At 53.6% G+C, this 57,671-nt stretch carries 56 protein-coding genes and 1 pseudogene (1 of these 57 running past the window's edge); 21 read left to right on the top strand and 36 right to left on the bottom strand.

Annotated features, from left to right (window positions below; all coding sequences use genetic code 11):
• The 7 genes in view from OES20_09300 to OES20_09270 are tightly spaced (at most 52 nt apart) and all read left to right on the top strand, a layout consistent with a single transcriptional unit that may run on beyond the window.
• A protein-coding gene (locus OES20_09300) for a DNA internalization-related competence protein ComEC/Rec2 (protein ID MDH3634888.1) crosses the window boundary here: on the top strand, window positions 1-889 show its 3' portion. It extends 1,400 nt beyond the left edge of the window; only the last 889 of its 2,289 coding nucleotides appear in the window; its start codon lies off the left edge, out of view; it ends in the stop codon at window positions 887-889.
• A 52-nt stretch (window positions 890-941) separates the two neighbouring features.
• Window positions 942-1,559: a MotA/TolQ/ExbB proton channel family protein gene (locus OES20_09295; protein MDH3634887.1), complete on the top strand. Its 618-nt coding sequence runs from the start codon at window positions 942-944 to the stop codon at window positions 1,557-1,559.
• Between the two features lie 3 nt (window positions 1,560-1,562).
• A complete protein-coding gene (locus tag OES20_09290; protein MDH3634886.1) occupies window positions 1,563-1,979 on the top strand; it encodes a biopolymer transporter ExbD in 417 nt (138 codons plus the stop codon).
• A gap of 31 nt (window positions 1,980-2,010) precedes the next feature.
• Entirely contained in the window at window positions 2,011-4,827 is a 2,817-nt protein-coding gene (msbA, locus tag OES20_09285; GenBank protein ID MDH3634885.1) for a lipid A export permease/ATP-binding protein MsbA, read from the top strand.
• On the top strand, window positions 4,820-5,008 hold the full coding sequence (locus OES20_09280; GenBank protein ID MDH3634884.1) for a Trm112 family protein: 189 nt from the start codon (window positions 4,820-4,822) through the stop codon (window positions 5,006-5,008). Before msbA ends, OES20_09280 begins: the two co-directional genes overlap by 8 nt.
• 10 nt (window positions 5,009-5,018) lie before the next feature.
• A complete protein-coding gene (kdsB, locus tag OES20_09275) occupies window positions 5,019-5,753 on the top strand; it encodes a 3-deoxy-manno-octulosonate cytidylyltransferase (protein MDH3634883.1) in 735 nt (244 codons plus the stop codon).
• Window positions 5,750-6,349, top strand: coding sequence for an NUDIX domain-containing protein (locus OES20_09270; GenBank protein MDH3634882.1), 600 nt, complete (start codon window positions 5,750-5,752; stop codon window positions 6,347-6,349). Before kdsB ends, OES20_09270 begins: the two co-directional genes overlap by 4 nt.
• Here the strand turns inward: OES20_09270 and nhaB are convergent.
• From nhaB to OES20_09235, 7 genes and pseudogenes are all read right to left on the bottom strand, one after another.
• Window positions 6,346-7,831 (bottom strand): annotated as a pseudogene (gene nhaB / locus OES20_09265) (sodium/proton antiporter NhaB). The gene OES20_09270 and the pseudogene nhaB sit on opposite strands and share 4 nt — an antisense overlap.
• An 87-nt stretch (window positions 7,832-7,918) precedes the next feature.
• On the bottom strand, window positions 7,919-8,422 hold the full coding sequence (locus OES20_09260; protein ID MDH3634881.1) for a disulfide bond formation protein B: 504 nt from the start codon (window positions 8,420-8,422) through the stop codon (window positions 7,919-7,921).
• Window positions 8,423-8,435: 13 nt separating this feature from the next.
• Window positions 8,436-9,578 carry a Xaa-Pro peptidase family protein gene (locus OES20_09255; protein MDH3634880.1) on the bottom strand — a complete coding sequence of 381 codons (1,143 nt, stop codon included), beginning with the start codon at window positions 9,576-9,578 and terminating at the stop codon, window positions 8,436-8,438.
• A gap of 32 nt (window positions 9,579-9,610) precedes the next feature.
• Entirely contained in the window at window positions 9,611-10,798 is a 1,188-nt protein-coding gene (locus OES20_09250; protein ID MDH3634879.1) for a diaminopropionate ammonia-lyase, read from the bottom strand.
• 239 nt (window positions 10,799-11,037) lie between these two features.
• A complete protein-coding gene (locus OES20_09245) occupies window positions 11,038-11,625 on the bottom strand; it encodes an HD domain-containing protein (GenBank protein ID MDH3634878.1) in 588 nt (195 codons plus the stop codon).
• A gap of 52 nt (window positions 11,626-11,677) precedes the next feature.
• On the bottom strand, window positions 11,678-14,092 hold the full coding sequence (locus tag OES20_09240; GenBank protein MDH3634877.1) for an FAD-dependent oxidoreductase: 2,415 nt from the start codon (window positions 14,090-14,092) through the stop codon (window positions 11,678-11,680).
• Between the two features lie 32 nt (window positions 14,093-14,124).
• Entirely contained in the window at window positions 14,125-15,672 is a 1,548-nt protein-coding gene (locus OES20_09235; protein MDH3634876.1) for a trimethylamine methyltransferase family protein, read from the bottom strand.
• Window positions 15,673-15,805: 133 nt separating this feature from the next.
• Here OES20_09235 and gcvA point away from each other — a divergent pair, with 133 nt between their 5' ends.
• On the top strand, window positions 15,806-16,687 hold the full coding sequence (gcvA, locus tag OES20_09230) for a transcriptional regulator GcvA (protein ID MDH3634875.1): 882 nt from the start codon (window positions 15,806-15,808) through the stop codon (window positions 16,685-16,687).
• A gap of 38 nt (window positions 16,688-16,725) precedes the next feature.
• The gene (locus tag OES20_09225) at window positions 16,726-17,298 is read left to right on the top strand and encodes a 5-formyltetrahydrofolate cyclo-ligase (protein MDH3634874.1); all 573 of its coding nucleotides are present in this window, start codon (window positions 16,726-16,728) and stop codon (window positions 17,296-17,298) included.
• Window positions 17,299-17,399: 101 nt separating this feature from the next.
• Here the strand turns inward: OES20_09225 and OES20_09220 are convergent, their stop codons facing one another.
• The 12 genes from OES20_09220 to OES20_09165 form a co-directional block, all read right to left on the bottom strand.
• Window positions 17,400-18,257 (bottom strand): D-amino acid aminotransferase, encoded by an 858-nt coding sequence (locus OES20_09220; GenBank protein MDH3634873.1) that lies wholly within the window; start codon window positions 18,255-18,257, stop codon window positions 17,400-17,402.
• 105 nt (window positions 18,258-18,362) lie between these two features.
• On the bottom strand, window positions 18,363-19,208 hold the full coding sequence (locus OES20_09215; protein ID MDH3634872.1) for a DUF4392 domain-containing protein: 846 nt from the start codon (window positions 19,206-19,208) through the stop codon (window positions 18,363-18,365).
• A 10-nt stretch (window positions 19,209-19,218) separates the two neighbouring features.
• A complete protein-coding gene (locus OES20_09210; protein ID MDH3634871.1) occupies window positions 19,219-20,154 on the bottom strand; it encodes a biotin-dependent carboxyltransferase family protein in 936 nt (311 codons plus the stop codon).
• Entirely contained in the window at window positions 20,151-20,828 is a 678-nt protein-coding gene (gene pxpB, locus OES20_09205) for a 5-oxoprolinase subunit PxpB (protein ID MDH3634870.1), read from the bottom strand. The genes OES20_09210 and pxpB overlap by 4 nt, the downstream gene beginning before the upstream one ends.
• A gap of 8 nt (window positions 20,829-20,836) precedes the next feature.
• Window positions 20,837-21,568, bottom strand: coding sequence for a 5-oxoprolinase subunit PxpA (locus tag OES20_09200; GenBank protein ID MDH3634869.1), 732 nt, complete (start codon window positions 21,566-21,568; stop codon window positions 20,837-20,839).
• An 11-nt stretch (window positions 21,569-21,579) separates the two neighbouring features.
• The gene (locus tag OES20_09195; protein MDH3634868.1) at window positions 21,580-22,368 is read right to left on the bottom strand and encodes a putative hydro-lyase; all 789 of its coding nucleotides are present in this window, start codon (window positions 22,366-22,368) and stop codon (window positions 21,580-21,582) included.
• 30 nt (window positions 22,369-22,398) lie between these two features.
• A complete protein-coding gene (locus OES20_09190) occupies window positions 22,399-24,030 on the bottom strand; it encodes a long-chain-fatty-acid--CoA ligase (GenBank protein ID MDH3634867.1) in 1,632 nt (543 codons plus the stop codon).
• A 12-nt stretch (window positions 24,031-24,042) separates the two neighbouring features.
• Entirely contained in the window at window positions 24,043-26,346 is a 2,304-nt protein-coding gene (locus OES20_09185; protein ID MDH3634866.1) for a 3-hydroxyacyl-CoA dehydrogenase NAD-binding domain-containing protein, read from the bottom strand.
• Between the two features lie 9 nt (window positions 26,347-26,355).
• Window positions 26,356-27,153, bottom strand: coding sequence for an alpha/beta hydrolase (locus tag OES20_09180; protein MDH3634865.1), 798 nt, complete (start codon window positions 27,151-27,153; stop codon window positions 26,356-26,358).
• Window positions 27,153-28,460, bottom strand: a complete 1,308-nt coding sequence (locus tag OES20_09175; GenBank protein ID MDH3634864.1) for an O-acetylhomoserine aminocarboxypropyltransferase/cysteine synthase — start codon at window positions 28,458-28,460, stop codon at window positions 27,153-27,155. The genes OES20_09180 and OES20_09175 overlap by 1 nt, the downstream gene beginning before the upstream one ends.
• Before the next feature lie 14 nt (window positions 28,461-28,474).
• Window positions 28,475-29,575 (bottom strand): dimethylsulfoniopropionate demethylase, encoded by a 1,101-nt coding sequence (locus OES20_09170; GenBank protein MDH3634863.1) that lies wholly within the window; start codon window positions 29,573-29,575, stop codon window positions 28,475-28,477.
• Between the two features lie 112 nt (window positions 29,576-29,687).
• Window positions 29,688-30,539 (bottom strand): hypothetical protein, encoded by an 852-nt coding sequence (locus OES20_09165; protein ID MDH3634862.1) that lies wholly within the window; start codon window positions 30,537-30,539, stop codon window positions 29,688-29,690.
• Between the two features lie 131 nt (window positions 30,540-30,670).
• Here OES20_09165 and OES20_09160 point away from each other — a divergent pair, with 131 nt between their 5' ends.
• Both OES20_09160 and OES20_09155 read left to right on the top strand, forming a co-directional pair.
• On the top strand, window positions 30,671-30,874 hold the full coding sequence (locus OES20_09160) for a DUF1289 domain-containing protein (GenBank protein ID MDH3634861.1): 204 nt from the start codon (window positions 30,671-30,673) through the stop codon (window positions 30,872-30,874).
• Entirely contained in the window at window positions 30,867-31,475 is a 609-nt protein-coding gene (locus OES20_09155) for a CoA pyrophosphatase (GenBank protein MDH3634860.1), read from the top strand. The genes OES20_09160 and OES20_09155 overlap by 8 nt, the downstream gene beginning before the upstream one ends.
• Window position 31,476: 1 nt before the next feature.
• Here OES20_09155 and OES20_09150 read toward each other — a convergent pair whose 3' ends face one another.
• Both OES20_09150 and OES20_09145 read right to left on the bottom strand, forming a co-directional pair.
• Window positions 31,477-32,220 (bottom strand): ferredoxin--NADP reductase, encoded by a 744-nt coding sequence (locus OES20_09150; protein ID MDH3634859.1) that lies wholly within the window; start codon window positions 32,218-32,220, stop codon window positions 31,477-31,479.
• Window positions 32,221-32,373: 153 nt separating this feature from the next.
• Complete coding sequence (locus OES20_09145; GenBank protein ID MDH3634858.1) at window positions 32,374-33,033, bottom strand: glutathione S-transferase family protein; 660 nt, start codon at window positions 33,031-33,033, stop codon at window positions 32,374-32,376.
• Between the two features lie 129 nt (window positions 33,034-33,162).
• On the opposite strand from OES20_09145, the gene OES20_09140 reads away from it, so the two are divergent.
• Window positions 33,163-33,831, top strand: coding sequence for a class I SAM-dependent methyltransferase (locus tag OES20_09140; protein ID MDH3634857.1), 669 nt, complete (start codon window positions 33,163-33,165; stop codon window positions 33,829-33,831).
• Between the two features lie 7 nt (window positions 33,832-33,838).
• Here the strand turns inward: OES20_09140 and OES20_09135 are convergent, their stop codons facing one another.
• From OES20_09135 to OES20_09105, 7 genes are all read right to left on the bottom strand, one after another.
• The gene (locus OES20_09135) at window positions 33,839-34,063 is read right to left on the bottom strand and encodes a glutaredoxin (GenBank protein MDH3634856.1); all 225 of its coding nucleotides are present in this window, start codon (window positions 34,061-34,063) and stop codon (window positions 33,839-33,841) included.
• A 59-nt stretch (window positions 34,064-34,122) separates the two neighbouring features.
• Complete coding sequence (locus OES20_09130; GenBank protein ID MDH3634855.1) at window positions 34,123-34,692, bottom strand: carboxymuconolactone decarboxylase family protein; 570 nt, start codon at window positions 34,690-34,692, stop codon at window positions 34,123-34,125.
• A gap of 52 nt (window positions 34,693-34,744) precedes the next feature.
• Window positions 34,745-35,326 (bottom strand): TetR/AcrR family transcriptional regulator, encoded by a 582-nt coding sequence (locus OES20_09125; GenBank protein ID MDH3634854.1) that lies wholly within the window; start codon window positions 35,324-35,326, stop codon window positions 34,745-34,747.
• A gap of 100 nt (window positions 35,327-35,426) precedes the next feature.
• A complete protein-coding gene (mtnA, locus tag OES20_09120; GenBank protein ID MDH3634853.1) occupies window positions 35,427-36,527 on the bottom strand; it encodes an S-methyl-5-thioribose-1-phosphate isomerase in 1,101 nt (366 codons plus the stop codon).
• A gap of 4 nt (window positions 36,528-36,531) precedes the next feature.
• Window positions 36,532-37,197 (bottom strand): class II aldolase/adducin family protein, encoded by a 666-nt coding sequence (locus tag OES20_09115; protein ID MDH3634852.1) that lies wholly within the window; start codon window positions 37,195-37,197, stop codon window positions 36,532-36,534.
• A gap of 11 nt (window positions 37,198-37,208) precedes the next feature.
• A complete protein-coding gene (locus OES20_09110; protein MDH3634851.1) occupies window positions 37,209-38,171 on the bottom strand; it encodes a thioredoxin fold domain-containing protein in 963 nt (320 codons plus the stop codon).
• Between the two features lie 61 nt (window positions 38,172-38,232).
• Window positions 38,233-39,639 carry a mannose-1-phosphate guanylyltransferase/mannose-6-phosphate isomerase gene (locus OES20_09105; protein MDH3634850.1) on the bottom strand — a complete coding sequence of 469 codons (1,407 nt, stop codon included), beginning with the start codon at window positions 39,637-39,639 and terminating at the stop codon, window positions 38,233-38,235.
• A gap of 94 nt (window positions 39,640-39,733) precedes the next feature.
• Here OES20_09105 and OES20_09100 point away from each other — a divergent pair, with 94 nt between their 5' ends.
• Window positions 39,734-39,919: a hypothetical protein gene (locus OES20_09100; protein MDH3634849.1), complete on the top strand. Its 186-nt coding sequence runs from the start codon at window positions 39,734-39,736 to the stop codon at window positions 39,917-39,919.
• Between the two features lie 32 nt (window positions 39,920-39,951).
• Here OES20_09100 and OES20_09095 read toward each other — a convergent pair whose 3' ends face one another.
• Window positions 39,952-40,674: a FadR family transcriptional regulator gene (locus tag OES20_09095; GenBank protein MDH3634848.1), complete on the bottom strand. Its 723-nt coding sequence runs from the start codon at window positions 40,672-40,674 to the stop codon at window positions 39,952-39,954.
• Between the two features lie 87 nt (window positions 40,675-40,761).
• Between OES20_09095 and OES20_09090 the strand changes: the two genes are divergently transcribed.
• Window positions 40,762-41,751, top strand: a complete 990-nt coding sequence (locus tag OES20_09090) for an oxidoreductase (GenBank protein ID MDH3634847.1) — start codon at window positions 40,762-40,764, stop codon at window positions 41,749-41,751.
• On the top strand, window positions 41,751-42,641 hold the full coding sequence (locus tag OES20_09085) for a DMT family transporter (GenBank protein MDH3634846.1): 891 nt from the start codon (window positions 41,751-41,753) through the stop codon (window positions 42,639-42,641). The genes OES20_09090 and OES20_09085 overlap by 1 nt, the downstream gene beginning before the upstream one ends.
• On the opposite strand, the gene OES20_09080 is transcribed toward OES20_09085, so the two are convergent.
• Window positions 42,623-43,060, bottom strand: a complete 438-nt coding sequence (locus OES20_09080) for an MOSC domain-containing protein (protein MDH3634845.1) — start codon at window positions 43,058-43,060, stop codon at window positions 42,623-42,625. The genes OES20_09085 and OES20_09080 overlap by 19 nt on opposite strands.
• Before the next feature lie 39 nt (window positions 43,061-43,099).
• Window positions 43,100-44,476, bottom strand: coding sequence for a nucleotide 5'-monophosphate nucleosidase PpnN (ppnN, locus tag OES20_09075; GenBank protein ID MDH3634844.1), 1,377 nt, complete (start codon window positions 44,474-44,476; stop codon window positions 43,100-43,102).
• A gap of 57 nt (window positions 44,477-44,533) precedes the next feature.
• Between ppnN and OES20_09070 the strand changes: the two genes are divergently transcribed.
• Window positions 44,534-45,121 (top strand): hypothetical protein, encoded by a 588-nt coding sequence (locus tag OES20_09070; protein ID MDH3634843.1) that lies wholly within the window; start codon window positions 44,534-44,536, stop codon window positions 45,119-45,121.
• A gap of 110 nt (window positions 45,122-45,231) precedes the next feature.
• Here the strand turns inward: OES20_09070 and OES20_09065 are convergent, their stop codons facing one another.
• Window positions 45,232-46,650 (bottom strand): PhoH family protein, encoded by a 1,419-nt coding sequence (locus OES20_09065; GenBank protein ID MDH3634842.1) that lies wholly within the window; start codon window positions 46,648-46,650, stop codon window positions 45,232-45,234.
• A gap of 260 nt (window positions 46,651-46,910) precedes the next feature.
• Here OES20_09065 and OES20_09060 point away from each other — a divergent pair, with 260 nt between their 5' ends.
• The 3 genes from OES20_09060 (at window position 46,911) to nudC (ending at window position 49,731) form a co-directional block, all read left to right on the top strand.
• Window positions 46,911-48,107 (top strand): CoA transferase, encoded by a 1,197-nt coding sequence (locus OES20_09060; GenBank protein MDH3634841.1) that lies wholly within the window; start codon window positions 46,911-46,913, stop codon window positions 48,105-48,107.
• A gap of 59 nt (window positions 48,108-48,166) precedes the next feature.
• Entirely contained in the window at window positions 48,167-48,622 is a 456-nt protein-coding gene (locus tag OES20_09055) for a tetratricopeptide repeat protein (GenBank protein ID MDH3634840.1), read from the top strand.
• Window positions 48,623-48,777: 155 nt separating this feature from the next.
• Window positions 48,778-49,731 (top strand): NAD(+) diphosphatase, encoded by a 954-nt coding sequence (gene nudC / locus OES20_09050; GenBank protein ID MDH3634839.1) that lies wholly within the window; start codon window positions 48,778-48,780, stop codon window positions 49,729-49,731.
• 8 nt (window positions 49,732-49,739) lie between these two features.
• Here nudC and OES20_09045 read toward each other — a convergent pair whose 3' ends face one another.
• From OES20_09045 to OES20_09035, 3 genes are all read right to left on the bottom strand, one after another.
• Window positions 49,740-52,811, bottom strand: coding sequence for an efflux RND transporter permease subunit (locus OES20_09045; GenBank protein MDH3634838.1), 3,072 nt, complete (start codon window positions 52,809-52,811; stop codon window positions 49,740-49,742).
• A 7-nt stretch (window positions 52,812-52,818) separates the two neighbouring features.
• Window positions 52,819-53,967 (bottom strand): efflux RND transporter periplasmic adaptor subunit, encoded by a 1,149-nt coding sequence (locus OES20_09040; protein ID MDH3634837.1) that lies wholly within the window; start codon window positions 53,965-53,967, stop codon window positions 52,819-52,821.
• Between the two features lie 119 nt (window positions 53,968-54,086).
• Complete coding sequence (locus OES20_09035; GenBank protein ID MDH3634836.1) at window positions 54,087-54,728, bottom strand: class I SAM-dependent methyltransferase; 642 nt, start codon at window positions 54,726-54,728, stop codon at window positions 54,087-54,089.
• Window positions 54,729-54,903: 175 nt separating this feature from the next.
• On the opposite strand from OES20_09035, the gene OES20_09030 reads away from it, so the two are divergent.
• Both OES20_09030 and OES20_09025 read left to right on the top strand, forming a co-directional pair.
• Window positions 54,904-56,163, top strand: a complete 1,260-nt coding sequence (locus tag OES20_09030; GenBank protein MDH3634835.1) for an aconitase X catalytic domain-containing protein — start codon at window positions 54,904-54,906, stop codon at window positions 56,161-56,163.
• Window positions 56,160-56,588 (top strand): DUF126 domain-containing protein, encoded by a 429-nt coding sequence (locus tag OES20_09025; protein MDH3634834.1) that lies wholly within the window; start codon window positions 56,160-56,162, stop codon window positions 56,586-56,588. The genes OES20_09030 and OES20_09025 overlap by 4 nt, the downstream gene beginning before the upstream one ends.
• Here OES20_09025 and OES20_09020 read toward each other — a convergent pair.
• On the bottom strand, window positions 56,574-57,671 hold a 1,098-nt coding region (locus OES20_09020), incomplete at its 5' end, for an aromatic ring-hydroxylating dioxygenase subunit alpha (GenBank protein MDH3634833.1). The genes OES20_09025 and OES20_09020 overlap by 15 nt on opposite strands.

Genomic DNA, 57,671 nt, shown 5'->3' with positions numbered 1-57,671 from the left:
GATCGCGGTGCTCATCCTGCTAATGCCGCGAAGCACCGGGGTTCGTGGAGTCGCTTTGTTGAGCCTCGTTGCAGGGTTTGCCTGGCATCACCCGAGACTCCAGCATGGTGCTTACGAACTCGTTGTATTTGATGTTGGTATGGGAACCGCGTTATTGTTACGGACCCGTAATCACAGCTTGGTTTACGACCTGGGTCCCGGTAGAACCGGGAGTCGGAATCCGGTCGATTGGGCGCTGATGCCATTTATGTTGCGGCATGGAATTCGAAATCCCGATCTGCTGGTTATCAGCCATGTTGACCAGGATCACAGTGGCGGGATGCATTCCCTGCGTGATGCTTACCATCCCCCGAGTCTTTTATCCGGTACGCCTGAAGAACTTAAGGCCAGATTCAAGTTGCAGCAAAGCGTGCGTTCATGTCATGAATACCCTGACTGGCGCTGGGACGGTGTGGATTTCAGTTTCCTGGTCGCAGGTGACCCGAAGGTTGATTCAGGCAGTAACAATCGTTCCTGCGTCCTCCGGGTAAATGGCGACCATCGTGTCCTGATACCCGGAGATATAGAAACCGTGAAAGAATCCGAGTTGCTGCTAAAGTATGGTGCAGCCCTCGAAGCTGACGTGCTGGTGGCACCTCACCACGGTAGCAATACGTCATCTAGCCAGCCGTTTCTGGACCGGGTGAGGCCTGAACATGTGGTTTTTACGCAGTCAAGAAACAATCGATGGGGATTTCCGGCGAACGAGGTCGTGTCACGCTATGAAGCCATTGGTTCGAGACAGTATCGTAGTGATAAAGACGGGGCGATCAGGCTCCAAAGCAGCGACGGAGATCTCAAGGTTAAAACCATGCGTAACCCCGTGCGGCGCATCTGGCAGCGATGGTAAAAAGTCGCTTGTCACAGTATGATGTGCGGCATTAATTTCTGAGGAATAAAGCGTGTTCGAACTGGTTCAGGCAGGAGGCTGGCTGATGATTCCGATACTGTTGTGCTCGGTAGTTGCCGCGGCCATCATTATCGAGAGGCTATGGACCCTGCGCCAAACAAAAGTGATTCCAGAAAAGCTGCTGACCGGCATCTGGAACCTGCTGAGTAGCGATGCGTTAACCGAAAAGCATATAACTGAAATCGAAAACGGTTCCCCGCTTGGCAGGGTGCTGGCGGCTGGATTGATCAACAGGCACCTGTCGCGTGACCTGATTCGCGAAAGCATCGAAGAAAACGGCCGCCACGTGGTGCACGAAATGGAGAGATTCATGAATACCCTGGGAACGATTTCTACGATAACGCCCTTACTGGGCCTGTTGGGAACGGTCATCGGGATGATTCGTGTTTTCACCGCGATAACCGTTATAGGTGTCGGTGATCCAGGGCAGCTGGCCGGTGGGATATCCGAGGCGCTGATTACCACGGCTGCTGGATTGACCGTTGCAATTCCTAGTCTCATATTTCATCGTCACCTGAAACGTAAAATAGACGGATTGGTGGTGGCAATGGAGCAGGAAGCGATGAAGCTGGTCGATTTTCTGCATGGCGATCGCAAGAAACTGGCCTGATCGATGAACTTCCACAGCGGAAATGCCGAAGAGGACGTCGATATTAATTTGACACCCTTGATCGATGTCGTGTTTTTACTGTTGATATTTTTCATGGTGTCGACGACTTTCGATACCACGTCGCAGTTGAAAATCAATCTGCCCGAAGCAAACCAGGACCAGGTCTCCGCGCCACCACAAAAATTAAACCTGATGATTGATGCCAAAGGAAACTTCTTCCTCAATTCGCGCGAGCTCACCAACAACAAGAGTGCTACCTTGCAGGCTGCCCTGGAGCGCACCATGGCCGGCACCAGGCTGCCAATCGTGATCCAGTCCGATGCCGATTCCCCGGTCCAGTCGCTGGTAACCGCGATGGATGTTGTCAGTCGACTGGGACTTACACAGGTTTCGATCGCTACTACACGTCCGCTCGAGTAATTGATGGCGTGAAATTTCAGAGAGCAACTTAGTGCAACCGATCGAAGCTAATTTAACCGGCGCCAAAGCCTATCGGGCGCTATTATCGCTGGCATTCGAGCATAAGGGGTACTTTCTGCTGGCTGTGATCGGCATGATCATTTTCGCCGCCTCGGACGCTGCTTTCGCTTACCTGATGAAACCGTTAATGGATGACGGCTTTATTGACCGCGATCCGACGATTATAAAGCTGATACCGGTAGCGATAATACTGATATTTATCGTCAGGATGGTGGCAATATTCATGCGCAGCTATTGCATGGATTACATCGGGCGCAATGTCATTAATAGTCTTCGTAAAATGATGTTTGAGAAACTATTAACCCTGACCAGCGACGAGTACGATCAATCCTCGACGGCCGCCATTGTCACGCGCTTTTCTTATGACGTCGAGCAGGTTGCCAAATCGGTTTCAAGCTCGTTGACGGTATTCATCCAGGATAGCCTGCGAATTATTGTGTTGCTTGGTTACATGGTCTGGTTGAACTGGCAGCTGACCGCCATATTCCTGATAGCTGGTCCGATCGTGTTTCTGATCGTGGTTCGAATTTCGGGTCGCTTTCGCAGCATTAGCAAACGCATCCAGCAATCGATGGGTGGCGTTACCCAGGTGGCCCAGGAAGTAGTCGATTCGAACCGCATTGTTAAAATTTTTGGTGGTGACGAATTCGAGCGCAACAAATTCCATAAAGTTAACAAGAACAACCTGAATTTACATTTGAAAATGTCGATAGCGCAATCATTTAGTATGCCGCTCATCCAGTTGGTAGTTGCCGTTGCGTTCGCGGCTATTGTCGCCTTTGCGACTTCAGTTTCGATGCGCAACATTATCAGTCCCGGAGATTTCGTTTCTTTTATTTTTGCGATGACCATGCTGTTGGCACCGATGCGAGTCCTGTCTTCAATCAACGCCAGTATTCAAAAAGGCATCGCCGCGGGCGAGAGCGTGTTCGAATTTACATCGCTTGCGAGCGAACATAACCAGGGTGAACTGGAACTGGACCGTGCCGAGGGTCGTATCCGGTTTGATAATGTCGCGCTTTGCTATCGACGCAGCGATCAGCGCGTGCTTGATGAAATCAGTTTCGAGGTAAAACCCGAACAAACCGTCGCAATCGTGGGTCGTTCAGGCAGCGGAAAGTCCAGCCTGGTTAATCTTATCCCGCGTCTTTATGAATATGACAGTGGCGAGGTATCCCTGGACGGGGAGCGACTCGATCACTACCGCATCTCTGATTTAAGACGTCAGATTGCCTATGTCGGTCAGGACGTCAGGTTATTTAATGACACCATCCGTAACAATATCGCTTACGGTATTAGCAACCAGGTAGACGAAGCCCAGATTATTGAAGCAGCAAAACAGGCCCACGCCTGGGAGTTTATTTCGGAAATGCCGGACCAGCTGGATACCGAGGTTGGCGAGCGTGGGGTGCTGTTATCCGGGGGCCAGCGACAACGCATAGCGATTGCGCGTGCATTGCTGAAGAATGCACCCATTCTGATTCTGGATGAGGCGACCTCGGCACTCGATACTGAATCAGAACGTTATATACAGCACGCGATGGAGCACTTGATGCAAAACCGGACCACGCTGGTTATCGCCCATCGACTATCGACGATCGAGCACGCTGACCATATCGTGGTTATGGATCAGGGGAAAATAGTGGAGCAGGGTACGCATGCCGAATTGCTCGAAGCCGGTGGCGTTTACTCAAAATTGCATTCGATGCAATTTCGAGACACCAAGGATGGCGAGTTGCAACCCAGCACGCGACCGAAAATAATCCGTTCTTCGGTTCTCGACAAGTCCGTGATGCAGCACTGGATCAGTATGTCGACCCAGCGCAGACAGGGTTGGTGGCTTTGGTCGATTAATCCGCTATCCCTGCTATTGATGCCGCTTTCCCTGATCTTTTATCTCTCTGTCAACCTGCGCCGATTAGGGTATCGCCTGCGCCTGTTAAGGTCTACGAAACTGCCTGTTACCACGATTGTTGTCGGTAATATCACGCTCGGTGGAAACGGTAAAACGCCAATCGTGGTCGCGCTTTACCGGTTGTTAAAGGAAAAGGGGTATCAACCCGCGATCATTACCCGGGGTTACAAGAGTGGTAACGAAAAAAGCGTACAAATCTTACAGGACGGCATTACCCGCAGTGCTTACGGTGACGAAGCCAACATGATGTCGGAGGTTTGTCGCTGCCCAATCGGGGTTGGTGCCCGCAGGGTTGAGGCCGCGACGCAGATACTCGAGCGCTTTCCCGATACCGATATCCTACTTTCGGATGATGGTCTCCAGCACTACGCGATGAAGCGCGATATCGAGGTCGCGGTTTGCCGGGATCTGTCGCTGGGTAACGGATTACTGCTGCCGGCAGGGCCGTTGCGTGAACCACGTAGCCGCCTGAAGCGTGTTGACCTCACCATCAGCCGGGATAGTGGCCAGGTTATCGAGTCGCTGGGGGAGGTCTGGAACCTGGTGGAACCCGAGAGGACCCGGCATATCAGCGAATTCATGGGCCGGCAGGTACACGCGTTGGCCGGTATCGGTTTTCCTGAAATATTTTTCGCCAGCCTGGCGCAGATGGGTATCGATGTCATCGAGCACGAGTATCCGGATCATTACGAGTTCAATGTACAGGATTTGAATTTGAAACCTGAACTGCCGATACTGGTCACGCATAAAGATGCGGTAAAATTGAAAGCAATCGCGCGCGAGAATCTGTGGGTAGTTCCACTCCATATCGAGTTTAGCGAGGAATTGAGCAGTCAGATTATGCAATTACTGGAGAGTCGTCATCGTGGATAAACATTTACTGGATATACTGGTCGATCCGGTCACCAAGGGGCCACTGATTTATGATAAAAAACGACAGGAACTGATTTCGCGCGCCTCGCGACTTGCCTATCCAATCCGCGACGGGATTCCGGTGATGTTGCCTGAAGAAGCACGTGAACTCAGTAGTGAAGAGGTCGAGGCGTTACGATAGTGTAATGGCCATCGATTTTCGTATCGTGATACCGGCACGCTTTGCGTCGTCGCGTCTGCCAGGTAAATCCCTGCGAACCATTCACGGCAAACCAATGATTGAATGGGTTTATGCCACAGCGCAGCAGGCGAACGCGACCGAGGTCGTGGTCGCAACCGATGATCAACGCATAGTCGATGTCGTCGAAGGATTTGGTGGTTACGCCTGCATGACAGATACTGCCCACTGCAGCGGTACCGATCGCATTCTGGAAGTGACACAGAAGCTGGGTTGGGCCGCGGACAGCATCGTTGTCAACCTGCAGGGCGACGAGCCCCTAATGCCTGCCGTAAACATCAACCAGGTTGCCAGCAATCTGTCATCGAGCGACTGTGCGATGGCAACCTTGCATAAGATCGTGGACCTGAAGCATGCACAGGATCCAAATCTGGTCAAGCTGGTGCACGATCGTCACGGCCATGCGCTTTATTTCAGCCGTTCCGTTATCCCGTTTGATCGAAATGGGGAAGTTCGGCAATACCTGGGGCATATCGGAATTTATGCTTACCGGGTCGATTTCATCAAAATCTTCAGTGAACTCGATCCCAGCGATCTGGAAATTGCCGAATCGCTGGAACAACTGCGCGCGCTTTGCAACGGCTACGCGATCCATACCGAAATTGCGCGTGCCGAGCCTGGTCCGGGAATCGACACCGAAGAGGATCTGGTCCAGGTTGAAAAACTGATAGGATCGATGCCGGCGTGAAATACAAGTGGAAGCTAGAACAACACGTCACGCTATTTGAAAAGTACTTCAAGCTGGACGAGTACAGCATCTCTCATGAGCTATTTGGTGGCGGGTTCAGCCCGGTATTCACGCGTGAAATTTTTGAACGTGGCACCGTGGTTGCGGTGCTGCCCTACGACCCCGTTCGCGAAAAGGTGGTACTGATAGAACAGTTCAGGGCCGGTGCGATAGGCGATACCGATGGACCCTGGCTCATCGAATGCGTTGCCGGAGTTATCGAAACGGAAGAGTCTGCACTGGATGTTGCGATCCGTGAATGCGACGAGGAAGCGGGTTGCCACATCAGAGAACTGGAAGCAATCAGCCACTATTACGTCAGTCCCGGCGGTACCACCGAACATTGCAGTCTTTTCTGCGGGATCGTCGATAGCGAAGGCGTCGGTGGTATCCACGGGCTTCCACATGAACATGAAGACATTCGGGTCATGGTTATTGATTCTGCACAGGCTTTCAGCTGGGTGTGCGACGGTAAAATCCGGTCTTCCGCGACCATTATCGCGCTGCAATGGCTCGAGCTGAACGAGCCCGGAATAATAGAACGCTATGCCAGCTAAAACGCAGTCGCGATCGCGATCATGCCGACTATGCTAAGGACGATGGTGTAGGGCAGGGCCATCCACAGCATATTGACGTAGGAAAGGCGAATCAGGGGGGCCAGGGCCGAGGTTAACAGGAACAAAAACGCGGCCTGCCCATTGGGCGTGGCGACACTCGGCAGGTTGGTGCCGGTGTTAATCGCAATCGCAAGAACATCGAACTGCTCACGATCGATGGTGCCTGCCTTGAAGGCCGCGGAAACTTCGTTAATGTAAACAGTGGCCACGAAAACATTATCGGATATCATCGATAGTACGCCGTTGGCGATAAAGAACATGATCGGTTGCAGATCTCGATCCATTGCCAGTACCTGCTCGATGACCGGCGAGAACAAATGCTGCTCATGGATGACGGCGACGATCGCAAAAAATACCACCAGCAGTGCGGTGAAGGGTAAAGCATTCCTCGAATGCGTGGCCAATCTGATGCTCCTCGACGATACCGTTAAAGGAAGTTAACAGCACGATTACCATCAAGCCCACCAGTCCTACAGATGCCACGTGGAAGGCGAGGGAAAAGACCAGGATGATGCCGACGACGGCCTGGATGACCAGGGTTGCCTTCGCCCGGTGATTACGATTGGCATCCTGTTCGGCATCGTAAGCGGACAGGGTCGCGGCGACCGACTCGGGCAACGTTGCCCCGTACGAAAACCACCTGGTTTTTTCCAGTACCACGCTGGTAATCAGTCCGGCGACCAGAACCGGCATCGTAATCGGCGCCATGCGCCAGAAAAATTCCATGAAATTCCAGCCGGCGCGTTCGGCGATCAACAGGTTTTGCGGCTCACCGACGAGTGTGCATACACCGCCCAGTGCGGTGCCGACCGCGCCGTGCATGATCAGGCTACGCAGAAACGAACGGAATTGCCTGAGCTCGGCACGCCGATCGTGGATAACTTCGGCATCAGTACTGTGATCGTGCTCCGCCTGATGGAACTGTTTGCCCGATGCTACGCGGTGATATACCGAGTAAAAACCGATCGCGACCGAAATCAATACCGCGGTTACGGTTAACGCATCGAGGAAGGCACTCAGGACGGCTGCGGTAATACTGAACAGGAAAGACAACAATGCCTTGGATTTGATCGAAAGCAGGATCTTGGTAAAAGTGTACAGCAGCAGGTCGCGCATAAAATAAATACCGGCAACCATGAACATCAACAATAGAATGACCTCAAAATTAGCGATGGTTTCCTGGTAAACGGCTTCCGGGCTGGACATGCCCATTACGATGGCTTCGATTGCGAGCAGTCCACCCGGCTGTAACGGATAGCATTTAAGTGCCATCGCAAGTGTAAAAATGAATTCAAGGATGAGTAGCCATCCCGCAACGAAGGGGCTGATCGCAAATACGATTGGATTAATAATCAGGAAAGCGATGATGAACTGCTTATACCAGTCTGCAGAGTGGCCAAGAAAGTCTCTGAAAAAGCTTTGCTTATGGTTGTTATCATGGACAGTTTCACTTGCATTTTGTTGAGGTCATTATAGAGAAGGCTTTAGACACTGCTGGTTCGATCGCGGCTAATCGAACCAACTGGCAACGAAAACTGCTGCGCTCATTATCAGCATAAGCACCGAAATTACGACCAGCATTTCGGCCATGGTAATTCCAAATATTATCAGCGGGGTATAACCGCAGGCAGTTTGTACTTCAAATAGGGTCGGAATCCACTTATCCAGTGCGAACCACTCGGGCATACCGAGGTTTATGTCGCAGTCGCCAAAAATCCATCCGCGCTCGACCGCAAGAACCCGCCAGCTGCGCTCGAGAAATCCGGCCATGATCCCGGCATTTAGTCCATGCGCAATACGCATAATAGTAATAGAGCGCGTGAAGAAAATTGCGATCAGCGCAAGTAAAACAAATGCAGCCACCCAGATGCGGATATGAATGCACAGCACGCAGGGCCATTCGTCCAGCACATACTGGTAGTAGAGTGCGACACCTTCGAGGGCGATGCCGATCAGGATCAGCCCGACCCAGTAGCGGTTCTGCGTGCTCAAGTTGACCAGGAACTGTTTCATATCGGGTACCGTGTTAATCGATGATCGGCATTTCGGCGGCCGCGCGCTTGCTAAGGAGTTCGGCACCTGATTCAGTAATTAAAATATTTTCTTCGTGCACCATCAGTTTTCCCGGTTCAAATTCCATGCCTGGCTCGAGCGTTATCACCATGCCCGGCACCAGCGGAGTCTGGTCGGTTGCCGTGATTGACGGCCACTCGGTCAACTGAGCGCCCAGCCCATGGCCCATGCGGCCAATATCATCATTACCTTGCGCGCCACCGCGCTCCAGCACCGACCACATTGCCTGCCAGATGTCGGTGGTCGTGGCACCGGGCCTGGCGGTTGCGAGGCCGGCATCGGTACTGCGGTAAACGGTTTCATAGGCTCGCAGGCTTTGCTCCGACGCATGGCCGAAACCGAAGTTGCGGTCGAAGTCGCAGTAATAGCCGTCGTATATAGTGCCGGTATCGATGATTAACACGTCCCCATCTTCGAGTACGCGGTCACTGGGTCCCATAATGATATCGCCATAACCACCCTGGCCAGATGCAGAGACGATGTAGGGCGTATGATCGGCCCCACGGGAGAGCAAATCGATCCGCATCGCACGCAGTATGTCGCGTTCGCTCTGACCCATACGGGCGAATTCGGGCAGTGCATTGAAGCTGTCCGAGGCGAGTTCGCAGACGTACCTTATCTTGGCTATCTCGGCAGATGACTTGACGCTGCAAAGCCTGAGCATCAGGTCGGCACAATCGGCCAGTTCGAATTCTGTCAACTCGGTTTCGAGATGGCGATAATCGCGGGCGGGCATACGCAGGTAACTCTCGGTACCGAGGGTCATAGCCAAACGACCGAAGCGCCGGGGTATCTCACGAATCGCCGCCAGCAGCAACGAGATACCATCATCCTGCGGCTGTGGCGAAGACCAGCTGCGAATATCGTCGATCCAGCACTGCTGCATTCCAGCGACACCGATCGAAGGAATGACGGCAATTGGCTTGCCAGACAGGGGTAACAGTAAAAACCAGGGGCGGGTCGGACTCTGCCAGAACTGGGTCAGGAAGCCGCTGAAATAGCGCACATGGGGCTCGGTTGTCAGCAACATGACATCGATTTTTTCGTCACGCATCAATTGTTGCGCACGTTCGGTTCTGACCTCGAACTCACTCATGGCGAATCCGCGTTCGGGGGCATCGGTCATGATCAGGCTGCCACCAGTTTCTGGTAGAGTTCCGGGTCAGTCGCTCCCTCGGTACCGATAATAAAAATCCGGCTGGATGCATCGAGACCCAAAGTGTTTGACATTGCCTCGTCATCGCGTGCCGCGATAAGTGCCGCGATACCCGCAACTGCGGATTCACCGGCTTCGATTTCAGGATTGCCCCGCGCCAGCAGGCGCATGCAGGGAACAATGGCATCTTCACTCAGGGTCATGAAATCGTTGGCGCCAGGCCTGAGTATCTCCCAGGCTAGCAACGACACTTCGCCACAGGCAAGCCCGGCCATCAGGGTATCGAGGTCTCCTGCAACGGTTACCGGATGACCAGCTTGCGCTGACTGCTGCAGACAGTTGGCCTGTTCCGGTTCAACCACGATAAATCGTGGACGCCGCTCGCCCCATAGTTCCCAGAAATAGGCACACTCGGCTGCCGCCAGGCCACCGACGCCGCCCTGGATAAAAACATGAGTCGGAATGATGTCCTGCATCTGGTCAACGGCTTCAGCAAGCATAACGGTATATCCAAGGGCTACATCCCGCGGGATATCCGTGTAGCCCGGATAGCTGGTATCTGAGACGATGATTCGACCGTGTGTGCGCGCCTCCCGGTCTGCCTGTTTGATCGAGTCATCATAATTACCGGTGATGCGGATAACTTCGGCACCAAGATCTTCAATCGCCTGTTTGCGTCCCTCGGAAACGTCGCGGTGAATATAGATGACACAGCGACAGCCGAACATTTGACATCCCCAGGCAACCGAGCGTCCGTGGTTACCATCGGTCGCACAACTAATCACGATGTCACGGGTAATCGAATCGTAGGTATTGCTCAATAAATCTTCGATGCTTGCGTTTTCTCCGGTGGCTTCAAAAATTCGGGCTTGCAGTTGACGCGCTACCGCATAGGCGCCGCCCAATGCCTTGAAACTTTTCAGCTTGAAACGTTGTGCTTCATCCTTGTAAAAAATTTCGCTGACCTTGATCTCACGGGCAAGCGAATCAAGTCGATACAGCGGCGTGGCCTGGTAACCCGGCCAGCGTGAAATCTCGTCAAAGGCAAGCCGGGATTTTTCCAGGCTGGCAATTTCCATCAGCTCGACGGGATAAGCGATTGCGGGCGTTGCGGCCGTCGTATTGCCATAATGACTCAGTTTTGCGGGCATAATTGCCATCTGCCTTTCGATCGTACTGGAAGCGCCAAGTCTACCGAAATGCGATCAGGAATAAAGCCGCAAATCCCGGTTGGACGAATAAAGTGAAAAGTCAGTGTCTCGGATGGTTCTGGTTAGACTCGATGGTAGCGAGCACAGTCAAGCTTAAGTGCTAGATTGCAAAAGCAATAATGAATCGCGTTTGTAATCGAGGAAAAAATGCCACGGTTAAGACCTGGTTAAACCACTGGATTAGCGTGCTAGCTGGCCCTACCGTACCGGGCAACCTGTTCAGGATCTTCTAGACTGGGTTTTGACAGAACCCGGCGCAGGATGGGCTCGAAGAATTCGAGAGGCTCCGTGTCATAGTCTGGGTCAAAGCAGTTCTGGTCGTAGTTATGACAAAAATCGATCGCGGCCTGGTACCAGGGATTGTCCTTGAACATTTCACGGGCATTGCGTTCGCCACCGCAGTGATGTGCGTAATAATACATTTGAAAAACACCGTGATGCTTGACAATCCAGTAGATTTTCTCGGATACGAACGGGCGCAGTATCGCCGCGGCCATTTCGCTGTGTGAGTAGGGGGCGAGATCGTCACCAATGTCATGCAGCAACACCGCGATAATCATTTCGTCCGACTCGCTAGCACGAAATGCCCGGGTTGCGCCCTGCAGGCTGTGCTGCAGGCGATTGATCTTGTAACCCGAGAAACTGTGTTCGAGCTTGCGCAAACTATCCATGATGCGCTCGGGAAGCCCTGCTTTGTACTCGTCTTCCATCCGGTCCAGGAACTGGTACTCTTCGCGGGTGCCATCTTCCATGCGGGTAAAATTAACAGTTTTCATCGCAATCTCCCGTTTCAACAGGTTTTACCGGCCAGCCATCTTATCGCAGAGACTAGGCCCGCAGCAATTCATTAGCCGGGTCGTAAGCCGCATCCATGGCGATATGAGCGCTGCGACTTCCGATCGACGTGTCAACCGTCACCTCGAGCCCGGCGCTGATCAGTTCGGGTTTCAGGTATGCAAAGGCGAGACTTTTACCGACACGATGGCCATAGGCGCCCCCGGTGGTCAGCCCAATCAGTACCCCGTTGTGATAAACCGCCTCATTACCATAACACTCGCAGGGAACCTGGTCATCGAAGACGAGGTATGCCAGTTCAATCGCGTAACCATCCTGCTGTCGCTGTTTCAGATTTTCACAGCCGATAAAATCACGACTGGTGTCGATGAAGCGGTCCATACCAGCCTCGAAGCCGCTGATCTCCTCGGTAAATTCGTTACCATAAGCGCGATACATTTTCTCCATGCGCATCGAGTTGAAGGCGTAACCGCCAAAGTTCCGAATACCAATTGGTTCCGCCTTGCGCCACATCGAATCGTAAATCGACAGTAACTGGTAAGAGGGCATGTGCAACTCGTATCCCAGTTCACCCGCGTAAGAGACCCTCAGCATGCGTACCATGGCGCTGTCGATCTGGATATTGCGTGCACACAGCCACGGGAAGGCAGCATTCGACAAATCTTCCTCGGTCATCTGTTGCAGGATTTCGCGCGAGTTGGGTCCGGTGATCAGCATTGACGAGATTGCCTCGCTGACGTTGGCGATGTTGACATCGAAATCAGCCATGTTGGATTGCATCCAGTGCAGGTCCTTGTTTTCGGAACCGATCGCCGACACCAGGTAAAAATGATTTTCGTCGAGGCGAGTAATCGACATTTCGCACATAATGCCGCCGTTGGGTGAATGAAACAGGCTTAATCCAATACGCCCGACTCGCGGCAGTTTATTGCACGAGAGTCGATCCAGGAACGCCGCGGCATCCGATCCCGTGATTTCGTACTTGGCTGAACCCGAAATGTCGATGATACCCGCTGATTCCTGAACTGCCCTGCATTCCTCGGCCACGACCGCGTGTGCCTCGCTGTGCGACCAGCTCAGCGATTCGCGTCGCACTGCGTCTGTCTGAAACCACAATGCCTTCTCGTATCCCTGTGCCGCCCCATGCACCGCGCCGTGTTCGAGCAGGCGCGCATAAAGTGGGCTGGTCCGCATCGGCCGACCGTGGGGTCGATTGTCGTTGGGTGCACCAACGGCATACATGGCCTCGTATGACTCGATCGCCTTGATGGTGCAGTATTTTCTGTCGGCCCAGTCGCCGAAGCGACGTGTATCGAGTGATGCCATGTTGATTTCGGTCTGACCATACTTCAACCACTGCGCCATGTACTTGCCGATTCCGCCCTGGGCGATGCCGATGCTGGCGCCGCAAAGATTCCAGAAGTTGCGCAGACCGGCGACGGGTCCCGCCAGAATATTATCGTCCGGGGTGTGAGTGATCGGCCCATTAACGACCGATTTAACCCCGACTTCCTCGAATTTAGGAGTCAATTCAAAACAACGCTCAAGGAATGGCATTAATACATCCAGGTTCGGCTCGAACAATTCGCGATCGAAAGACCAGTCCATGCCGTCGAGCGCCCACGGTCGCGAGCCCCACATCTCGTAAGGTCCGACCAGGAAGCCGAGCCCCTCCTGGCGGATGTAGGCGGAGCTATAGGAATCACGACACACTGGCAATTCCCAGCCCAGTGCCTCGATATCGGGGTGTTTTTCGGTAACCAGGTACTGATGTTCGAGATTGATCAACGGCACGTTGATACCCACCATCGCACCGATTTCACGAGCGAAACAGCCGGCCGCATTGACCACGTGCTCTGCCACGATTTTGCCCTTGTCGGTAACAACCTCCCATTCACCGGAACGCAGCTCGTTGATCTCGGTAACGCGGGTAAACCGATAGATCTCGGCACCCTTGTCGCGCGCCAGTTTGGACAACGGCATGACCACCGAAGTGGGATCCACGTGACCATCATTCGGGGTACTGGCGATGACCCGGGCCTTGTCGAAGTTCATGAAAGGATTAAGCTTCCGGGCTTCTTCTTTGGTTACGATGTTGAATTCAAAGCCGATGTTTTTGGCGCGGCTTTCAAGATTTTTAAACCATTCTTCCTCGACCCGGGTAAATCCCTGGCGGATACTTCCGGTTTGGTGAAAGCTGGATTTCTCACCGGTTTCCTCGGGCAGGATTTCGTTGTAGAGCTTGATCGTGTAGTTATGAATCTGGGCAACCGTGTGATTGCCAATGAAGTTTGAGCAGAGCCCGGCCGCGTGCCAGGTCGAGCCACTGGTCAACTCGCCTTTCTCGACCAGCACCACGTCGGTCCAGCCCTCACGGGTCAGATGGTATAGCAGGTTCACTCCGAGTGAACCACCTCCGATAATGACGACTCTGGCATGTTCTTTCATCTGCTAAATCCTTGGTATTAGATCAAAAAAACTCAGGCACTGCGGCCAAAGACTTCCCGCGACAGGAAAATATTAAACTGCGCTCGAATCTGCTGATCGACTTCGTCGCTGACATGGGAAGGGAAATAGTTATCGAGGATTTCATTTTTACGTGCGATCGCCTTGTCGAGCAGCACGGGCTTCCCCTGTTCAACCCATTCGTTGGGACTCAGGCGGTCACCGAGTTCCGGATAAATATACTCGGTTTGCATAACCTCCAGGGTTTGGCCCGAACCGAGATAGTGTCCCTTGTTGCCGAGACAAACATCTTTGAGGTCTTCAAAACTTAAAGTCTGCTCGTTCACCTCGATACCGCGCGTAATCCGCAACGCGGCACCGAGTATATCGTTGTCGATTATCATTGACTCGGGGCAGGCAGCGAGCAGGCTCGCGTACATGCCGGCCGATTCATAAATAATATTGGCGCCCGAAGTCGCGGCACAGGCGAGGGTATAGGCTCTTTCCGCGCCTCCCTGGAAATCCGGTAACTTGGAGTCAGTCATGCCGCAGGCAGTACCGGTTGGTAGATTGAAATAATTACCCATTTGCGCGCAGGCCGATGAAAGGATCGCCTGTTCGGGCGAACCACCGCTCATCGCACCGGTACGCAGATCCGATACGAAAGGCCAGGTGCCGATGATGGCCGGTGCGCCAGGTTTGATGGCGTTGACGAAAACCAGCCCGCCGAGACATTCGGCCCAGGCCTGGGCAACTGCGCCGGCGAGGCAGGCTGGAGCGGTTGCGCCGGATTGACCGGCAGACAGTAGCAATACCGGCATGCCTTCCTCGACCGCAACCTTGATACAGCTCAACGCCTCGTTGGTGAACTTCATCGGAGGCACGACGTGGCAGCAGGAAATGCTCATGAAGGGGCGTTCGCGCCATTTTTCTTCACTACCGGCAACCAGGTGCAGCATCTTCAAGCTGTCTTCGAGATGGTGTGCTTCGGTCCAGCTTGAGCCGATATGCTTGGTGGTTCCCATGACCGCGTTGTAGGCGGTGTTGATATCCATGTCGTGGTTGTCGGTGATGTCGCGCAGCACGCAGGTACGCTGAAACATGTGGATATGCTCGCATTTGTCTGCAATACGGGCCATGTCATACAAATCCTGGGCGGTTGACTCGCGATACTCGTTATTGATGGGATCGGCTATCATGACCGCCGCACCGGCGGTGGAAAAATGCACCTTGGAGCCACTCAGCTGCAGGTCATGCTTCGGGTCCTGCCCGTGGAGCGTCAGATCGCGTTGGCATTTGTTGAGTGCATCATCAACGACAGCACGTGGAAAACGCAGGCGTTGGTCTTCGCCGTAGGTTGCACCAACAGATTTGCAGGTTTCGATACAGTGTTCATTGGCGTCAGCAAAGCCGACTTCTTCGAGGATGCGAAAGATGGTGGCATGGATCTGGTCAATATCGGTATCCGAGAGCGGCTTGTATTGACCACCCGATTCCCCGGGATGGACCGGTTTGAGGTCCTCGGCAAGTGCAGCCTTGCGCAATGCAATTTTTGCCTGGCGGGCATTGGATCGTCTTGCCATGGTGATTGTCCTCAATGGCCAAAGTTATCAGGGACTGATTTAGCAACGGGCCATTTTCGAATCAGATACTGCTGGATTCAAGCTATTATTATTTATAGTATGGATTAGTTTTAGTAATGTTTAGATTGAAATTATGGCGAGACGCTTACCACCACTTAACAGTCTCAAATGTTTCGAAGCCGCGGGTCGTTTGCTGAGCTTTACCGGGGCGGCCAAAGAGCTCAATGTCACGCAGGCGGCCATCAGTCACCAGGTCAAGGTAATCGAGGAGTACCTGGGTTTTTCGCTGTTCGACCGTTATCCACGACGCCTGGCGTTGACCGAGCAGGGCAAGGTACTGCTGCCGGAAGTCATCGAGGCCTTCGACCGGGTGTCCCAGGCCATCAGCGGCCTCACCAGGGAACAGTACTCGAACCTGCTCAGCGTGCGCCTGGCGCCGTCCTTTGCGGCAAAATGGCTGTCACCACGGCTCAAGTATTTCTGGTTGCAATACCCGGAAATCGATCTTTGTCTTTATCATGCCAATGCCGCCGTCGACTTTCGGCGTGAGGAAATTGATATTGCGGTCACCTACGGTAAAGGCGGTTGGCCAGGTGTGGTTGCCGATAAATTGCTGGAACTGGATTTTTTCCCGGTTTGCTCGCCTGCATACCTGCACAACGACAAGCCTTTGACTGATATCGATAATCTGCGCTACTACACGCTGCTGCATGATGCCAGTTACGACTGCTGGCAGGAGTGGCTCGAACTCGCCGGCTTAGACGATATAAACGCGGAAAAGGGGACCATCATCGACGATACCAACGTCTTGATTCAGGCTGCGATAGAAGGACAGGGAATTGCCCTGGGTTCGAGCACATTCGTCGAGGATTATCTCGAGTCGGGTAAACTGGTCAAGCCATTTGACGTGATCCTGGAAAACGAGTTCTGCTACTACGTTGTCTGCCCGGAGTCGCATTTAAAAAATCCGGCGGTGCGCGCGTTCAAGGAATGGCTACTCAGCCTGGTTGAATGACAGTATCATGCGCGACTGTCATTTAACGGGGATAGACCGTGGCCAGTCAGGATGAATTGAGACAGCATTATCGTAAATTGCGAGCGGATCTCGACACGGTGAGCCTTGAGCGGGCGGCACAGAACCTTGCTGACCTTGTTGTGGCGCTGCCCGAATATCAGCAGGCCGACCGGATAGCGGCTTACTGCGCGGTTAACGGGGAAATCGGCTTAAATCCGGTCATGGACCATGCCCTGGCCCTGGGCAAGGAAGTCTATCTGCCGAATCTTGATCAACAGGCGCTAAGGTTTGCGCCATACTTCCAAGGTCAAAAAATGAGGATCAACAAGTTCCGATTGCCCGAACCCGATGTCAACGACAGTGAAATGCTGTCACCCGGTGCGCTGGATCTGGTACTGGCACCACTGGTCGTGTTTGACAGCAACCGAAATCGTATCGGTATGGGCGGTGGTTTCTATGACCGCAGTTTTGCTTTTCGCAAGAATCCCGAGCACGGCAAGCCGGTCCTGATCGGAGTCGCCCATGAGATTCAGAAAGTTGACCGAATTGTTCCCGAGGAATGGGATGTACGCGTCGATATGGTTGTGACCGACCGGGCGATTTACAAATAGTAACTATCGACCCAGCGTAAGCGGCGGTCCGACGTATCGGAATCTTTTATGCGCCACCTTCACAAGATTCCGGGTCAAGAGCGGGGTGACGACTATCTTGTTTAAAAGTCGTATTTACCCGCCGAGTACAATTTTGCTGCTTTTTCCCAGACCGGACCGGGCTTGCCATCACCTACCGGTTTTCCGTCGAGCTTGACCACCGGGACGACTTCCTTGCTCGAACTGGAAATCCAGACTTCGTCGGCGTCCCAAACTTCATCCATCGTGATGATCCGTTCTTCGACCGGGATACTGCCTTCGGCGCGAAGCACCCCGAGTAACAGCTGGCGGGTTATTCCCGGCAGTATCTGGTTATCGAGTGGTGGGGTGGCCACAACGCCATCCTTGACGATATAGGCGTTACAGGCGCCACATTCGGTCAGCTCATTATTTTCGTTGTAGAGTAAAATTTCGGCGTCTCCCTGGCTGTAGCCCTGTTGAAAATGCATAACATTGCCGAGTAGTGAAATCGATTTGATGTTACAACGGTCCCAACGCATATCGTGACCGGTCGCACAAGTGTAGGGGTGGATCTGATCGCGGTCCGGAATCGGGGGTGCTGGGATTTCAAATGCATAGCCGAACACTGTGGGTTCGATATCCTCAGGGTACGCGTGATGGCGTTTAGTGTCGGCGCCACGGGTTACGTGGAGATATATTCCAAGATTGCCGTTACCATTCTTTTCCAGTAGCGAGGTGCACAGTTTGCGCCATTGTTCTTTACTCCAGCCGAGCTTGATTTCGATTGCATCGAGGCCGTCCAGCATGCGTTCGATATGCGGGCCATATCCGACCATCTTGCCGCCATATGAGGGGATTACTTCGTAAATGCCGTCACCAAACAAAAAACCCCGATCCATCGGGGAAATGCGGGCCTCCTCGAGTGGCATGTATTCGCCGTTTAAATATGCAATTGTCATGGCTATCTCTTGAATTTCAGTAACCGCTCAAAAAGGCACGCAAGTTAAGCAGAAACCTGACTTCCCGGAATAGAGCCACAGTATGGAAATCATTGCGCCAGTAATCTAAATAAAACCACAGACACGTCGTAACTCCAGCAGAACCGACTCACCTTCGCTGACCTCGAGTCCGTCTTCGGTTAGCCGGTTGACCCGGGTGACGCCGTCGACGCTGCCAAGTTCGGATATGTATCTGAGAATATCGATCGGCACAATTTCGCCGAGCAGATCACGTTTATTCCAGACCGACAGGAACGAAATGATGCCGTAGGCGCCCCAGTTGGAAACGTCGGCGACAATCAGTTCATCGCAGCTCGTGATCGCGGGCACTATATTTAAGTCCTGTAATGCGTCGGCGACCTTGCCCATGCCGATTTCATTGCCACCATCGCCGATCGCAATGGTAGGACACTCGCTCTGATCCATGAAGGTGTCGAAACAGGCGGTATGCTCGCTAATGCTTTCGCCGCGCATGTTGTAATAACCGCCGTCGGCAGCCTGGCCGGGTCTTTCAATCGAAACGATTGCGTCTGGATGAAATCTTTCTAGTGCATCCTGGGCTTCGTGCTTGCGTTGATCGTGATCGCCAACCCTGATTTCATGCACCCGATACTTTGCTGCGAGAGCCTGCGATAACGGGCGTCCGCAAACGATGGTCGGCGTGGCGCCCAGTTTTTCGAAGGCCTCGTACATCGCGATTGCACCAACCGGGCCGTCGGTCTCGAAAGTTTTGACGACGGGGAAGCCGGTTCCGATCAGGATATTACCCCGGCACCGCTGCAATAACCGCGCCGCCCGCATGCAATAGCCTGCTTCGAGGTGATTCTGCACCGTTTTCATGCCGCGTAAGTTACGCGCTACCAGGATATCTTCTATGGTACTACTGAGTGCCAGATCTTCAGCCTGATTCATAGCTTCATACTCAGCAGGGCTGCAACGACGCGCGTTGGTAGCGCGCCTGTTCAAGACAGTGGATGTTGTGCGCCTGTTCGAGACTGATCGCTACGAAGTGAACATTTGATCCGGGTGTCAATTGTGACAGCCTCGCCGTATCATGCGCGATCACGGCGCCGATCTTGGGATAGCCACCGATCGTCTGACGATCGTTCATCAGGACAATGGGTTGACCGTCTGCCGGAATCTGGATTGCGCCATGGCAGATGCCCTCGGACAACATACCAACCATGTTCGAATGGACGGTCTCACCCTCGAGGCGGAAACCCATGCGGTCGCAGCGTTCGGTCAGCCGATAATCGGTATTAAAAAAACGCCATTGCTGCAGCGGGCTGAAGGCGGCCTGCTGGTACCCGGGCACGACGCGTAGTTCTGCAAAATCTGCATATACGGGACGATCCGCCTCGGCCAGGAAACAGTGCTTCGCCGGCCGGGTGCCGCTGCAGGGTAGCTGATCCCCGGCCTGCAATTTATTACCGTTGATGCCACCGATATTTTCGCGTACCACGGTCGAAGTGCTGCCGAAACTTGGCGTAATATCAAAACCACCGCTGACCGCCAGGTAACAGCGCGTACCAGCGCTGGTGAAGCCGATCTCAAGCTTGCTGCCACTGTCGATGTCATGGGTGCACCATTGTTCGATCGGCTCGCCATCCAGCTTGCAGGGTGCTTGCGCACCGGTAATAACGAAGCTGGTATCGTGGCTCGCTTCGAGCGCGAGTCCGCCAAAACTGATTTCGATGCAGGTGGCGTTGACATCGTTTCCGAGCATGCGGTTAGCCCAGTCGAACGCCAGGCTGTCGAGAGGCCCGCCGGTAGTCAATCCCAGGTTGTGCGCCCCGTATCGGCCGCGGTCGTGCAGCAGGCTGAGTAAGCCCGGCTGCCTGACAACAAAACCATTCATAGCTTACCGCCCTGGGCGATGAATTCTTCACGACTGATCGCGGTAAAGCGAATTCTGTCACCGACCTGAACCGGCATGCTGGGTGTCTTGCCGGCATCGAACATGCGCATCGGACACAGTCCAATCAGGTTCCATCCGCCCGGTGAAACAGCCGGGTAGACCGCGGTCTGGCGGTCTGCGATCGCGACCGCACCACGCGGTACCTTTTGCCGTGGAGTCGCCAGGCGCGGCGCGGCTATGCGCTCGTCGACCTCGCCCAGGTAGGCAAATCCAGGAGCAAAGCCGATCGCGTAGACCCGGTATTCCTGCTGCTGATGGATCTCGATTACATCATCGATAGCGAGGTTGCCACGCTGCGCTATCGTTTCGAGATCGGGTCCGGATTCAGCACTGTAATAGACGGGCAGGGTGACGAGTTCCCCGGTCGATGCATCAACGCTATCCAGATTCGACAAAGCCGTCCGCAACTGAAGTTTAACCGCGAAATGATCACTTCGATCCTGATCATAAATAACCAACAGCGACGCGTAGGATGGTACCAGGTCGACAATGCTGTCCCGCATGGTGGCAGTTATATTCGCAACAGCAGCCTGGATCTGCGCCGATACAGCCGCGCTGGTTTGCTCGGCAAAGTAGACGATAAACGCGTTTTGCCCCGCAATTTCGATTCGCATGCGATGGATCAGGAATGAATGATTTTACGAATTTCCTTGATCGCCGCGACTCCCGCGTCGTTATCACCATGCACGCAGAGAGTATCGGGTTTTAGCTCAAGGGTATTGCCGCTGACCGTGGTAACCGTGCCTTCACTACAAATCTGTTCCACCTGGGAGAGCATTTTGTCACGGCTGTGTACCGCCCCCGGTTTAGCCCGGGAAAGCAATTTCCCATCGTCGTCATAACAGCGATCGGCGAAAGCTTCAAACCAGAGATCGATGCCATGCGCTGCAGCCTCGGTACGATGCAGTTCGGCTTCGGGAGTAGCCTGCAGCATCAACCGTACGGGTTTGTGAAAATCGGCTATCGCTTTCAGAATCGGAGCGCGCACGGCCTCCCGCGCCATCATGTCGTTATACAGTGCGCCATGCGGTTTGACATAGGCTAAATCGAGCCCCTGGATTTTCGCCATACCCTCGAGAGCCGCGATCTGGTAATGCATGAATGCTGAAATCTCTTCGGCGGAACAGTGCATCGGGCGGCGACCGAATCCCACCAGATCTGGATAGGCCGGGTGGGCGCCCACCATGACATCGTGCTGTTTTGCCATTGCCAGGGTCCGCTCCATGACCAGCGGATCGCCACCATGGAAACCACAGGCTATATTGGCCTGGTCGATATGGGGCATGACTTCGTCGTCACGGCCCATTTTCCATGAGCCGTAGCTTTCACCAAGATCGCAATTGAGCATCAACATGTTTACTCCACCTACATAACGGCAAGATGGCTGTTGGGTAAGTCCGATACCAGCATACAGCCAGGCGAATGCGTGATACAGAATGGCGGTCGCGCCTGCTCTACCGCTACCTGGGGGGTTACGCCGCAGGCCCAGAATACAGGTACTTCATCATTGTGTATGTTTACGGCATCACCGAATTCGGGCTGGTTGATATCCCTGATGCCAATTCTGCCAGGATCACCGAAGTGCACCGGTGCACCATGTACCGCAGGAAAACGGGTGCAGATCTGGATCGCGCGTATCGCGTCCGACGGAATCATCGGGCGCATGCTGACCACCATTTTACTCGCGAAACGGCCCGCTGGAATGCAGTCGATATCGGTGCGATACATGGGCACATTGACGCCTTCGGTGACGTTGCGAATCTCGAGGCCATCATCGATCAGGGCTTCCTCGAAGGAAAACGAGCACCCCAGTACAAAGGACACCAGGTCGTCACGCCATAGGTCACTGATGTCGTGAACTTCGTTGACCAGCTGACCGTCTTCGAAGATCCGGTAGCTCGGAATATCGGTACGGATATCGAGGTCTTCACCGAGACGCGGGATCTGGTAATCCCCAGGACTTGAAGCCATGCCGATCAGTGGACAGGGCTTGGGATTCGACTGGCAGAATTGCAGAAATTCGCTGGCATAATCAGCTGGCAGTATACAGAGGTTGCCCTGCACGAAACCGCGCGAGTAACCTGACGTATTCGACGTAAATTCTCCGCTACGGATCCGGTGGCGCAGTTCGACGGGTGAAATATCCTGGTTCATATCTGGTTGAATTAGGGCTTAATCCGTTTTTTACAACGCTTTGGCGCGCTCACGCAATACATTTTTCTGGATCTTGCCGGTAGCGGTTTTTGGTAGTTCACCAAAAACGATTTTTTTCGGCCGCTTGAAGCGTGCCATATTATCGGCGCAAAAATCGATCAGTTCCTGTTCGCTGGCATCGGCATCTGATTTCAGTTCGACAAACGCGCAGGGGACTTCACCCCATTTTTCGTCGGCCAGCGCCACCACCGCGGCTTCTCCGACCGAAGAGTGCTTGTAGAGTACGCCTTCAACCTCAACCGAGGAGATATTCTCACCACCCGAAATGATCACATCCTTGGCGCGATCCTTGACCTGGATATAACCGTCGGGGTGGATCACCGCGATATCGCCACTCATGAACCAGCCATTGTTGAAGGCTTCGTCGGTTGCCCCGGGATCCTTCAGATAACCTTTCATAACTGTGTTGCCGCGAATCACGATTTCACCCATGGTTTCGGCATCCCAGGGTACGGATTTACCGGTCTCGGGATCGATGACATCGACCGCTTCGGTCATCGAGAACCGAACTCCCTGGCGTGCCTTGAGTTCAGCCTGGCGTTCGATCGACTGCTGGTACCAGTCGTCCTGCGGTGCCGAATGCAGAATATGGCCGTAGGTTTCGGTGAGCCCGTAGACGTGCATGACTTCGAAATTGAACTGCGCCATGCTTTCCAGCACCTTGGCCGGTGGCGGCGCGCCGGCGGTCATCGCATAGACGGTATCCTTGAATACCTTCTGATCCTCGGCGGGCGCATTGGCGAGCATGTTTAATATGATCGGTGCACCACCGAAATGGGTAATCCCGTGTTCTTCGGCAAGATCGAAAAACAGCTTTGGCGTAAATGCACGAATGCAGACCACGGTCGCCGCAAGCGCAGTCATGGTCCAGGCATGGCCCCAGCCGTTACAGTGGAACATCGGCACCGTGTACAGGTAACGTGGGTGGGGGGGTAGCGCCCAGGAAATGACGGTGCCCATGGTCATCAGGTAAGAACCGCGATGGTGGTAAACGACGCCCTTGGGAAGCCCGGTCGTACCCGAGGTGTAGTTCAGGGTCAGCGCCTGCCACTCGTCTTCGGGTGGTCGCCAGGCGAAGGTATCGTCGCCACGATCGACCAGGTCTTCATAGAAGGAAAAGCTTATATCTGTAGGCAGCTCCGGTTTCTCGGCCGCATCGGCATCGTCGATGATGATGATTTCGGGTTGCAGTTCAGAGCTCTGCAGGGCTTCCTGCAGCACCGGCCAGAGCTGGCGGTCGCAAATGAAAATCCTCGATTCTCCATGATCGATAATATAGGCGACCGTGGCCGCGTCGAGCCGCGTGTTAATCGTATTCAGCACGGCACCAGCCATCGGGATTGAGAAATGGCTTTCAAACATTTCCGGGGTATTGAAGGCGAACACCGAAACGGTGTCGTTTTTACCGATGCCTCGAGCTGCCAGGCTCGACGCAATACGGGTACAGCGATTGCGTGTCTGGGCCCAGCTATTGCGGCGCTGGTTGTAAATCAATGCTTCGCGTTGCGGATAAATATCGGCCGCACGATGCAGGAAAGATAGCGGTGTCAGCGGAACGAAGTTGGCGGCGTTGGCGTTCAGTTGATCGTATTCGATAGTCATAATACACCTGTGCTAATTTCGTACGGGCGACCCCGCATCGAGCATGCTGTTAATACGCTCGCGGGTTGCGGCCGTTGCAACCAGGGTCAGAAATGAACGACGCTCGGCGTCGTAGAAATCCTGTTCGCTCCAAACCGTGCCCGGTTCGATATCGCCGCCGGTCACGATCCTGGCCATTTCGCTGCCAACATTGACGTCATGCGCCATGAATACACCCTTGGCACGAGATTCTTCCAGCCATTTGACCATTTCTTCGAATAAGGGTCTACCCGGCATAACGAGGGCAGGGCGTTCAAATTGCACCTGGCCTCCGGGATCGGCGATCGCCTTGATCGCTTCGCCAAGGATACGATCGCGGTTAATGACGAAACGATCGTGTGCTCGCAGCATCGCCTGCTGCTTGGCAATGATCGGTGAAGTTGCAGTTCTACCATAGCCAAGATTCATGAAAGCCTTCCAGCAGGCGGCAGAAATATCATCGCCGCACTGCAACAACTCTATCCAGCGATACAGGGTTTCCTTGCAGCCACCACCACCCGGAACAACGCCGACCAGTGATTCGACCAGGCCCATGACAGAATTTGCATGACAGATAACCTGTCTTGCATGTAACACCACTTCGAAGCCGCCACCAATCGACAGGCCCACCGGTGCTGCGACCACCGGAAACGGGGCAGTCTGCATGCGATGCACTGATTGCTGAAAATCCTGCAGAAACTTGTCCAGGCCGTCCATGTCATCACGGCGAAAGAAATCGCGCACCGCCTGCAAGTTGACCCCGCAGGAAAAATGCTGGGCGTCGTTGTGCACGATCAATCCCTGCAGTCCGTAAGGTTCAACCTGGTTCAGCGCATCATCGAGGATTGCCATCGAGTCGGAATCGAGTGCGTTAGCCTTGCTGTGAAACTCGACCAGCGCGATACCGTCGAGCTCGAACCAGCTGGCAACCGCGCAACTGTTACGGGGCTGCAGGGTTTGACGTTTTTCAGTAAAACGGATTACGCCGTCCGGGCGCTTGATGGTTTGCCAGGTACTGCCGACATGTCGCACCTGGAGATCGTTGTCAGCAACCCGGTAGAAGGTTGATCCGGCGGCCTCGGTGAGAAAGGGTGGGATCGGCAGATTGTCTGATTCGAGCCGGGCAATGAATGTATCGACACCAATTTCATCGATTAATTCGAACGGACCCTTGATCCAGTTGTAACCCAGTTTCATTGCGTCGTCGATGCCGACCGGATCTTCGCCGACCTCGGGAATCAGCGAGGCAGCGTAGCTCAGGGTGCGTGACAGCACGCGCCATGCAAACTGGCCATATAAAGTGTTGTCTTCGAGCAAATGCCTGACGCCGTAGCGCTCGGCTTTTTCAGCGAGTGGCAGGTTCAGGCGCGCTGCCTCTTTGTATTCCGAGGTTTCGAGGTTCAATACCTCGCGCCCGGACTCGACATCGCGGTAAAAGCCCTGGCCCTGTTTGTTGCCGGTCTGACCGTTGGCGATCATTTGTGTCATTAGTGGTATTTTTGCGGCCTCGGCATGAAACGGGTCGGAATCCGGCAGAATATTGACCAGGCTCTGTACCACGTCCGACATCAGGTCGATTCCGATCAGGTCGTAAAGACCGAAGACACCGGTTTTTGGTATTCCCATGGGTCGACCGAAAATAGCATCGGCTTCGAGGGGCGTCAGTCCCTTTTCGAACGCGGCCTGTAGCGCACACTGGATGGCGAAAACCCCGACCCGGTTACCGAGAAAACCCGGTGTATCTCGACAGAGCACGACACCTTTACCCAGTTGTTGTTCGCAAAAGTCACCCAACAGGTCGATGACGGACGAATCGGTATCCTCGCCGCGCACCAGTTCGAGCAGGCGCATGAAACGCACCGGGTTGAAAAAATGGGTGATGGCGAAGCGCTGGCGAAACGCAAGTGGCATGTCTTCAACCAGCAATCGAATCGGAATTGTCGATGTATTCGACGTGATAATGGCATCGTCCTGACACACGGCATCAAGACGCTGGTACAAATCCTTCTTGATATCGAGACGTTCGACCACGGCCTCGGCGACCCAGTCGCAGTCGGCGAGTTGATCGAAATCATCGCGGGTGTTGCCAAGGTGGATAAAGGCTTCGGCGTCCTTGCTGACCAGGCCTGGTTGATTCGGGTCGCGCAGACGCTCGAGCCCACGTTCGGCGAGCGCGTTTACGTTATCGTCCGTGGGCAGGTCCAGCAACCAGACTTCGATGCCGGCGTTGGCGACCTGGCCTGCAATACCGGAACCCATCGTGCCGGCGCCGATCACGGCAACTTTGTTGATGCTCATCGATATCCCCTAGGCTGCTTGTTCCAGCGAGCTAATCAGTTCACGTAACTTTTGTAATGTCTGGCGCGGCGCCTCGATCGGCAGCATGTGGCCAAAGCGCTCAATGATCGTAACCCGGGCATTTAATTCCTCGGCGAAGGCCATGCCGGCCTTGACCGGGGTGAGCCGGTCCTTGCGGGCCAGTATCAGCTGGGATGGCACCTTGATGGATTTGGCAACCTGGCTGCCGTTTTCGTAGCTGGCGCAGGCCACCAGGTCTTCATAGAGCGGATTGCTCGCCATGATCTGGCGTCCGATCGCGATCGGCTGCATCCCCGGGATCGCGCTGATACCATACTGGGCATCGGGTCCGAAACCCCACATGAGCAGCATTTCCGCGGCATCTCCGGCACTGTTTTTAGCGGCATCGATCAATGCCGGGTTAACCGGGATCGCGCCCGCGGTGCCTACGCCGGTGATCGATTTCAACAATTCGGGGGCCTGGCGTGCGAGCTCGAGCACGTCGAGAAATCCCTGGGAATGACCCACCGCGTGCACCCCGGTGACCCCGGCGGCGCGGATAAAATCAGCCAGCCAGGCGCCCATTTCCTCGATGCTCTCGAGTGGCTTACCCTCGGAAAGGCTGTGCCCGGGAAGATCGGGTGCCAGCACCGCATAGCCGTTGTAAGCAAACCAGCGCGTTTGCAAGGCCCAGCTGCGATGATCGAGCCCGCTGCCGTGCACGAACATAACTGTTGGCAGGCTGCCGTCAAATTTCTTGCCGCCGGTGGCTGCATAGGTCTTGTGACCCCGAACATCGATATACATCAGGATTCCCCGGCGATGCGCTGTGCTGCCTTGAAGCCACGCGTGAAGTCGGACTTGATATCGGTAATATCTTCGATGCCAACCGAGACGCGAATCATGTCTTCACTGATGCCGGCCGCCTTCATATCTTCAACCGTGAGGCGCGAATGCGTGGTGCTCCCGGGGTGCAGCACCAGGGTACGGGCATCGCCGACATTGGCCAGGTTCGATGCCAGTTGCAACGAATCGATGAATGCCGCACCCCCTGCACGACCTCCGACAACGCCGAAACATAGCATCGAACCGGCGCCGTCGGGGAACAGGGTATCAGCCAGGGCGTGGCTCGGATTCGATTCCATGTCGGGATAGTTGGTCCAGGTTACCGCTTCCTGCTGTTGTAGCCAATCGAGCAGGACTTTCGCATTGGCAACATGCTGTTTCATGCGCAGGCTCAGGGTTTCGATGCCCTGCAGGATCAGGAACGCATTGTGCGGGCTCATTGCGGCACCGATATCGCGCATCGATTCGGCGCGCATTTTCATCGCCAGCGCCGAAGGTCCGAACTCTTCCCAGAATTTAATGCCATGAAAAGGGGCATAGGGCTCGGTGAGTTCGGGAAAGCGACCGCTTTGTTCCCAGTCAAACTGGCCGCCGTCAACGATCGCCCCGCCAATCGCGACACCATGTCCACCCATCCACTTGGTAACCGAATGTACGACAATGTCGGCACCGTGGTCGATTGGGCGACACAGGCTCGGGGTTGCAAAAGTGGCGTCGACTACCAGAGGTATTCCGACTTCGTGCGCAATTGCGCTGATGCCGGGAAGATCGGCGATCTCGAGACCCGGGTTGCCGATCGATTCGCAAAACACCATCTTGGTATTGGGCTGGATCGCATCGCGCAGGGCCGTCTCGTCGTTAATGGAAACGAAGGTACAGTCGATGCCGAGACGTTTTATCGTGTGCTTTAAAAGAGTCGCAGTGGAGCCATAGATCTGCGTTGCCGAAATCATGTGGTCGCCGGCTGAACACAAGGTAATAAAAACCGTAAACAGCGCGCTCATGCCGGAGGCGGTACAAATTGCGCCACTGCCGCCTTCAAGCGCGGCGATGCGCTGTTCCAGCACTGCGACCGTGGGATTGGTGATACGGCTATAAATATGGCCGCCCTGTTCAACGTTAAACAGCGACGAGCCATCACTGACGCTCTCGAACACGTACGACGTGGTCTGGTAAACCGGAACCGCGCGCGAACCATGGTCGCTCTCCGGCACGTAACCGGTGTGCAATGCCACCGTGTCAGGTTTGAGATACGAAGAACGACTCATGCTTACCTCCCGGATTATCCAATCGCGTCAAAATCGAATGGCAGATCGACGATATTACCAGTTTTACCGTCCACGCTGACGGTTCGGTTATTGCTTAGAAAATCGCGCTTCATCATTATCATCGTCAGGAATTTCTGATAACGCGGCGACCATACCTGTGAACGTACATCACCGACTGTGCGATCGTCCACTTCAACCCTGAAATCATCAAAGCTGACAGGCTCATCGAAGACTACCCCGACCAGCTGGTGCACGTGTTTGCCCCTGATTTCACGCAATGCCGGCAGACTCAACGACTCGATATCGGCGTCGAGGTCGATGAAGGCGTCCAGTCCGCATTCAAACGGATTGTGGGTAAAGTTCATGTCGTTGCCGTACGACAACAGGCCGCTTTCGACGCGTTCGATCAGGTTGGGGCCACCCGCCCTGACATTCAAATCCCGACCCTGTGCGAATAGTTCATCCCACAGCGGCTCGGCCAGCTCAGCATCGTTCAGATAGATTTCGAAGCCACCCTGTTTGCTGAAACCGGAGCGCATGACCATCATCGCTTTGCCACGAAATTGGAGCATTTTCGAACGAAAAAAACGGATACCGGGGACCTCATCGCCGAAAATACGGGTCACCAGGGTTTCTGCTTTCGGGCCCTGTACCGCGAGTGGCCAGATGGCGGCCTCGCGCACCGTGACATCGAGACCGTAGCCGAGCGCGAGCCCACGGGCCCATAATCTGACGTCGCTATCGGCGATCGAAACCCACCAGTCATCGTTGGCGAATTTAATCAATACCGGGTCGTTGACCAGGCCGCCGTTTTCGTCGCAGAGTGGCGCATAAAGTCCCTGTCCAATGCCAGCGCGGGAAATATCTCGCGGTGTCATCAGCTGGATTAAACGTTCGCTATCGGGACCGGAAATCTCGATCTGTCGTTCGCAGGAGACATCCCAGACCTGAACATCGTCGCACAGACTCCAGTAATCGGCTTCTATGGATTCGAAAAAAGTGGGCAACAACATGTGATTGTACACGGTGTAACCCTTGACACCGGCGGCTTCCACGCGGTTGGTAAACGGGGTTTTGCGCGTGCGGCGTGAAATGCTTAGAATTTTATCAACCAATCCGGGATTCCAGTCGAGTCAAGTGGCCCGAGCCGTCGTTACCAAAGGGTCGCAATGCTATTCTTTTTTGATTTGTCTGACAAATAAGAAGTTGCCTGTTTGGCGCCTGTTTTTACCCGATTGCGACCTGGTGGGGATATTGTGGGTTATTTGCCTCGATTTCAGCTACGCGGGGACCATAGTGCAGAATACTCGACTCCTTGTTGCCGAGTAATCCAGGTCGGCTGGAATAGCCGAGTATGGCCTGAATGCGTTGGCGCTGGCCCTCGACGGGTGTTACCCGATGCAGCGAATAATGCCCACGAAACAGTGAAAGTGTACCCGCCTGTAAACGGTTCTGGAGCACTCGATCACTGTTGCCTTGCAGAACCGCCTGCACGGCGTCAAAGTTTTCGTCGGTGTCGGAACGAATTGCCGGTGCATATTCAAATATTCCCCCGGCGTCGGGTTCCTGTAACAGCAAAGTGGTTACCATGGTGCCACTGTCAAAATGCCATTGCTGACATCCGCCCTGGTTCATGATCGAAATATTAAGCGACTGGTAGGGATCCTGGTTACGATAAATCCGCTGATCGGTAACCGCGGCCAGGAAATCGAGCATTAAATCGCTTCGGTATAGCTGGCTCAGCAGGAATTCAGGCGGTATCAAATCGGCAGCAACCTGGGCCAGGTTACGCTTACCCTTGTACCTTACGGGGTGTGTGCCGGGCAGGTCTTCGCCATGACCCAGTCGATAATTGAAGAAGTAGGGACTGACCTCGGTCGGGCCGGGATAGGCGAGATGTGCTATAGAGTGTGCCTGCCGCACCATTTTGTCCAGCGCCTGTGCCGTTACGAAGCCGGGCAGGGTGCAGGAACCATCCTGGTCGAGGCTGGCCCGCAACTGCTTGACCCATGACTGCGCATCGGCAGATGACAGCTTATCGACCGGGTAATCGTCGATATTGATTATTTGCGGCGACATGCCGTTAAAATTACAGGTTTTTTAGACTGATGCAAGCGGCTAGTACTTGTGTCAGGGTATCGGAATAATTTAGGCTTCGCCCACTATGGACCAGCAACTTCTTCTACTGAAAGATCACCCGGAATTCGACAATGGCAACTTCGGATACTGATAAACCGGTGCGGGTTGAATCCCCGTGTGTGCGCCACTGCACGCTCGATGATAATGACATCTGCCTGGGCTGTTTTCGCAGCATCGACGAAATCTGTGCCTGGAGTGCTGCCAGTAACGAAAAGCGGCTGGAATTCCTGGATCTGGCAGCGGCACGCAGGAGCAGGGCCTCAAGGCGTGCCTGAACTGGATGCTCTCAGCGTCGATGACATTCGAGCGCGCCTGCATGCTCAACGTGACACGACTTATGATGTCCCCCCGGAATTGTTAAGTGATGCGGCACGCGAGGCTGCGGTACTGGTACCGTTTGTACGCATCGACAACGCCTGGCATATTCTTTATATCCGACGAACCAGCTACGAGGGCGACCGCCATAGCGGGCAGGTCGCGTTCGCCGGCGGCAAACGCGATGAGGCCGATGAAACCTTGCTGGCGACGGCACTGCGGGAGACCGAGGAAGAGATAGGTATCGCCGCCAGTGATATCGAAGTACTCGGGCACATCAACCATCATCACACCATCAGTGAATTTCAGGTTCGACCTTACATCGGAGTCGTGCCCTGGCCGTACCCGTTAAACCTGGATGAAATCGAAGTTGCGCGCGCGTTTACAATTCCGCTGAACTGGCTCGCCGAAGCCTCGAACTATCGCTTCGAGGAACGTCAACACCCAGATTCCCGGAGACCCTGGCCAGTGGTCTACTATGACCTTTACGATGGGGAAATGCTATGGGGAGCAACTGCGCGCATGACCCTGTCGCTGATCGAGGTACTGCGCGGCGATTAAACTAGTGATACTTCTCGGTCGTGAAATGACCCGGGTCGCGGCGGCGATGTTTTTTCATCTCGCGTGATACCAGCTCGGCGCTGACATCGGTAATCATGTCGGAGCTGCCGCACATCATGACGTGGGAGTTCTCGGCGTTAATGATGACGCCGGCCTTCTGCTCGAGACTGCCATCCTGCATCACCGAGGGAACTCGCTTACCGAGACAAGCTGCTAATTTTTCTCGTGTCACTATCGGCAGGTAACAGAATCGATCGCCATGCATTTCAGCGATCTGCCCGATCGTGTCCTGGTAGGCGAGCTCGTGCGCGTAACTCACCGAGTAGCACAGCATGATTTTTCCAAACTTTTCCCAGGCGGCTTCGCTTTTGAGAATTGCAAGAAAGGGTCCGATACCGGTGCCAGTTGCAATCATCCATAAATGGTTGCATTGTGGAATTTCACTGATGGTCAGGAACCCCGAGGGATTATCCGAGACCAGAACGTCGTCGCCTGACTTGAGATCGAATAGCCGCGGCGAAAGAGGGCCTTCCTCGACGATATTGAAGTACACTTCGAGATGGCTTTCTTGCGGGGTATTGACCAGCGAATAGGGTCGTGCCAGCACGGTATCGCCATCGGGCAGGCCGACGCGCACGAACTGTCCAGCCTCGTACCCGTTGAGTTGAACATCGATAATCAACGATGTCAGGTAATCATTCAGGCGTCGATTCTCAACGACTTTGCCTTCTAGCCAGTTAGCCATTAAGACCTCTTTTGTTCATAAGTAATATCAATCTCATTTAACAGTCACTATACAGCGATTCCAGCCTCGACGGGAATCTTCCAGACCTGGTTCCGCTTAAAGACAAACGTGCATGTGGGATCAAATCCCTGGCTTTTATCGCAAGAACTTATCCTAGGCCGCTAACCGCTGCAGGCTGTAGGAGCCGTTCTTTTCCATGGCATTGATATACAGGTCTTCGAATTCATCGACCACAGATTCCCGAACCTCGGGTAGTGCCAGCAGGCGCTCGGCCCAGGCGTTGACCCGGGGCATTTTTTCAGGATTGATCACCGAGAGTTTGCCATCGGCCACCGAGTCTTGCCTGAAGAAAGGGGCGAAGGCGGTGTCGGCGAGTGAAAATTCAGCCCCGTTAAACCACGGGCCGTCTCCGAGGCGTTTCTCGACCCGCTCGAGCTGGCTCACCAGTAATTCGCTGTACTTGTTATACCTGTCCCTGTCTTTGCTCATTTTCATCATGTAGAGATTACCCAGCATATTCGAGGCAAATTCTATCCAGGCGCGGTTCTTGGCGCGTGCCAGAGGTTCCCTGGGCTGCAGATCGCCGCCGGTGATTTCATCGAGATATTCATTGATAACAGCTGATTCAAAAAGGATTTCGTCGTCAACCTTCAATACCGGAACTTTCGCCAATGGCGAGAGTTCGAGGAACCAGTCGGGCGGATCGGCGAGGTCGATATAGGTGATATCAAAATCGATTTTCTTGTGTTTCAGGGTGATCACTGCACGCTGAACGAAGGGGCAGGTTTTATAGCTGATCAAGTGTAACGACATTGTGTTGTTTCCCGGCTTAAGTCAAAATTAGGTCATTAAGATTCGTATGTATGGACCAACGAAATCAATATCAACCACAAAAAAATTATGGTCTTTTTGGGGTGAATTAGAATTTGGGGAGAAATCATCATGTCGACGTCATCTATAGGTCTCGATGAAATCCTGCAGCAGTACCTGCTGGACGTTTCGCTGCATGAACCGGAAGCTTGCCTGCAGCTGCGTGAACAGACACTGGGTATGCCCGATGCAAATATGATCAGTTCGCCCGAGCAGGTCCAGTTGCTGGTGCTGTTGTTTAAAATGCTGAACGCAAAACAGGGCCTCGAAATCGGCACCTTCACCGGTTACACCAGCCTGAGATTAACCCTGGCAATACCGCTATTGAAGATGACCTGCTGTGATGTGAGTGAAGATTTCACCCGTATTGCGCGCGAGCACTGGCAGGCGGCATCGGTCCAGGATCGGATTGATCTGCAAATTGCACCGGCACAACAAACCCTTGATCGCCTGATCGACGAAGGCCACGAGGGTAAGTACGATTTTGCCTATATAGACGCCGATAAGAGCGGCTACCGGGCCTACGTCGAATCCTGCCTGGTGCTGGTCAGAGCCGGTGGCCTGATAACGCTCGACAATGTACTCTGGAGCGGTTCGGTGGTCGATGCTGGAGACACCAGTGAAGATACCGTAGCGCTGCGTGAGCTCAATCAATGGATTCATGATCGGGCACCAGGCAGTTACGATCTGTCGCTGATCCCAATCGGCGACGGCCTGACCGTGATGCGTAAGAACGGCTAAGCCGCTATCACTGCAAGTTTATCTGCAGGTCTTCGAGGCTTCCGAGGTGTTTACCATCGGCAAATATCTGGGGTAGCGCCTTTGATCGTGGCAGCCGCTCTCTGAACTCGCCCATAACAGCAGGCTCGCTGACATCGCGCTCGGTGTAATCAAGCCCATGTAGTTTGAGCAATGCCTTGGCCTGTTCACAATGTGCACAGCCAGGTCCGGTAAAAATTTCGATATCTTTCATTTTCGTGCGCTGCAAGGTTACGCGGGCATCAATATGCCCGCGTACTACAGGCTCCTGAATTAGTGCCTAACCTTCAGTTGCGGTTCAAATCCGTCGAACATCGGTTCCAGTTCAACACCGAGTGCGTCTCCAAATTTGGAAACCGCGATATAAATCGTGATGACGAATACCGCATCAACGATTTGCGGTTCGCTCCAGTTAGCATGCAGGCGTTCCCAGAGTTCGTTCGATACCCGATTCGCGTCTTCACCGATTTGCACGGTCAAATCCATCAACGCTTTCTCACCTTCGGTGAAATGCGGGCTGGTTTTATACTTGTCACCGTCGATATCGGCAATTTTTTCGGCTGGAATGCCGAGCATGTCTGAAACGCGTTCATGCTGGACTACGCAGTACTGACAGTCATTACGTTGAGTCGCTTTTAATATCAGTAATTCCTTGGTTTGCCAGTCGAGCACGCCATCTTTTAGAATGGCCATGATCAGGTCGGTGAATGCGGTACCGTACTCGGGTTGGTGTCCAAACACCTTGAATATATTCAACAGCGCCTGAAATCGATCCTCGGCCTTATCGTAAAAGGCAATAGTTTCGGCATCTGCCTGATCTCTTTCTACATAAGAAACACTCATGATTTTCTCCTCCGGTTTTGCGGAACAATGGTTCCAGGTTCGGCCAGGTTTGTTACTTCAGCATCATCCTGGCCTGTGATGTGACGGCTTCGATAGTGGTTTGTCGAACATTTATGCGCGTTAGTACACGCAATCCTAAAAACAGGCTGAGCAATGACTTTGCGGTAGACTCGGAATCCAGTGAGGCATTAATTGTTTTATCTTGTTTTGCGGCCTCTATGCGTGCGTAAAAAAACGCTTCGACGCCCCTTAAACTGTGATCGACGAATTCAGCGACCTCGGGATCATGCGGCGATAACTCGAGGGCGGTATTGACTAACAGGCAGCCCCAGGGGGTATCACTGTCAATCGGATTTGTGACGGCTGTTTTGAAAACGGTGATGATCGCCTCTACAGGAGCATGTTTTTCTGCGATCTCCTGCAAATGTTCGATGCGATAAATCCGGTCATAGTGTTCGAGTGCGCGCATGAACAGCGTTCGTTTACCGGGGAAGGCGTTGTATATACTGCCACGATTTATTCCGGTTGCTTTCACCAGCTCCTGCAGCGACGTGGCTTCATAGCCCTTTGACCAGAAGGCCTTCATCGCGCTATCCAGTACCTCGGTTTCGTCGTAACACTTTTCCCAGGGCATGGTTAATCCTCAGTTAGTCGGTACATATTAAACGAGTTTGGAACGATCGGTCAAAACAATTTGTGCAGATTGCTCGTGCATTAAAGCTTTATGCCGGGGTTTAATTTGACGAATGCTCGGGAAAGTTAGATGTAAGGTCGTTTTCAGTGGCCTTAACGATGGCGCGCTCGGTAATCAGGCCAGTGATGAGTCTGGCCGGAGTTACGTCGAAGGCATAATTAACAACCCCGGTGCCATCCGGGGTAATGGTCACATGATCGATGTCGCCACTGCTTAGTTTGCCGATAACCTGCGACACCTCGGTTGCGTCACGCTGTTCGATGGGAACTTCTCTTATTCCATTGCTGATCGTCCAGTCGATCGTGGTGCTCGGCAGGCAAACGTAAAACGCGACGTCGTTGTCTTTTGCGGCCAGGGCTTTAAGGTAAGTGCCAACCTTGTTGCAGACATCGCCGCTGCGAGTGGTACGATCACTACCTACCAGACACAGGTCTACCATGCCCTGCTGCATCAAGTGTCCGCCGAGGTTATCGACAATCAGGCTGTGCGGGACGCCATGATGTCCCAGTTCCCAGGCAGTCAGGCTGGCGCCCTGGTTGCGAGGCCGGGTTTCGTCGACCCAGACGTGAACCGAAATACCGGCGTTGTGGGCCATGTAAATTGGTGCGGTTGCGGTACCCCAGTCGACCGTCGCAAGCCAGCCCGCATTGCAGTGGGTGAGTATGTTTACCGATTCTCCGGGTTGTTTTTCAAGCGCAATATTTTCGATCAGTTCCAGGCCATGTGCACCGATGCTCTGATTGGTTATGACATCAAGCTCGGCTATTTTATCGGCCTGGGAAAATGCCATGGCAGCCCGCTCGGAGGGCGACAATGTCGCAGTTTTTACCTTGACCAGGTCCAGCGCCCAGCGCAGGTTTACAGCCGTGGGCCTGGTCTCGAAAAGTTTCTGGTAGGCATGTTCTACCCCCTTGTCTGACGGATCATCGCATAGTGCCAGGTAATAACCGTAGGCTGCGGTTGTACCTATGAGTGGAGCACCGCGCACCACCATATCGCGTATCGCCGCACAGGCATCGTCCAGGCTTTGCAGGTTTCTGACCTCGAATGCGTGCGGCAGTCGGGTTTGATCGATTACGTCGACCGACCAGCCGTCGTTATTGATCCAGATGCTGCGGTAGGCGACGCCATCGACATTCATGGTTTCAGCCTGCGTCCCCGGGTTGTTTGCCGTAGCTTTTGAATCGCTCGAGTACTTCAGTCATCTGCGCATCGTCCAGTAGAACGGGTTCACCGAGCTGACAGGCATGCCAGTACTGTCTGGCCAGGGACTCGATCTCGATCCCCAGCAACAATACCTTGTCCAGGTTGTCGTGGTAACAAATCATACCATGCGTTCCAAGCAGGCAGGCTCGTCGGCCGTCAAGTGCAGCCAGCATATTGTCGGACAACGCCTGGGTGCCGAACAATGCGTACTCGGCACAGCGGATATTACTACCACCGGCCACTGCGACCATGTAATGAAATGCGGGGATCTCGAGGCGCAGGCAGGACAGGGCGGTCGCAAAAGTTGAATGCGCATGCAATACCGCCCCGGCTTCGGGCCGGTCAACGTAAATATCCCGATGCATGCGCCATTCGCTCGATGGTGCCATCCGGTCTTGCGAAATACCATCCCGGTTAACAAAAACGATATCCTCGGGCTGTAGGCGTTCGTAGGCGACGCCAGACGGTGTTATCAGGAAACCGTCTTCGTAGCGCACACTGATATTACCGGCACTGCCCTGATTGATGTACCGGGAATTCATCGCCAGGCAATTTTCGATTACCTTGCGCGACAATGAGGTTCGCGTGGCAGAATCTGAAGTCATGGAAAGGTATCTTACTCGATAGTTTCGCGTTGTTGCAGTCGCCAGCCCTGGTAATCGATGCCGCGGTCGTAGATGCCCTTGTTGACATAATCGAGAACGCCCCACAACCGATAAAACTGTACCACCGAGTCGACGCGCATGATTTCGTGACCCCGGGGGCTGAATAGCACGATGGTCGGCGTATAAAACAGCCCGAGGTCTTCCCCCCATTGTTTAGCCGTGGTCTTTTTACCGACAGGGGTTACTACTTCGGTATCACCAAACAGGTTGAGCTGCACCACGTCCAGTTTTTCAATTTCGCCGAGAATTTCGTCCTGTGTTAAAGGTCCACTGTGGAGTAATTCGCAGGCATGGCAGTTGCCCTGTTCGAATATTACCGCAAGTGCCTTGTTCGAAAATTGCTTGCTACGCTGCAGGTCATACGGAGGCGGTAGAAAAAAGTCGCGTTCGATTAAATCGCCCGAGGTAAAGAATAATCCCGGCTCGGCACGTTCGAGGTAGTCGCGAAATTTCTCAACCCGGTAGAAACCTTCGACCACATAGTGCAATGCCGCGCGAAACTGGTATGGCGGGTAATATCCCCGCAGGCGATATACCGGTTTGCCCTTGCGGTCGTAGAATACCAGCGATGGCGTAAAATTTGTGTCGTAACGCAGCGCCAGTTCGCGTTCGGTATAGGTGGTGCCGTTGGTATCGATAAACTCTTCGATACCCCAGATGTCGACTGGAATCACGTCGAAATGCTCGCGCAGGTAATGTTCAATCGCGCTGTCGGTGAGATTGATCTCGAAGAATTTTTCGCAGTAGGCACAGCGCTTTTGTCCGTAATAGACGGCTATGCCGAACTTATCCTGTTCCCGCGCCTCGGCCACATCATCGTTCAGATCGCCGAGACTCAGCTTGAACCAGTCCGGGTAAACCAACTCGTCGTCGAGCAGGGTATCGTCGAATTTGAGTGGGTTCTTGTCGGTCATAAGCTTTAAATATCCGATTTCATCGATGAGATAAACTGACCCAGATCAATTTTATTGAAATTTAGTCGTCGCGGCGCCCATAGACGTCATCGAATCGTACAATATCGTCTTCTCCAAGATAGGAGCCCGACTGCACTTCGATAATATCGAGTGGTATTACGCCTGGGTTCTCGATGTAATGGGTGGCGCCAAGCGGAATAAAAACCGACTCGTTTTCATGTACGTCGAAAATTTCATCGTTGCGAAAAACCCGTGCCTTTCCCTTGACCACTACCCAGTGTTCGGCGCGATGATGATGCATCTGCTTGGATAAGCGTGCGCCGGGTTTTACGGTAATGCGCTTGACCTTGTAGCGGTCGCCTTCATCCACCGAATCGAAGCTGCCCCAGGGACGGTAAACGATGCGGTGAAAGTTTTCTTCCTCGCGCTCATTCAGCTTGAGCTGTTCGACGATCTGCCTCACTTTCTCTGCCTGGTCCTTGTCTGCAACCAGCACCGCGTCATGGGTTTCTATGATAACCAGGTTTTTAACCCCAACTGCCGTCACGAGTCGGCTCTCCGCATGCACCAGCGAATTTTCAGTGTCGCTGGTGATGACATCGCCGTGGGTAGAGTTACCCGACTTATCCTTGTCGCCCTGTTCCCACAACGACGAATAGCTACCGATATCGCTCCAGCCGGCGTCCATTGGTACCACGCAGGCCAGGTCGGTTTTCTCCATTACCGCATAGTCGATCGAATCGGATTCGCAGTTGGCAAATGCTTCCGCATCGAGGCGTAGGAAACCTATATCTTCGCGCAAATTGTCGACGGCCTGCCGGCAGTGTCCGACCATATCCGGTTTGAATTTTTCAAGCTCCGCGAGATACGAATGTGCCTTGAACATGAACATTCCACTGTTCCAGTAATAATCGCCCGCGGCCAGGTATTCTTCGGCTGTCTCAAGGTCCGGTTTTTCGACGAATTGATCGACGCTAAAACCGCCTCCATCGGCACTGCCGCGCTTGATATAGCCGTAGCCCGTGGCGGCGTGCTTGGGGACGATTCCGAAAGTCACCAGTTTGCCTGCCTCGGCTAACGGCTGGGCCTGCCGCACGGCATTGCAAAATGCCTTCTCATCCTTAATTTCGTGATCCGCCGAAAGTACCAGCAACACCGGATCATCGGCAAGTTTGGCGGCGTGAATCGCTGCAACCGCAATCGCAGGTGCCGTGTTTCTGCCAACGGGTTCGAGGATAATCGAAAGATCCTCGATGTCGAGCTGTCGTGCCTGTTCGGCGACGATGAAACGGTGTTCGTGGTTGCAGACGACGGTCGGTGCGGAATGCGACAGCCCGTCGAGACGCGACAGTGTTTTTTGCAGCATGGTCTGCTCGTGCAGCAAGCTGAGAAACTGCTTCGGGTACATCTTGCGTGACAGTGGCCAGAGCCGGGTGCCGGAACCGCCCGAGAGAATGATGGGGATCAAATAAGGGCCTCGTTTATTCTGTGAAATCGTGACAGTTGCAATAAGCTTGACAAACTAACATTATAAGTTGATACGCGAAGTAAAAACAGGCGCTATGTCACGTGAAGCGTCGAGGTCCGAGCAGGTAATTGCAGGCTACAAGAAACACAAGTTTGCGGTCAGTGCGCTGCGACGCTTTCGTGACTTAATCCAGGACCTTGAAGAGGAGCCCGCTTCGAACCTGCGCCTGGCAGCGATCGGTTTACCCATTATTTTGCTGCTGATCGGGATCGCGAGCTGATTATTTCTAAGCACCGGCAGGTTGACCTTGCCTTAACCTCGACTGGCGCTGGCCTGCTCAAACTTCTTTAACAGGTAATCGAGTAATTCATCCATGCGGGCTTTCATCGCATTGACATTACCCTGCTCGAGGTGTTCCAGCATTTGCTGGTGCAGGGAAACGATGTCGCTGCGCTCGCGTACCACCGTTACCACCATGTTGGTAACCGGAATCAGGGCTTCGATCACGGTATACATTACAAAACGCAGCATGCCATTTTCGGTGGCATCAACCAGTGCCCGGTGAAAGGCGACATCTGCCTGGCAAAAAGCCTCGTCGCTGATCCCGGGGTCCTGCTGGCGGATTAATGCAGCTTCGATATTCTGGATATGGGATTCATTCGCGTTGACAGCGGCGAGTTCCAGGCAGCTGCCTTGCAAGGCACGCCGTGCCTCGATAATTTCTTCGATGCCAAGAGCCCCCATGCCGACCAGCAGGGTCGCGGCACCACTCAGGGACTCGGCCAATTCTGCATAACTCGGCTGGACCACGAAATTGCCACCCGTCGGGCCACGCCTGGCGCGCACCAGGTTCTGTGCGGCGAGTCGCTTGAGGGCTTCGCGAACGCTCGGGCGCGAAACCCCATAGCGCTGTGCCAGTTCATCCTCGGTGGGCAGGCGCTGCCCGATTTTGAATTGACCCGCGACGATTGCAGCGCGTAATTGTTCGGCAATCTGTTTGGAAATGCTGGCTTTGACAATCGCATTTTCCTGCATTTTTATCCCCGAGTTTGGTGATGCAATTGCGAAGCAATTACTTTAACATGATTTTGTATTACAAATACCATTTGATGGAGTCGATGCATGTCAGAAAAGTTCCAGGCATATCAGATTGGAAAGAACGATGATGGTCAGCGTTGCGTGCTGACACAGTTGGGTGATGACGACTTGATGGAAGGTGATGTGACGGTTGACGTCGAATATACCACCTTGAATTACAAGGATGGTCTGGCCCTGACTGGACGGTCGGCAATCATTCGCAAGTTTCCATTGACCCCCGGAATTGACTTCAGCGGCACAGTTACTGCATCGGACCATGCCGGATTCAGTGTTGGTGACCGAGTGATCTTAAACGGGTTCGGCGTTGGCGAGGTACATTCGGGTGGCTATGCGCAAAAAGCACGCGTCAACGGAGACTGGTTGGTACCGTTACCGGAAGGTCTCGATACGCGCCAGGCGATGGCGATCGGAACTGCCGGCTATACCGCAATGCTAAGCATCATGGCGCTGGAAGATCATGGTATCAAGCCGGGAGATGGCGATATCCTGGTCACTGGTGCATCGGGTGGCGTCGGCAGTATTGCCGTAGCTATCCTTAGTCGCTTAGGGTATCGCGTTGTGGCGAGTACCGGGCGCATGAATGAAAAAGACTTTCTAATGAACCTGGGTGCCGCCGATGTGCTGGACCGCGCGGATTTTGCGGAAAAAGCACGTCCGCTGGGTAAGGAGCTATGGTGCGGCGCAATCGACGTCGCCGGGGGCAACACGCTTGCCAATGTTTTAAGCCAGCTGAAGTCCGGGGGTGCGGCGGCAATCTGTGGTTTGGCCGAATCGATGAACCTGCCTACCACGGTGGCGCCGTTTATACTTCGTGGGATTTCGATGTATGGTATCGATTCGGTGATGGCGCCGATCGAGAAACGCAAGATTGCCTGGCAGCGCCTGGCAACAGATCTCGATCTGGAATTGCTGGACAGCTTGTCGTTTGATCTTGATTTTGCGGATTTGCCACAGGCGGCAGAAGATATTCTGGATGGCAAAATCCGGGGCAGGGCGGTGGTCAAGGTTCCCTAGTGGAGCGTCGATACAGTTACGGTGTAACGCTGGTTATCATTGGTGGCTTTTTCCTGAGCACTTCCGGAATCCTGTTACGCAACATCGAATCGGCAAGCGGCTGGCAGGTCCTGTTCTACCGCGGCTTCACCTTCTCACTAACGCTGTTCCTGCTGTTGCTGATCCGCTACCGATCGGACATCGGCCGCGCCTTCCACAAGATCGGCAAGCCCGGTCTCTGGGCTGCGCTGGTGCTTGGACTCGGTTCCATTTGTTATATTTTTGCGATCCTGCTGACCACGGTTGCCAACGCGGTCTTTATTATTGGCGCCGCACCGCTGGCAACGGCATTTGCCGCGTGGCTGATACTCGGTGAACGAACTTCCCGTTTTGGTGTTATCGCGATGCTGATATCGCTTGCCGGTATCGGATTGATGTTCGCCGATGGTTTGATCGAGGGTCGCTGGGCGGGAAACATCGCTGCCCTGGGCGTGGTCGCCTCTTTTGTCGCCTTCCTGTTAATCATTCGCGATAAGCGTGGCACCGACATGCTACCAGCAACCTGTCTCAGCGGTATCGTTATGGGGGGTGTAGCGGCCTTTTTCGTTGAATCTTTTGTTATTTCGAATCGCGATCTGGCGATCGCGATTACCATGGGCTGCCTGCAGTTCGGCATCGGATTTTGGTGCTTTACGGTTGCGTCGCGCTATATCATGGCGTCCGAGGTTGCCCTTTTTTCACTGACCGAATCGATTCTCGGCCCTATCTGGGTCTGGATCGGGGTTGGCGAAAAACCGAGCTGGCTCACCCTGATCGGCAGCGCAGTTGTGCTGGTCAGCGTCGTGACCTATTGTATTAACGGGATACGAGTCGAGCGGGAGTTGCTGAGAATTCAATCGAATTCTACTTGATCTCCTACCTTGATATTGCCTGCTTTGGTGACGTTACAGCAGATTCCACCCCGCCATTCCGGTGTCAAGGCCGCGGTCAGTCCCTGGTGCTGTGCGTCCATGCGCGAGCAGGGATCGGTTTCCTCGGTCACCAGCAACTCGACGTCGCCAATGCGCACGGTTTTGCCGACATATGAGGCATCAAACTCAACTTCATCGACCAGCAAATTGGCGCGCCGGGTAATCCACGGTAGCTTGGAACCGATCTCGGCACAGGCTTTATGCCATGCCGATTCGCTTAATATGGTTATCTGGCGACCTTGCTGGGTCCCCCGAAAATCGCCGAGGATTCCGTTTGCCACGGTCACCTGCGCACTATCGATTACCTGCATTGCCACGCGAGGTTGGTTTTTTATCGCGATTGCCTTGATCGAACTCATTCAATTCTTCCGGATGTGGTTTATTGCTTGCCGGAATTGTTACTGCTTATTCAGGTAATAACAAGGGGTATAGGTTTTACCGGGAACCTTCATTCGCTGCTGGGCCACGAACGAATGCAGTAAAGCATCCAGTGACTGCATTATTTGTTTTTCGCCCCTGATTACAAAGGGACCATTCTTTTCGATACGCTGGATCCCGTCCGCCTTTACATTGCCTGATACGATCGCCGAGAACACTCGCCGCAGATCGGCCGCGAGCAAGTGCAGGTCCTGTTCACGTCCGAGGTTGAGCGCGGCCACGTTTTCGTGACTTGGATGAAACGGTTTCTGAAACTGGTGATCGATATTCAAAAGCCAGTTGAAATAGTAGGCGTCCGAATGTTCGCGCCGGAAGTTGCGCACCGATTCGAGTCCGGCTGTCATTTCTCGCGCAACCTTGGTGGCATCATCGATGATGATGGTGTAGTGTTCCTGCGCTTCCCGTCCCAACGCGAGCTTGATAAATTCATCGATTTGCTTGAAATAATCGCTCGCGCTCTCCGGACCAGTCAGTATCAGCGGGAACGGGATATGGCGATTTTCCGGATTGAGGAGAATCCCGAGGATGAAGAGAATTTCCTCGGCCGTGCCGACACCCCCGGGAAATATGATAATTCCATGGCCGGCTCGCACGAATCCTTCGAGACGCTTTTCGATATCCGGTAGAATGACGAGTTCATTGACGATCGGATTAGGAGATTCGGCGGCAATGATACCGGGTTCTGTAAGTCCGACATGACGTCCCCGGCGGATTCGCTGTTTGTTGTGACCGATCGCCGCACCTTTCATCGGCGCTTTCATGGCGCCGGGGCCACAGCCGGTACAAATATTGAGGCCGCGCAAACCAAGCTGGTAACCCACATCCTTGCAATAGTCATACTCGACACGACCAATCGAATGTCCACCCCAGCAGACCACCAGGTTCGGCTCGATTTCCCGGACGAGTACGCGGGCATTGCGCAGGATATGAAACACCACGTTAGTGATGCCTTCACTGGTGTCCATATCGAAAATCTGGTTTGACTCGATCTTGTTTTTTACATACGAGACGTCCCTCAGTACCGAAAACAATTGCTCCTGGATTCCCCTGATGACTTTTCCGTCGACGAAGGCACTCTCGGGTGCATTTTCGATCTCGAGCTTGACGCCGCGCGCCTGCTGAACCACGCGAATTTGAAAATCCTGGTAACGTTCGAGCACCTCGCGCGCGTCGTCAGTGGTGCTGTCCACGTTCAGCACGGCCAGTGAGCAGCGCCTGAAAGTCTCGTAGAGGCCATCCTCCTTGCTGCCCTCCTTAAGCTGGCTGACCTCCAGCTGAGACAGGATGTCCATGTTTCCGCGAGGGGTAAGGCGTGTGATTTCCGTGTTCTTTGTCATTGTTCCGAGTGATAAAATTTGGTCTATAGTATAGTGCAGTAGAGAAGGAATCATGACATGAGTGATCAATTATTCGAAGTCGCTTTTTCCGGCCAGATCAGTGACGGTGCAAATCTGGAAGAAGTTAAAGCCAGGGTCGGAAAAATGTTCAATGCCGACGATGCCAAGCTGGCACAACTGTTTTCCGGCAAGCGTATTGTCATCAAGAAAAATATCGATCAGGCAACCGCTGCGAAATATAAAGCAGCACTTAACCGTGCCGGAGCCGAGTGTGAAATCAGTTCGTCCGGTGGTGGAGCGCCAGCCCAGCAGCCGGCAGCTGCAGCGCCACCAACGCCGGTTGCCGAACCTGCGGCCAGTGCAGCGGCACCCCCCGCGGTTGAATTCGAAAGCAGCTACGACGGCGACGCCGCACCACCCCCGCAAACCGACCCACTTGGTATCACCGGAGATCAAATCGAGGATCTCGTGGTTACGATTGCACCGGTTGGTAGCGAGTTAAAGGATGATTACCAGGAACCGGAAGAACCCGACATTGATATCACCGGCTTTGATATTGCACCGGTTGGCAGTGACCTCAGTGAGGGCAAGAAGGAGCCTGAGCCACCACCACCTGACACCACTGGGATCACCTTGGCCGACTAGGCCGTCATCCTGGCAGTATCCCCTTCAGGAAGCAGTCTCGACGATTATCCGTGGTCCCTTTGCCGGTTGGGCGTTTTTGGTATTAATGCTTGTCTGGACTTCAACCGCGCCTAGAGCATATCGGAGGCGTAGTCGGCGAGGCGGGAGCGCTCGACATTCATTAACGTGATATGTCCGCTGTGCTCCCAATGTTTGAAGCGATCGACGACATAAGTCATACCCGAAGTGGTTTCGGTCAGGTAAGGGGTATCGATCTGCTTGAGATTACCGAGGCATACGATCTTGGTGCCGGATCCGCTGCGTGTGATCAGGGTTTTCATTTGCTTGGAGGTCAGGTTTTGCGCCTCGTCAATTATAATGAACTTGTTTTGAAAAGTGCGTCCGCGCATGAAGTTAAGCGAGCGAATCTTGATGCGGTTGCGCAGTAAATCGTTAGTTGCGGCCTGCTCCCAGGAATCCTTTTGATCGCTGCCGGTAAGCACTTCCATGTTATCCATCAGTGCCCCCATCCATGGTGTCATTTTCTCTTCTTCTGTGCCCGGAAGGAACCCGATGTCTTCACCGATCGGGATCGTAACGCGGGTCATGATGATTTCCTTGTATATCCCCTGGTCCAGTGTCTGGGTCAGGCCCGCCGCTAACGCCAACAGCGTTTTACCGGTCCCGGCGCTGCCCGACAGGGTAACAATGTCGATCTCGGGATCCATTAACAAGTTCAGTGCAAAATTTTGCTCCCGACTGCGCGCGTTAATGCCCCAGACCGAATGTCGCTGGCCATAGTAATTCTGACAAACTTCGATCAGGCACCCGGCGTCCTTTTTTTTGCGCACGATAGCTTCAAATTCGTCATCGATGAAGATGAATTGATTTGGATACCATTCCTCTCCATTCAGGCTCTGAACCTCGTAATAGGCCTTGCCTTCTTCCTGCCAGCTTTCGATCTGTTTGCCGTGGGCGTCCCAGAAGTCGTTGCGGAGTTGACAGGAGCCACTGAACAGCAGGTCCAGGTCATCGACGACGCGATCATTGGCGTAATCCTCGGCTGTGATTCCCAGTATGGTTGCCTTGATGCGCAGGTTGATGTCCTTGGAAACCAGGACGATTTCGTGATCCTCGACATCTCGCTGGAGCGCGATAATCGTGTTCAGAATCGTATTATCATTTTTGTTGCCCGGTAGTGACTCTGGTAGATTGGAACCATGCGCCTGGGTTTGAAAAAACAGGCGTCCGCTACATTTAAAGGGTTCTTCTGCAGGATTGAACTGACTAAGCTGCAGACCCTGTTCAATGATGACTTCTTTTTGTGCGGTCAGTAATTCATCGATAAAGCGGTTGGTTTGACGCACGTTACGGGCGACCTCCGATACCCCGAGCTTGGCGTTATCCAGTTCTTCGAGCACGGTCATCGGCAGGTATACATGGTGTTCCTGAAACTTGAAGAGGGCCGAAGGATCGTGCATCAAAACGTTGGTATCGAGCACAAATATTTTTGTATCGGGGCCGGAATCGGCAAGTACTACGGGTGACATAAAGCAAACTCTGTGGTGACGATTAATGGTAATTCAATCGAATTCAACATGCACCTGATTTGTGTTAATAAGTCGAAAAACATCAAGCCCGTGTCGCTGATCAGATGCCTCGATGGCGGTTCTCCCAATATTGGGTGGGGCGCACTGCTGGATAACCGGTTCCGATTCCGCATAATCAGGTCATAAGCCTGGTTTCGGCTGGTCACGCTTACTATTCCTGCGTAACATTTACCTGGTGAATTTATAGGCAGGAGTACTTTATGAAGCCATCGGGACCGCTCGCGGGGTATCGTGTGATTGAACTGGGACAGCTGTTGGCCGGGCCGTTTGCCGGTTGTATGCTCGGTTATTTTGGCGCCGAGGTTATCAAGATTGAACCGCCGGAAGGCGGCGACCCGATTCGACGCTGGCGTGAAATGCGTGGAGATACTTCGTTGTGGTGGCGGTCGCTGGCGCGTAACAAGAAATCCGTGACGATAGACCTGAAGACCGAGCGCGGGATTGAACTGGTGCGCCAACTGATCGAAAAAGCCGATGTCGTGATCGAGAATTTCAGACCTGGCGTAGTCGAGAAATGGGGTCTTGGACCGGCGGATTTCAAGGCAACCAATCCGGGACTGGTGTACGCCCGTATATCCGGTTATGGACAGGACGGACCCTACGCGAGTAAACCCGGATTCGCCTCGGTATGCGAAGGAATGAGTGGTTTTCGTTATGTCAACGGTCACCCGGGAGAGGCACCCGTGCGGCCTAATCTCAGTATTGGCGATACCATTTCCGGCATTCATGCTGCACTCGGCATCACCATGGCGCTGCTGGAAAAACAGAACAGTGGCGCCGGGCAAGTCGTTGACGTGGCACTGGTTGAATCGATGTTCAACCTGATGGAAGCGGTGGTTCCAGAATATGATGGCAATGGCGTGATTCGCGAACCCTCGGGTAGTACCGTGACCGGCATCGTGCCGACCAATACCTATCGCTGTCGCGATGGCAGGTATATCGTTATCGGTGGAAACGGTGATTCGATATTCCAGCGATTAATGGTCGCGGCCGGTCACCCCGGGATGGCCGATGATCCGCGCCTGGCGACGAACCCGGGACGGGTGAAACATGAAGCCGAGATAGATGGGGTATTATCAGAATGGTGTGCCACCAACAACGCGAGCGATTTGCTTGAGAAACTTGACCAGGCCAGGGTGCCGGCCGGTCCGATATACAACGTCGAGGACATGCTCAACGATCCTCATTTCAACGCGCGTGGCTTGTTCGAAACCGTTGAGATAGACGGACAGGCATTGAAAATTCCGGCGCTGGTACCCAAGCTTTCGCGTACGCCTGGCGCTACGCGTTGGCCGGGTGGCGCGCTGGGTCAGGATAATCGCGAGGTTCTCGAAGACCTGTTGGGCTTGAACGAGCAGCAGCTAGAAGTGCTCAGGTCTGCTGGTGTGATTGCGTAGTGGGTAAAACAGAAAACTTTGAGCCGATAAACAGGTACCAATGATCGAGGAGAAAAACAATGCCAAGATTTAGACTTTGCGTAATAGGGTTACTACTGACTGGATTTGGATTAACCGCAGTTCAAGCTGATGGCGGCGACGACAGTGGTAGCTCCACGTTGGCACCCATTAAGAAACTGATTAAAGCCGAGGAATACCAGCAGGCGATTTCCGAGCTGGATAAGGCCTTGGTTGATACGCCGGATAGTGCCGATTTATTAAACCTGCTGGCCTATAGCAATCGTAAACTGGGTAATTTTGATACCGCATTAGACTACTATCTTAAGGCGCTGAAAATCGAGCCCGACCATCGTGGCGCCAATGAATACCTGGGTGAACTTTATCTGCAGCTCGGGCAACCCGAAAAAGCCGAGGAACGGCTTGCCGTGCTGGATAAGGAATGCTTTTTTGGTTGCGATGAATATGACGAGCTGAAAGAGGCCATCGAGGAATACCGGAAAAAGAATTCTCCCTGAGCAGCTACAACAATTTCCCCATTAGATTTGCCTTGAATTCGGAATCCTGTGTTGGTTGATATCTCCGGTTAAACAGTCGTACTTTGGGCAGTCGACAAGTTTCCAGGCCTGATTTCCGCCACGAGTTGACAGCTATTTCATGCTAAGCTATTGATGTGATTTATTACCGCGAATTAAACCTGGATCGGGCCAGCGAATCACGCAAAAATCGAGCATGGATCGAACAACAATGGACACGACAACAGTGTCGCGTATTCATCTTAAGGCACGATAAAAGCTTGATGTGCTGGCGTGACCGAAACCTGGAAACGCCGCAAGTCATCGATCTCCCGAAAGCCGAAATCGAAAACCTGGCGGAAGAATCCGGGCAGCGGGTGTTCCTGGGAATCGATCGTCACGGCCCATTATTCGCGCTCGATGTCTCCAGTCACGATGATAATGTACTTGCCGAATTTATTGGCGATAACGAGTTTGTCGATTTGCGGGATGTTGGCTGGCTACTGGAATCCCAGCAGGCCGCGCAGCTCGCCTACGCCCGTGGGTTACTTTTCTGGAACCGGAATCACCGTTACTGCGGAATTTGCGGTAGCCCGACACAAAGCGAAAATGGTGGCCACATGCGCCGCTGCACCAGTAGCAGTTGCGGGCGTATGCATTTTCCGCGCACCGATCCAGCAGTGATCATGCTGGTTGAAGATCGCTCGGATCCGCACCAACCACGTTGCCTGTTAGCCCGCAACTCGCGCTTTCCGAATCGTATGATGTCGACCCTGGCCGGTTTTGTCGATCCCCTCGAAAGCCTGGAAGAGACAGTAGCGCGTGAAGTTTACGAAGAGTGCGGTATCAAGGTTGGCAAAATAGAGTACCAGGCTTCGCAGCCCTGGCCCTTTCCGTCGTCAATCATGCTGGGCTTCAGAGCCGAGGCTCTGACCCGGGATATCGCGGTAGACGGTGTTGAAATCGAAGAAGCCTATTGGTTCGACGCCCAACAATTAAAGAAATTCGGAGAGTGGGGTGACGGTTGCGATTATTTCTGTCTACCGCGGCGAGATTCGATCGCGCGTTACCTGGTGAATACCTGGATGCACGAAGTGCTCAGGCTGACTTAAACAACCCGCTAAACTAATTGAGATGCCAATATTTCCCGATCTTCATCTGCAACCTTCGGACGGTGATCGGCGGCAAAGAAAGTGTAAATCACCGGCAATACAAACAGCGTGAACAGGGTGCCGATGGCGAACCCGGATACGATGGTGATGCCAATAGATTGTCGGCTGGCGGCGCCTGCACCGCTCGCAACCACCAGCGGCATGATGCCGATAATGGTCGAAAAAGACGTCATCAGGATCGGTCGTAGTCGAATCGAGGCGGCCTTGATCACAGCTTCGGTTGGTGACAGGTTATCGTTTTTCTGTATTGCATTGGCAAATTCGACAATCAGTATGCCATGTTTGCTGACCAGCCCGATCAATGTAATCAATCCCACCTGGCTGTAAATATTCATCGATACCTGCCACAGGAACATCGGTATTATGGCCCCGAACATCGCCAGGGGTACCGTTGTGAGAATGATTAACGGGTCACGCAGGCTCTCATATTGCGCTGCCAGCACCAGGAACACGACAATAATCGCGAAGCCGAATGTCAGTGCCAGTACCGAACCTTCCTGCACCAGTTGGCGTGACTGTCCCTGGTAGTCGAAGCTGTAACCGGCTGGCGCAACTTCTTCGGTGATGTCACGCAGTACTTGCAGCGCCTCGCCAAGTGGTACGCCGGGTACCGCATCGATCTTGGCGGCGTTTTGTTGCTGGAACTGCACCAGTTCGCGAGGTACCGAGGTATAATCGATATCGACCAGCGTCGACAGGTTTATTTGCTCGCCCTGATCAGAGTAAACGTAATACTGGCCGACGATCTCGGCATTTTGTCGCTCCACGCTACGCGCCTGCGGGATAATTTTGTAACTGCGTCCGGCCAGGTTGAAACGACTGACATAGCCTTCAGCCAGGATTACCCCGAGTGTCTGCCCGATTTCGCGCATTGAAATGCCCATCGAGTCGGCACGCTCTCGATCAATCGTGACCCGTATCTCCGGTTTACTGAAATTAAAGTCGCTCTTGATAAAGAAAAATTTGCCACTCTCGCGGGCCCTGTCAAGCACCTGTTGCACGACCCCGTATAGCTGGTCATAACCCTGCTGGGTCTTCAAAATGAATTCGACCGGGGTGTTGCCACTGGCACCCGGAAGCGACGGGGGATTAAATGCGAAACTTTGCAATCCGGGCTGTTGATCGAGCTTCAGCTGGATTTGCGGAATCATTTCGATCGAGGTCAGGCTGCGCTCTTCCCAGGGCTTGAGCAGCATGCCCGCGAAAGACACGGTCGGCCCGGCAAAACCGTTTGCCATGAAAGAAGACTGATATTCGTTTTCGTATTCGCGGAATATATCGATGTAGGGTGCGGTGTACTTGTTCAGGTAGTCGAGGCTGCTGTGGTCGGGTGCCTGCGAGAAGGTAAATATGACACCCTGGTCTTCTTCCGGCGCGAGTTCTTTCTGAATAAACTGGAACATGGCCACCAGCATGGCGACCACACAAACTACGAAGAAGACCGTGACCGAACGCGTTTTCAGGGAACTGGCTAGGGTATTTTCATAGCCTCGATGGATCTTTTCAAACAGGTCGTTTACCAAGCGGGCATAAGCGTTGTTGGAAATGGTGGGTTTGAGCAGGCGCGAACACATCATGGGTGACAGTGTTAGTGCGATGATAGTCGAAATGATAATCGTACCTACCAGCGTGAATGCAAACTCCTTGAACAGTACCCCGGTGAGCCCGCCGAGAAGACCAATCGGAGCGTAAACGACACAGAGTACGATCGTGGTCGCAATCACTGGTTTCGCTATTTCGCGGGCACCCAGTAGTGCCGCTTGCATCGGTCGCAGACCCTCACCGATATGTCGGTAAATGTTTTCCACGACCAGGATTGCATCATCGACGAGCAGACCGATCGCCATCACCATGGCCAGCAGGGTTAACAGGTTGATCGAGTATCCCATCACCTGCATGTAAAACAGCACACCGATGATGGATAGCGGTATGGTGACCAGCGGAATCATTGTGGAGCGGAAGGATCCGAGGAACAGGAAAATGACAATGATGACGATTACCGAAGCCTGGGCCAGGGTAAAGATGACCTCGTTGATTGAGGCCTGGATGAACTCGGTAGAATCGTAGGCAATGGCGACATTGAGACCGGGTGGAAATGCACTCTTCATCTTTTCCAGTTTGGCCGTAACCAGCTTGATCGTGGTCAACGGGTTACCGTCGGTGGTACCGTTAATGCCAATGTATATCGAAGGCACATTGTCAAACATAACCAGCGAATCATAGTTTTCGGCACCAAGCTCGATATCGGCAACGTCGCCAAGGCGCACCTTGTTGTCGCCTTCCTCGCGGATAATAAAGCGTTCAAAAACATCTGGATCACTGGTATCGGTAACCGCATTAACATCGGTTTGCACCAGCTGGCCCCGGGTCTGGCCTGCAGCAGACTGGTAATTCTCGGCACCAATGGCGTTAACGATATCTGCAGCCGATACTCTCTGTGCAGCCATGCGCACCGGATCCATCCAGACGCGCATCGAGTAGGTCTTGCCGCCTAAAATTTCGGCCTGCGCGACCCCCTTGACGGTCGCAAGTGCGGGTTGAATGGTGCGCAGCAGGTAATCGGTGACTTCAACATCGGACAGAGTCTCGCTGTAGAAGCCGTAATAGGCGAGTGCGAATCCTTCGGCCGATTGCTTGGCGATGACCGGGTCTTCGGACTCGATCGGTAGCTCTCCCCGAATCGACGAGACCTTGGTGCTGACTTCGGTCAACGCAACATCGGCGTCAACTCCGAGTTTCATATGTACTTCGACGACCGATACGCTGTTGCTGCTGCTGGAGCGTACAAAATCGATGCCGACGGTGCTCGATACCGCCTGCTGAACCGGGGTGGTGATGAAACCCTGTATCAATTCGGCGTTGGCACCGGGGTAGGCGGTGGTAATAGTAATGACAGAGGTTTCGAGCTCGGGATACTGCCGTACCTGAGTGTTGAAAAAGGCCTGTACACCGAGCAATACGATCAGCGTGCTGATTACCAGGGACAGCACCGGGCGCTTGATAAAATAGTCGGTTAACATCTAAGGATTATTGATTACTTGCCTTGTATTCAGGGACGTCATCGACGATCGTAACCCGCAGGCTTGGATAGAGTTTGAGCTGACCCGACGTCACTACGATATCACCCGCTTTAAGTCCGCTTTTCACCCCGGCCAGTCCATTGTTGCGATAGGCGACATCAATCTGTCGCGCCGCCAGCCGGTAATCAGGAATCGGATCATTGCCACTGTCCGGCTGTTTTTCGAGGGCATACACGGCTTCGCCGTAGATGTTATAAAAGATCGCGGTTTCGGGAACGGTCAACACCGGCATCGGGCGATTTGAACGAACCGCCGTGTCGGCGAACATGCCGGGTGCCAGCAGTCGTTCTCGATTGTCTACCACCGCACGAATCGTAATATTGCGCGTGCTGGCATCGAGTTGTGGATTCCAAGTCTCGACCCTGGCGCTAAAAGTTTGCTCGGGATACGAACGCACTTGAAACTCGATTGCCTGTTCGGGAACCAGATCCTTAAAATTGCTTTCGGGCAGGGTAAAGTCAATGTACAGCTGGTCCAGTGATAACAAGGTGACAATGGTATCTCCCGGAGCGACATACTCGCCCAGATCAACCTGGCGGATACCCAGCTTACCCGAGAACGGGGCATAAATTTGTTTCTTCGCGAGCGCTACCCTGGCGACACTGATCTGCGCTTTTGCGATGTTGACCAGTGACGCCTGCGTGTCGATATCATTACTGGTGACAAACGATTGATCCTTAAGTTTGAGTAAACGCTGGTACTGGCTGTTATCCGAGTTAAACTGGGCCTGGGCCGATTCGAGATTCGCCTTTTCGGTGCGATTATCCAGTTCGACCAGCAGCGAGCCTTTCTCGACATCATCGCCCGATTCGAAGTTTATCGACGTTATCACGCCGGAAACCTCGGTCGTTACATCGACCCCCTGAAATGCCACCAGGTTGCCGATTGCCTTGATCCGGCGATTCCATTGTGCGGCCTTAACCTCGGCTACGGTTACGCTTATCGGTGGGGGTAACTGGCTGCCCTGGGCAATCTGGTCCTGGATCTGTAAAAACTTCTTATAACCCAGCGCGCCACTCATCGCGATGATGAGCAGTAACACCAGTAGCAGCCTCAGCCAGAGTCTTGGTCGTCGAGTCGAAGCTTGTTCAGACACTTAGGTTTACACCTTAATCATTGTTGATCCATTAACTGGATACGCAATAAACAATTGCAAGGGTCAATTTTACCCATTTGACATCTAATTTGCTCCACCTGTTTCCTGATATCTGCAAATCAACCGGATTTGCGATATGCGAGTACCCAGTGACGCAAGTGCGCTTCCTTCTCGGAAAACGGATAGGTTCGAAAGAGCAGTGATTGATCGAGTTTTTCCCACTGACCTGATTCCTCCAGCACGGCAATTTTCTGTTTAAAGCCGAGCTCTTCGTAGGCAATCGCGGAAAGTGAAAAAATGATGACACCACCGGGCCGTGTCAGTTTCAGTATGCCGTCGAGCGATTCGGGAGGCGCATGGCCGTGGGTAAGTACCCCGGCTGCGACGACCGCATCGAAGCTGTCATCGGCCAGGTCAACCCGGGCGTCGAGATAAAGCTGGTGCAGCTGCTGATACACCTCTTTTCTTTGCGCCACGGCCAGCATACCGGCCGATGGATCGAGTCCCTCGATGTTTCGATACCCCAGCTGGTGCAGCACCTGGGCCATGTTGCCGGTGCCACAGCCGGCATCGAGAATTTTTGCGTCATAATCGTGCACGTGGCGGCCAACCAGCCCGGTGGCGATGGCGATATAGGGATTACCACTGGCCCAGAGCTGCTGGTCGTAGTCTTTTGACCATTCATCGTAGAGGGTATCGAGTGTCTTGCGTTCGCCATCCGCCTGGTAAACGCGTTCCAGCCAGGTTTCGAGGTCCTCCATAAAAACTCCTTGCAAGTCAGGATAATTATCAGCAGATTATGCCTTAAATAACCCCAACTCAAGCAATAGGGCGCGATATGAATACAGGCAAAATAGCCCTGGTAACTGCGGATGGCATGCAGCATAGCGGCTATTGTTTTCATAAAAGCCAGTCGATCGACTGCTAGCAGGGATTATGCGCTTAAACGAACTGGATCAGGCACGACTCGACGGCAAGCTCGGTAAGGCGATGCAGTTTGCGATGCAAACGATTGTTACCGCGGCGCATATCGACCAGGTGGACAGGTTGATCGATATCAGTTTCGCGCATATCGATGCCTGTTTTTATAACGGTCGCGCCCACCTCGATTTTATCAACTACATGCTCGAACATGGCGCCACGCTGGCGGTACCGTCCTGGACCAATAACGGCCTGGTGTCGCTCAACGACCTGTCGGTGCGTGACCCGCTTGCGAGCCGTGAAATGAACGAGGCCCGGCAATTGATGCAGGCCTATGTCAGGCTTGGCTGTAATCCCGTCTGGACCTGCGCGCCTTATCAGCTGCCGGGGAGGCCGGGGATCGGCGCGCATATTGTCGGATCCGAGTCGAACGCGGTCAGTTTTTACAACTCGGTGATCGGGGCGCGCACTAACATGTATGGCGATTACCTCGACGTCTGCGCGGCGATAACGGGGCGCGTGCCGTTTAGTAAGCTGCATCGAGACGAGGCCAGGGCCGCCCAGATCCTGTTCGATGTGAGTAACATTCCATCGCTGATTCGCGATAATGATTTGTTTTATCATCTGCTCGGCTACGTCATCGGGCGCAGCTGCGGTAACCAGGTCCCGGCAATCATCGGGTTGCCGTCGAGCTGCGATGAGGATGATTTAAAGGCGATTAGCGCCGCCGCTAGTTCGGCGGGTAGCGTGCCGCTGTTTCACGCAGTTGGAATAACGCCTGAAGCCGCAACTCTTGAGATTGCGTTTCAGGGTCGGCAACCGCGACAGATCATCGAGTTGAGCGTTGACGACCTGCAGCAGGCACGTAATGAGCTCGGCAAGAACTCCGACCAGGCGCTCGCCGGTATCGCCCTCGGTACCCCGCATTTTTCGTACACCGAATTTGAACGCCTGGTCAGGTTGCTCGATGGTCGCAGTATTCATCCCGGGCTGGTTTTTTATCTGACCACCAGTCGCCATGTGTTCGAGCAGGCGCAAGGCCACGGATGGATTGAGTCGCTGCAGCAGGCCGGGATTAAAATAATAACCGATACCTGTACCTACTTTTCACCGGTCGTCAACGGTTTACAGGGCAAGATCATGACCAACTCGGCAAAGTGGGCCTACTATGCACCCGGCATGCTGCCGGTTGACGTGTTGATCGGCAGCTTGCGTGAATGCGTCGAATCCGCAGTCAGCGGAGAAGTCACACTTGATCAATGGGTTGCTTCGTGAATCGGCAACCCGACAGTATTCAGGCCAGAGTATTAATTGCAGGTTGGGCCGAGGGCTCGGCATTGGTGCTCGACGATACCTTGAGCTTCTGGGGTGGATTCAATCCGTCCAACGGTGAAATTATTGATGTGCATCACCCACAGCACGGGCAGCGAGTAGGTGGGTGTATTTTATGTATTCCCCAGAGCAAGGGCTCGGCCGGAACCCCGGGGGGCATTGCCGAGACCTTGCGCAATGGCAGCGGACCGGCCGCGTTTGTGCTGGGCGAGCGCGACGTTAATATCGGCGTGGGTACGCTGGTCGCAAACCAGCTCTACCAGTTGAATGTTCCCGTGGTGGAGATATCGATCGAGCAAATAAGGCAGATAAAAACCGGCGAAGCCATGACAATTAACCGGGACGGAACAATATCAATCAATCGCTAAAGCTTGTTGCACCAGCCGATGGAAATGATGCAGTGCGTATTCGCTTTCGCCGGGATGGTTGGGATCGACCATGAAGGTACCCTGGTCATAGCTGTTTGAACCCAATCCGCGCTGCACCGATTCACACAGGTGAATATCTTCAGGCGCCAGGATGTCCGCGACGTAATCGGCGCGAGGTCGATAGATTTCTCCGTCAACCGCAAATGAATCCCCGCCAAAATTGCAGTTGGTCCTGTCTATCGGTTGTACCGTGAATACAGCAAATTCGTTTGAACCCGGCAGAACGTTAAAGGTCGTGTTTGGCCACAGGTACCAGAATACCGAGCATTGCATGCCGACGTCGGGATTTACCGTGTAGGCGGTGTTCTCGATACGGATATCGGGACCATACTGGCGTGACCAGTGGTCGTAAACGTCGACCTGGTATTTATCCATATCGATGATCGAGGCGAATGCTTTGTGTGCGGGACGACAGTGATAACATTCGACGTAGTTGTCGACGACAACTTTCCAATCGGCCTTGATACGGGTTTCGCCGAGCAGGTTGCTGCCACAGAGCTGGATCTCATCCAGATAGGGGATGTGTTCGCGAACATCGGACTCGAGGCCAGCAGCAATCGTATCCAGGCTCTCGCACTGGTCGTCCAGATTGACGAAAATACAGCCGCACAGGATTTCGAGCCTGATTTCCTTTAAACCATACTCCGCCTTGTCGAATCCGGGACGATGTTCGCCCATGCGTGCCACTTGGAGCTGCCCGGCATTGTCATAAGACCAGGCATGGTAGGGGCAGACAATCAGCTTGTGCACGTTACCGCAACCCTGCAGTAATTCGTGAGCCCGATGTCGACACACATTATAAAAAGCGCGCAGTTGATTATCAGCTGAGCGGATCACGAAAATATTCTCGTCGCAGATACTAAGCGTTATATAGTCTCCCGAATTCGGCAAGCTGCACTGGTGAGCAACATATTGCCAGGTTCGGTAGAATATCTTTTGTTTCTCGAGTTCGAAGATTTCTGCGGAAAGATAGTACTCGGAGGGTAGGGTAAATGATGTCTCGGCATCTTGCGTTAACGGTTT

The organism is Gammaproteobacteria bacterium (genome assembly GCA_029862005.1).
In the GTDB taxonomy this organism is placed as follows: Bacteria; Pseudomonadota; Gammaproteobacteria.
The sequence above is the reverse complement of the archived record's forward strand: the minus strand, read 5'-3'. Positions and strand labels throughout refer to the sequence as shown.

Bases quoted from the DNA above. Each gene is read 5' to 3' on its own strand.
- OES20_09290 (MDH3634886.1), top strand. From the start codon at position 1,563: ATGAACTTCCACAGCGGAAATGCCGAAGAGGACGTCGATATTAATTTG.
- OES20_09260 (MDH3634881.1), bottom strand. From the start codon at position 8,422: ATGAAACAGTTCCTGGTCAACTTGAGCACGCAGAACCGCTACTGGGTC.
- OES20_09255 (MDH3634880.1), bottom strand. From the start codon at position 9,578: ATGAGTGAGTTCGAGGTCAGAACCGAACGTGCGCAACAATTGATGCGT.
- OES20_09250 (MDH3634879.1), bottom strand. From the start codon at position 10,798: ATGGCAATTATGCCCGCAAAACTGAGTCATTATGGCAATACGACGGCC.
- OES20_09245 (MDH3634878.1), bottom strand. From the start codon at position 11,625: ATGAAAACTGTTAATTTTACCCGCATGGAAGATGGCACCCGCGAAGAG.
- OES20_09240 (MDH3634877.1), bottom strand. From the start codon at position 14,092: ATGAAAGAACATGCCAGAGTCGTCATTATCGGAGGTGGTTCACTCGGA.
- OES20_09235 (MDH3634876.1), bottom strand. From the start codon at position 15,672: ATGGCAAGACGATCCAATGCCCGCCAGGCAAAAATTGCATTGCGCAAG.
- gcvA (MDH3634875.1), top strand. From the start codon at position 15,806: ATGGCGAGACGCTTACCACCACTTAACAGTCTCAAATGTTTCGAAGCC.
- OES20_09220 (MDH3634873.1), bottom strand. From the start codon at position 18,257: ATGACAATTGCATATTTAAACGGCGAATACATGCCACTCGAGGAGGCC.
- OES20_09215 (MDH3634872.1), bottom strand. From the start codon at position 19,208: ATGAATCAGGCTGAAGATCTGGCACTCAGTAGTACCATAGAAGATATC.
- OES20_09210 (MDH3634871.1), bottom strand. From the start codon at position 20,154: ATGAATGGTTTTGTTGTCAGGCAGCCGGGCTTACTCAGCCTGCTGCAC.
- pxpB (MDH3634870.1), bottom strand. From the start codon at position 20,828: ATGCGAATCGAAATTGCGGGGCAAAACGCGTTTATCGTCTACTTTGCC.
- OES20_09200 (MDH3634869.1), bottom strand. From the start codon at position 21,568: ATGTTGATGCTCAATTGCGATCTTGGTGAAAGCTACGGCTCATGGAAA.
- OES20_09195 (MDH3634868.1), bottom strand. From the start codon at position 22,368: ATGAACCAGGATATTTCACCCGTCGAACTGCGCCACCGGATCCGTAGC.
- OES20_09190 (MDH3634867.1), bottom strand. From the start codon at position 24,030: ATGACTATCGAATACGATCAACTGAACGCCAACGCCGCCAACTTCGTT.
- OES20_09185 (MDH3634866.1), bottom strand. From the start codon at position 26,346: ATGAGCATCAACAAAGTTGCCGTGATCGGCGCCGGCACGATGGGTTCC.
- OES20_09180 (MDH3634865.1), bottom strand. From the start codon at position 27,153: ATGTATATCGATGTTCGGGGTCACAAGACCTATGCAGCCACCGGCGGC.
- OES20_09175 (MDH3634864.1), bottom strand. From the start codon at position 28,460: ATGAGTCGTTCTTCGTATCTCAAACCTGACACGGTGGCATTGCACACC.
- OES20_09165 (MDH3634862.1), bottom strand. From the start codon at position 30,539: ATGTCGCCGCAAATAATCAATATCGACGATTACCCGGTCGATAAGCTG.
- OES20_09160 (MDH3634861.1), top strand. From the start codon at position 30,671: ATGGCAACTTCGGATACTGATAAACCGGTGCGGGTTGAATCCCCGTGT.
- OES20_09150 (MDH3634859.1), bottom strand. From the start codon at position 32,220: ATGGCTAACTGGCTAGAAGGCAAAGTCGTTGAGAATCGACGCCTGAAT.
- OES20_09145 (MDH3634858.1), bottom strand. From the start codon at position 33,033: ATGTCGTTACACTTGATCAGCTATAAAACCTGCCCCTTCGTTCAGCGT.
- OES20_09140 (MDH3634857.1), top strand. From the start codon at position 33,163: ATGTCGACGTCATCTATAGGTCTCGATGAAATCCTGCAGCAGTACCTG.
- OES20_09135 (MDH3634856.1), bottom strand. From the start codon at position 34,063: ATGAAAGATATCGAAATTTTTACCGGACCTGGCTGTGCACATTGTGAA.
- OES20_09130 (MDH3634855.1), bottom strand. From the start codon at position 34,692: ATGAGTGTTTCTTATGTAGAAAGAGATCAGGCAGATGCCGAAACTATT.
- OES20_09125 (MDH3634854.1), bottom strand. From the start codon at position 35,326: ATGCCCTGGGAAAAGTGTTACGACGAAACCGAGGTACTGGATAGCGCG.
- mtnA (MDH3634853.1), bottom strand. From the start codon at position 36,527: ATGAATGTCGATGGCGTCGCCTACCGCAGCATCTGGATCAATAACGAC.
- OES20_09115 (MDH3634852.1), bottom strand. From the start codon at position 37,197: ATGACTTCAGATTCTGCCACGCGAACCTCATTGTCGCGCAAGGTAATC.
- OES20_09110 (MDH3634851.1), bottom strand. From the start codon at position 38,171: ATGACCGACAAGAACCCACTCAAATTCGACGATACCCTGCTCGACGAC.
- OES20_09100 (MDH3634849.1), top strand. From the start codon at position 39,734: ATGTCACGTGAAGCGTCGAGGTCCGAGCAGGTAATTGCAGGCTACAAG.
- OES20_09095 (MDH3634848.1), bottom strand. From the start codon at position 40,674: ATGCAGGAAAATGCGATTGTCAAAGCCAGCATTTCCAAACAGATTGCC.
- OES20_09090 (MDH3634847.1), top strand. From the start codon at position 40,762: ATGTCAGAAAAGTTCCAGGCATATCAGATTGGAAAGAACGATGATGGT.
- OES20_09080 (MDH3634845.1), bottom strand. From the start codon at position 43,060: ATGAGTTCGATCAAGGCAATCGCGATAAAAAACCAACCTCGCGTGGCA.
- ppnN (MDH3634844.1), bottom strand. From the start codon at position 44,476: ATGACAAAGAACACGGAAATCACACGCCTTACCCCTCGCGGAAACATG.
- OES20_09070 (MDH3634843.1), top strand. From the start codon at position 44,534: ATGAGTGATCAATTATTCGAAGTCGCTTTTTCCGGCCAGATCAGTGAC.
- OES20_09065 (MDH3634842.1), bottom strand. From the start codon at position 46,650: ATGTCACCCGTAGTACTTGCCGATTCCGGCCCCGATACAAAAATATTT.
- OES20_09060 (MDH3634841.1), top strand. From the start codon at position 46,911: ATGAAGCCATCGGGACCGCTCGCGGGGTATCGTGTGATTGAACTGGGA.
- OES20_09055 (MDH3634840.1), top strand. From the start codon at position 48,167: ATGCCAAGATTTAGACTTTGCGTAATAGGGTTACTACTGACTGGATTT.
- OES20_09045 (MDH3634838.1), bottom strand. From the start codon at position 52,811: ATGTTAACCGACTATTTTATCAAGCGCCCGGTGCTGTCCCTGGTAATC.
- OES20_09035 (MDH3634836.1), bottom strand. From the start codon at position 54,728: ATGGAGGACCTCGAAACCTGGCTGGAACGCGTTTACCAGGCGGATGGC.
- OES20_09030 (MDH3634835.1), top strand. From the start codon at position 54,904: ATGCGCTTAAACGAACTGGATCAGGCACGACTCGACGGCAAGCTCGGT.